The sequence below is a fragment of the Acinetobacter sp. ANC_7503 genome, from assembly GCF_056780035.1.
In genome coordinates, this window is record NZ_JBWYJA010000006.1 from 1 (window position 1) to 57,671 (window position 57,671).

Below are 57,671 nucleotides of genomic sequence, written 5' to 3' on the forward strand. Positions count from 1 at the left end.
ATGGTAGTGTGGGGTTACCCATGTGAGAGTAAGTCATCGCCAGCTCATTATTCTAAACACCCCCTTCAATAGAAGGGGGTGTTTTTTTATGTGGAAAAATTGAAATAAAGATATAAATACAAATATAAAGGGAAATGTATTTTAGAACTCACTGATAAAGATTTTTATATAGTGAGGAACTAATAATAAAAGCCTTCATCAAATCTTCATTGATCTGTCAGAGGAATGACACCATCATGCCGTTTAATCATGAGTCCTTAATTAAGTGATACATATGGATTTATGAACAAGACACTTTTAAGCACAGTACTATTGTCATTTTTAGCCCTTAGCGGTTGTAATGATTCTGATGATAAGATCACCTCAGATCAACAAAATCAGATAAAGGAACCTACACTTGTTTCATTTGCAAAGCTTGATGTAGCTACCTATGCCGATGGACCAGATTCGGGACTTTATGTTAAAGGTGCAAATGGTATTTATCCACCATTTAAAGGTCAGCCAGTTCAAGGATTTTCTGGGGCATTAAAAAATGCTGATGGAACGTATCTTGTAATGTCTGATAATGGATTTGGGGCACAAGATAACTCAGCAGACTACCTATTACGTCTTTATAATATTTCAGTAGATTTTAGAACTGCTAAGACCAACTCAAATAACGTTAAAGTACTGTCTCATATACAGCTTCGTGATCCGAATAAGTTAGTACCGTTCAAAATTGTCAATGAGAGTACGCCAGAACGCCTTTTAACAGGTGCTGATTTTGATCCGGAATCTATACAGCGTGATAAAAATGGCGATATTTGGATAGGAGATGAATTCGGTCCATTTTTACTGCATTTTAGTGCTGATGGTGTTTTAAAGAGTGCTCCGATTGCATTGCCTCATCCTGAAAAAGAAGGAGAGGAGCTTCGATCTCCACAAAATCAACTTCATCAAAGTGCGGCTGAAATAGAAAATGCGCTCGTGCAAAGAAGTGGTGGATTTGAAGGCATGGCTATTTCTCCAGATGGTCAATATTTATATCCAATGCTGGAAAAACCATTAAGCAAGAATGTGCAAAGACATTTATTAATTTCAAAATTTGATATTGCTAAAAAAGCATATACAAATGACCATTACTATTTTGAGCTCGACCCTAAAGCAACAGCAATTGGTGATTTCCAGTTATTTAGTCAAAATGAAGGTGTTGTGATTGAGCGCGATGATTCTGAAAATAATATTGGTGGTTTCAAGAAATTAGTTCGCATACAACTGAATGAACCGAAGCAGTTGGTTAATAAGACTGACTTGGTCAATTTAATGGATATTGCGAATCCAAATCTATTATATGGTACGCCACGTGAGGGCGATATTATGACGGGTGAGCGTTTCGGTTTTCCATTCTTTACCATTGAAGATATTGTGATTGAAGGACCTGATTTAATCACAGTGTTGAATGACAATAATTTCCCTGGTTCGAGTGGACGTAATGCAAAACTTGCAGATGATAATGAAATTATTCAGATTAAATTAGACAAAAAGTTATATTAATTGTTCGAGACCTCATGGATTTTGATCTATGAGGTTTTTTATTAAATTAAGTGAAAAATATCATAATGAAATAAGTACTTTAATAAATTCGTATTTGAGCGAGATATCATCATTACTCACCAATAAAATGATGGAAACACTGATTTTCATAAGTCAAACTAACTTTGGTCTAATGCGATATTTAGATAAAAAGCCTAATTTTGATTGGATTTTAGACTAACGTTCAATTTTTATTAACACAGAATTATGTGAAATTTACCTCACAGACTTTAAGCACACGATTTTGATGCGTCGCTCACAACAATTAAATTCAAAGTTGGTTGGATCGTGCTTAAAGATTATTGAAATACGATCTCTCACAGGAGGTGAGGAATGTCACAGCAAGCAATGAACGTCAATAAAATTATTGACCATGCTAAATTCACACCATTTCACTTCAATGTTGTCGCTTGGTGTTTACTCATTATCCTGTTTGATGGTTATGACTTAGCAATTAATGGCGTAGTTTTACCATTATTGATGGATGAATGGGGTTTAAGTGCTGTTCAAGCAGGCATGCTCGCAAGTACTGCACTTGCAGGGATGATGTTTGGCGCAATGATTTTTGGTTCTTTAGCAGATAAGATTGGCCGTAAAAAAGTCATTATGATCTGTATTATTTTATTCAGTGGATTAACCTTTGCGGGTGGTTTTGCATCCAATCCAACTGAGTTCGGTATTTTGCGTTTCTTGGCAGGTTTAGGGATTGGTGGTGTTATGCCAAACCTCGTGGCTTTGACCTCAGAATATGCACCTCAAAAAATGCGTAGCACCTTGGTAACTACTATGTTTAGTGGTTATGCGGTAGGTGGTGTGATGGCTGCATTATTAGGTTCATGGTTTACACCAAGTTTTGGTTGGGAAATCATGTTCTTTATCGCAGGTATTCCATTACTTTTACTTCCAATTATTTGGAAATTCTTACCTGAATCTTTAACTTTCATCGTAAAAGAAAATCGTCAGGAAGAAGCTCGTCAAATTGTGGCGAAGATTGAACCTAAAGTAAAAGTTGAGAAAGATACAACTTTCGAGCTTGATCAAGTAGATGAGCCTGAATCGGCAACTGTTGTCAGCTTGTTCCGTCGTGGTCGCGCTGTAAATACATTGTTGTTCTGGGTTGCATTCTTTACATGCTTATTAACCATGTACGCTCTCAGCAGCTGGTTACCGAAATTGATGATGGCTGCGGGCTACTCAATGGATAATAGCTTGATGTTCATGATGGTCATGAATGTTGGTGCGGTAGTGGGGATCGTTGGCGGTGGTATCTTGGCAGACCGTTACCATTTAAAACCTGTATTGATGTTCTTAGGTTTAATGGGTGCGATTGTGATGAGCTTAATGGGCTTCCAGTCGAATATGCTGTTACTTTACATCTTGGTGTTCTTGGCAGGTGCTGCATCGATTGGTTCACAGATGTTGTTATATAGCTACGTAGCTCAGTACTATCCATTGGCAGTTCGTTCAACAGGGATTGGCTGGTCATCTGCGATTGGTCGTATGGGAGCAATTGTAGGTCCGATCTTGATTGGTGGCTTACTAGGGATGAACTTACCAGCGCATTTTAACTTTATGGCAGTAGGTTTACCTGTGTTGATTACCGCAATTGCAGTGGCTCTGATTATGAATGAAAGTGAAGCTGAAAAGATTGGTTCAAGTCAGCCAAGTATTGCCAAAGCTTAAATAATTGAATGATTTAAAAGCCTCCGTAAGGGGGCTTTGTAATTTTTATTTTATTTTTAAATTATCTCAATTTCTTATAGTCTTAAGCATCAGTTAAAAAAATAGTGAAATAAAATTGTGGGAAATACATGAGTTTTAAGGAAATAAAATATAAACAAAAAAACTTAACTGTACATAAAGCAGTTAAGAATCCAAATTTTGATAGCAAATCAGTACTAGTTACTGATACATGGGAGTTTGTGGATTTGTGGTTGAATAGACATAATAAAAAAGATGCAAGATTTTTCTGGAATCAAGCAAAAAATTTCTATTATGCAACATTAAATTTGCCTTCAACATCTTCACCACTTACAGCTTATTATTGTTTTTTAAATGCTTCCAAAGCATTATTATTAAGTAAGGGAGTAGGATTTAGTGATTCCCATGGTGTTACTGGCTATTCTAGATCAGGACATACTGCTTTAAGTAATGAAATAGTAAAATTTAAATTAGGTGGAATACTACCAGCTTTATCCTCTCATCTTGGTGAATCAAATACTCGATGCGAGTACAGTCTGAAGGATATTCTTTATAATTTGCCATTTATTCACAGAGCATATAATCATACTTTTCCGTCTCAAACTGAATTGTTTATTCCTATTTTTAATCCTAGGATAGTGAAGTCGACTAGTACTTCTGAAGCGTGGTTTTGCTGTGAGCTATCCGATAATTATAATAATGCCCATACCTATAAGAAATTGTCACAATTCTTTGAAAAAGAGATATCTATGCCTAATAAATCTATTATTAGATTCAAGAATAGATTTAGATGGAAAACAAGTGGCAAGGCACAAAAAGATGGAAGTCTTGCAAGATATATAAATACATATCACCCGAAGATTAGGAAACATGTAATGTATATTAATGGAGTTAATCGTTTATGGTATATAAAAAGAACAAATGTTAATAATTTTATAAGTAGAGGAAATATAACTCTAACTTTTGCAGCAATGCATAGACTATCTGAACTAGCGCGTTATAGCCCAGATAAATTATCAAAGCATTTTGATTGTCAGCACAACTGGCTTCTATCGGAGTTTATTACATGTTCATCTTCTCAATTTATCGATGAAATATCTTCGGAAATTACTGGATATGAATTTATGTTACCTAAAAGAAATTGATAAAAGTCTGATATATTCTTAACAAAGCTATAGAAGATTTAAAAAATCTTGGAAGATAAATATGCAATTCAACTCTATCTCCCCAATCCCTGAAGATGATGATGAACTTCATCTTCCTGAACTCATCTATTGGGCTTCATTAGGCGAAATCACAGAAGTTGAAACAGCTTTAAACAACGGAGCTGATGTAAACCAAATTGATGATGAAGGTTATAGCGCACTTCAAGCAGCCGCAGAGAATGGGTACTTAGATGTAGTACAACTGCTAGTCGCAAAAGGTGCAAATGTTGCTTACAAAGGTCAATTTACTGCATTAGAACTCGCTGAAATGGCAGGCGAGCAAGAAATCGTAGATTACTTAAAAAGTCTGTAAAACATACAAAATAAAACCCCTAAAAAGGGGTTTTAATCGTTTAAGACAGCGTCAATTCTTTATAAATGGCTTCATTAAATGCAGGAATATCATCAGGACAACGTGAAGTAATGAGCGGCCAACCGCCAGTATTACAACGATGCACCTCTTCATCGACCCATTTACCGCCTGCATTTTCTAAATCAATTTTTACTGACTTATAAGACGTCAGATTTTTATCTTTGATACGTTGCGCATCAATTAATGTCCAAGGTGCATGACAAATAGCTGCGATTGGTTTTTGATGGTCAGCAAAAATTTGAATCATTTTTTGAACCTGTGGATGAATTCGCAAGTTATCCGCATTCACCGTTCCCCCAGGAATAATCAGGATGTCATAGTCATTTGCGATGACTTCATCGAAGCTTAAATCAGGTTGAACTTGATCAGAAGGCTCTTGATCCCCAACCACAGTCTGAACAGATTTCTTTTCTTCAGCAGCATGATAGGTTTCAATCCCTTTTGATTTTAAAAATGCTAAGGGTTTGATTAATTCATCTTTTTCAACACCAAAATTTGCAGTAATAAATAAAGCTTTTGCCATGTTCACATCCTCAATCTTTAAAATTTTGTATGCAAGCCGTTTGCACTAGGCTATTCCGTATTGTAGGAACAGCATAAGTTGCTTGCACTTTGGAAATTACAGTCAGAGTTGTTGCGTGACACACTTTAAAACTAACAAATGGAATGCATGAAAGTGTTGTGAAAGCGAAAAAGCATGATGAATAATTGTTTTACAAGCGTGACAACGTGTAGTGTGCTTAAAAAATTCTACGTCTAAGAAAAAGAAAAGCCCATCTTCCTGATGGGCTTTTCTTCGTATCGGCTGCTTTTAGGTATAACTCCTGTCGTACCTCACGTCCTGATGCTCAAACTTATTATTGTTGTTTTTTGTTTGGGAAACTTCCTGTTTCCTGATGGTTTAAGAATAGTGCAGTGTCGTTGATATGCATAGCCGACAATGGAAGAGATGATTGTAGGAAAATGCTTACAAAACAATCTAAGTGATTCATTTATCGTTCAATAGATCAATTTAGCGTTGTAAATTTTCACGAATGAATTGATCACTGTATTTTACCAGCTGATCTAATGCAGGTTGCTCAACAGGGTAGTGCCCGCCATTTTGTAAACTCATCACACGATAAGGTACTTTCAACTGTTTCAAAACAGGTTGGCTCAATTTTAAAGGAGTCCATTGATCCTGTTCAGGTTGAGTCAGTAACACAGGTGCTTGATTAAACTGAGTCAAAGGATATGGTTTTTGGTAATGCATATAGCTGTTTAAAAATTCAACGCTCATGCTATTACCTGCAGATGTTTTGTCTGCCAACATGATGCGTAAGGCTTCAGGGTCATTGGTGAGTTTTGACATCTTTGAAACCAAGGACATAGGTAAGGTGATTTGCTTCAAAGGGGTATGCGCTACTGCTTTCATACTTGGCAAAAGAATAGGGCTTAGAGCACTAAAACGCATAGTTCCTTTTTGAACGTCTTTAAATTCTTGATCGAGAAACGTCATTCCGATGATGCCATCGACATGTTGATTCTGCATGGCCACATGTAGCGTGAGCATTCCACCTGCTGAGAGTCCATAAAGGAAAATAGGACGATCATCTTTTTGCGCTTGTTCGTTCACAAAATCATTGACCAATTTCACCCAATGATCATAACGAATTTCTTTTTTTGAAGGATATTGTGTCAGACCATAACCGGGTAAATCCAATGCGAAGGTTTCATACCCTTTTTGGGCAAGTGGACGCCCAAGAATTAAACTCATCTGACGACCATTTGTACCTACGCCATGTAATAAAATGACTTTGGCTGGCGCTTTAGTATTGGGATAAGCATCGACATGTACACGGTAATCATTCCAACTCCAGTAGTACTCATGTGCTTTGTTTTGGTCATTGATACGAAACTTCGAAGGGAGTCTTTGTTGTAATTGTTGCCAAGCTGCTTGTTGCTGGTAAGACTGTGGAATTTTAGTTTGAGTCCAAGCCAAATTGGAAATTAATAAAGCCATCATGGTGGCAACGGTTGTGAGTATTATTTTGAGCACGATTAAACGCCTTTCGTTTTTTTCAAACACTATAAAAATGAAAAGCAACTTTGTTTATTACCCAAATCATCAGTCGTAAAGGAATCGAGTCAATTGCTAAGCTCAAGTTACTGAAATTAAATGCATATTATTTTTTGTTTAGATTTGGTTGTATGTTAAGTGTACACAACTAGGTCTTAGGTCATCAGTGATGAATAGAAAATTTAAGCAGTTGTATTTGATTGTTTTTTAATCAAGCAAGTTGAGTTGAATTCATGGTAAAATGATCGGCTTTCATCTTTGATCTAATTTTTGATCTTCCATCTGCCAGCCGAGAATTGCTAGCCATGTCTACTGCTTATACCGCTCAGACTGCGCCAAAAGCGTTGTTTGATTACGACAAATATTGGGCGTCTTGTTTTGAACCCGCGCCTTTTTTGCCGATGTCACGCGAGGAAATGGACCAACTCGGTTGGGATAGTTGTGACTTTATTTTTGTTTGTGGTGATGCTTATATCGATCATCCATCATTTGTAACCGGTATCATTGGCCGTGTGCTTGAAGCGCAAGGTTTCCGTGTTGGTATTATTGCCCAACCAGACTGGACGAATGTTGAAGCATTCCGTGTACTTGGTAAACCAAATATTGCTTGGGGCGTATCGGCAGGTAACATGGACTCTATGATCAACCGTTATACGGCTGACCGTAAGATCCGTTCAGATGATGCTTATTCTCCAGATAACCAACCGAATAAACGTCCTGACCGTGCAGCAACAGTCTATTGTCAACGTTGTCGTGAAGCGTTCCCTGATGTTCCTGTTCTGCTAGGCGGTATCGAAGGCTCATTACGTCGTATTGCGCATTATGACTATTGGTCTGACAAAGTTCGTCGTTCTATTTTAATGGATTCAAAAGCAGATCTATTGATGTATGGTAATGGTGAACGCTCAATCATTGAAGTGATGCACCGTCTAGCCAAAGGCGAAAAAATTACAGACATTACTGATGTTCGTGGTACTGCATTTATTATTAATAAGCATAACCGTGCAGCGAAAGCTAAATTTGTTGAGATCGCATCAAATGATGTCGATACCATAGGCCGTGTTGATCCAATCATCAATCCATATGTGATGACCGAAGATATTGATGGCTGTGAAATTGAGAAAGACAAAGGCAACAGCTTAACGCAGTATCAGAATTTCCAAAAAGAAGTGGTTAGCAATCCGATTGTTCGTGAAGGCGACAATTTGGATGCAGATACGCAAATCGTGCAGTTACAGCCATCATCTAAGGCGATTAAACATAAATTGCCACCACGTGAATTGGCTGTGATTCGTCTGCCTTCTTTTGAAGAAGTTGCCAATGATCCAGTGCTATATGCCCATGCAAACCGTATTTTGCATCTAGAAACCAATCCAGGGAATGCGCGCGCACTCGTGCAGAAGCATGGTGAGCGTGATGTCTGGATTAATCCACCGCCAATCCCACTAACCACAGAAGAAATGGATTATGTGTTCGACTTGCCTTATGCACGTCTACCACATCCATCTTATGGAGATGCGCGTTTCCCAGCGTTTGACATGATCAAATTCTCCGTGAACATCATGCGTGGTTGTTTTGGTGGTTGTACCTTCTGTTCGATTACGGAGCATGAAGGTCGAATTATTCAAAACCGTTCTGAAGAATCGATCTTACGTGAAGTTGAAAAGATTCGTGATACGGCGCCAGGCTTTACAGGTATTATTTCGGACTTAGGTGGTCCGACAGCCAATATGTATCGTTTGGCATGTAAAGATCCAGAAATTGAAAAGAACTGTCGTAAGCCATCGTGCGTGTTCCCAGGTGTTTGTCAAAACTTGCATACTGATCACGCACCTCTTACGCAGTTATATCGTAAAGCTCGTGCTTTACCAGGTATTAAAAAGATTTTGATCGGTTCGGGTCTACGTTATGACCTTGCAGTATTGAACCCTGAATATGTCAAAGAATTAGTCACGCATCATGTCGGTGGCTACTTAAAGATTGCACCTGAACATACCGAAAAAGGCCCGCTCAATAAAATGATGAAGCCGGGTATTGGGACGTATGACCGCTTTAAGCAAATGTTTGATCGTTTTAGTAAAGAAGCAGGTAAGGAACAATATCTTATTCCTTACTTTATTGCGGCGCATCCGGGTACAACCGATTACGACATGATGAACCTTGCAATTTGGTTGAAAAAGAATGGTTTCCGTGCTGACCAAGTACAAACCTTCTATCCATCACCAATGGCAACTGCGACCACCATGTACTACACCGGTAAAAATCCGCTTGCGAAAGTGGCACGTTATACTGAAGATGTCGACATTGTAAAAGGTGAAAAACGCCGCCGTTTACATAAAGCTTTCTTACGTTACCATGATCCAAATAACTGGCCTTTACTGCGTGAAGCTTTGAAAGAAATGGGTCGTCAGGACTTAATTGGTAATTCTAAGCAACATTTGATTCCGACGTATCAGCCTCAGGGCACGGATGGTCAATATCAATCTGCACGTAAGAAAAATTCAACTGTTGCAGGTGATTCACAAAAACGTACGGGTCAAACCGCTAATCGTGGTCAATCACAAGGACAAAATAATCGTCCGAAGAAAGGCCAAATCTTGACACAGCACACTGGTTTGCCACCACGTGAGACTGGAGATCGCAAAAAACCTTTTGGCGAGGGGAAACCTAAGGGTAAATCCAAACCCAAGTCTCGTGCATAAATGATAATTTCTTTCAAAAGGACGCTGCGGCGTCCTTTTTTGAACATTTTCTATACAATATTTTTGATGATGCTCATTTTATCGGAATATTGGGCTTGATTTGGGTAAGTCTCTTTTTTATTTTAAAATAATCATTTAAATTAGTAGTTTAGTGAGGTTTTGAGTTTTTCATTTCAGGTGATATTGTATTATCTTCAAATGAAATTTTCATCATTGTCCAACAATTATGTAATAGTGTGATGTGGTTCATGTTTTAAACTATAGCCAATAAGTGCAGAACATGTTTAATATAAGCTTGGTCTGAAGCGCTTTTCACTTGGACTATGCGATGTATAACATCAGCATAATGAAACAATAATAAAAGTTGTGTTTTTGAAGTAGTTTAAAAAAGAAATTAACGATAAGAATTCAAATAAGGATACTAGTCATGGATATCATGATCATCGCGAGTGTGATCATACTCGCTGTGGTGTTGTTCATTGCTTATAAAGGATTAAAGCATCAACAACCCTCTGATAGCATGCTCCGTCAAAGAGCAGTGTTTAGCCCCTATCAGCAAGTAACTTTCAATCGTCTTAAAGAAATCATGCCAAATGCGCATATTTTGGCACATGTCTCTTTTGACGCCTTACTGACCACAAAGTTACCGCGTACACGCCGTAAATATGAGTCAATGTTTGCTGATTTTGTGGTGATGAATAAGGATTGTAAAGTTCTTGCCATTGTCAGTTTAGAAGATAAATTTTCATTCAAACGTGGACATACTTTACAGTTTCAAAATGCATTACTTGAAACCGCGGGATACAAAGTGATCTCTTACCATGCTGTCCCAGAATATGTGCAGTTAAGACGTGATTTTTTGGATGAATACACTGAGGATATGCCAATTGAATGGGGAGATGAATCCGTGATTGAGCATAAATTAGAAAAGTATAGTGCTGGGCGATTGGCAGATATTCGCGCATTTAGCTAATCATCTTTGAAATAAAAAAGCATGCTCAGGCATGCTTTTTTTTATCAAGGTTTCGCGGCAATTACCGTTAGCTCAACAAGAACATCGGGATGATACAGTTTAGCCTCTACGCATGTACGCGGTAGAGCTTGAATATCAGAAACCCATGCATCCCAAACTTCATTGAATGCTGCATAATCTTTGTCAATATCTTTTAGATAAATTGTCACAGACATGATATGGCTTTTATCTGTACCTGCTTCAGCCAATAAACGGTCAATAATGTCAAAGGTTTGTTGTGACTGTCCACGAATGTCGAGAGACGTATCTTCTGCTAACTGACCTGCCAGATGAACGAAGTGACCAAAAATAGCAACCTCAGAAAAACGTTTTTGAACGTGTAAACGTTGAACAGACATAAAGCTCATCCCTTATAGATATAAATATAGATTATGAAATGCCGTATAGGATTTAGAAAGTATAGGGTAAGTGGAACTATGAATTCGGTTTAATTGCTGTATCTCTGAAAGTTTATTTTTATGGGAGGAGATCAGAAATATTTGGAGGAAAAAGACATTGTACCCATTCAGATTAGAGTGCCCTGTAATATTCGGATGGATTGTCACGCCAATCACAGGACAAATGTGTTAGATATAGGTCTTCTAACAACATCTCAGCAGACACATGGGTAAATGTATTGCGCGATTAGATTACTCTAAAAAGGAAAAAAAGGCGAAAAAAATTGACTTAATTTTATTCTTTTGCATGAAAACTAGACGAAATTTACAATCCGAATAAATTGAGTTGCGTGTCTTGTTGTTTTTCTGAAAGTTGATACACCCCAACACCAATGAGTCTAAACTGATATTCATCAGGAATATTCATTTCCATTAACAATAATTTGAGTGCAAGTTGCAAATCCTCTATGTGATTGAAAGGTTGTTTAAAGCTTTTAGAGTGTTGTAAAACTTGAAAATTTTTAAGTTTGAGTTTGACGCTGATACCTCTAGCGATCATTTCCTTGTTTTGAAGATTTTGCCAAACACGAGAAAGCAGTGAAGTCCAAAATTGATCACATTGGTTTAAAAAAAGATCTTCATCAAACGTGGTTTCTTTAGAAATTTGCTGTCTTTGGCGTTCGCTTTGAACAGGTCGCTCATCGATCCCTTGAGCATAGAGAAATAATTGTTTGCCATATTTTCCGAAATGATGAGTGAGAAAGTTTTCTTCGACCTGCTGTAAATCCCCAAGTGTTTCGAGTTGCAAAGCTTTTAATTTTTCCTGTGTGACCTTACCTACACCGGGGATTTTTTTGAGTGGAAGATCATAGATGAACTGTTGCACCTGATTGGGTTTGATCACACAAATGCCATTCGGTTTATTCCAATCAGATGCAATTTTGGCTAAAAACTTATTTGGTGCAACGCCTGCTGAGGCGGTCAATCCAGTAAGCTGAAATATTTCATCACGAATATGCATCGCAACTTCAGTAGCGCTTGGGATCTGCTGTAAATTTTCAGTGACATCTAGATATGCTTCATCCAGCGATAAGGGTTCGATGATGCTGGTATGTTTTTGAAATATCTTATGAATTTGGGCTGACACATGTTGGTATTTAGAAAAATTTGGCTCAATGACGATCACTTGTGGGCAAAGTTTTTTGGCTTGTGTCATCGACATGGCCGAACGTAAGCCATACTCACGAGCTGGGTATGATGCTGCTGCAACGACGGCTCGTGGGTGATGAGATGCAATGACCACAGGTAAGTGTTGTAATTCTGGACGCTCTCTAAGCTCCACAGAAGCGTAAAAAGCATCCATATCGATATGAATTATCTTTCGCAAAATGTTCAATCAATCATGAGATGCCTTAATTTTAACCCATAATTAAGGCATCGTTGAGCTGATTATTGGGTATGCGTAAGGCTCCGTCAGTAAAGTCACCTTTCGACCTTGATGCTGTGCATGATCAATCACGAGTTGTAGGCTTTTCGGAGAATGATCTGCTATTCGTGGTAGAAACTCTAAAGGCTGTGAAAGTGGTTTAAAGAAATTGTCCCAATGAATTGGAATGACTTCTTTCGGTTGTAACTGATCAATGGTTTCAGCGAGATACTGTTGTTGAAACTCGGGTGATTGTTTTGAAAGCTGAGCAATTCCTAAAAACAAGACATCTACATTTAACTTTTGAAATTGATTAGGAAGCGCACCTGTGCTGGCTTTAACTAAAATTTTGTGATTATTGTGCTCAATCAAGTAGTCAAAGCTACCGCCTTCTTTAAACTCATAAAAACGTGCTGGCTGAGGCAGTGGATGCAGAATCTCTTCACCTAAATCATTGTTCACTGCTGTAGGTGGCGTATGTTGTGAGGGAATAGGCGTAATACGAAATGCACCCAATTGTAGTGCTTGAAAAGGCACAGCCAGTTTCAATTGATGCTCAGGCACTTTGCCGCCTCGTGCTATATTTAGTGTACTCAACGAACCAATGATGTGAGTTTTTGGGAGTGAACTTCCGAGCACTGAAATATCCAAAGCATGATCATAGTGACTGTGGGTCACCAATATGGCTTTGAGGCGTTTAAGCTCATGGTCCTGAATCATATTGTGAAGCAGTGCTTGATCACTGGAGAGGCGTTGTAAAGCAATGTTCATGAGAGATGGTCGACTAAAAAAACCATCAATTAGAATTTGTGAATTACCATCATCAAATAGCAATGTGGAAACGCCAAAAAAGCGAACATTTAATTTTTGTTCACTGACGGGTTGGTCTATTTTAGCCTTCCATTGATTAAATTCGGAGAGCTTTCCTGATGGTTGCCATAAATAAAAAAACGCAGCCATGAGCGAGACAGCCAAAAGACCAACCACTGTTAAAATCCCTTTTTTAAGCGACATCATGTCATCCTTATAAAGCGTAACTCGCTTGCTTGAGCCCAGCTGCACTCTATTTTTTTGTTAGATCTCTTTAGTTGTAACGTACTGACTCCTTAAGATTTATGGCTCAATTTGATTTAATTTTAGAAATTTTATCCAGTCGTTTTGATCGCCATTAAATACATTCAAATCCACTGGTGTAGAAATACCCTTAATTTTGCCTTTATTGGTGTATTGCCAAAAGATCCAATCTGGATTGTCTTTTAATTCAGGTTGAGTGGTGTATTCACGTACCCAGAGTGGGGTATCTGTAAAAGCGCCAGCAAGTACGATGTTATAGAAGGCTTTAGAAACATAAAAGATAGGTTGTTTGCCATAATGTTGATGCAGCAAATCGTGCATAACATCGATTTCATGTAACAGTTGTTCTTTGCTATAGGTATTGATGCAATTGCTGTCGTATTCCAAATCAATGACTGGGGGAAGGGCATCTTCTTTACGTGGCACAGAATCAATGAAATTTAATGCCTGAACTTTACCATCACGGCAAAGTCGATAGAAATGATACGCTCCGACTTTAAAACCATGCTCGCGTGCTTTGAGCCAATGATCCTGAAATTTTCGATCTTTAAAGTCGCCACCTTCTGTCGCTTTGAGGTAGACAAATTGATATTCCTTTTTGGGAATTTGTGACCAGCGAATTTCTTTTTGATGATGTGAGACATCAAATCCTTTGATTGGATATTCTTGAGCTGTTGCTGGTTGAAACGGCAAAAAGAAAAAGCTCAATAATCCGACCATGAGTGCGATCAGGGCTGCACCTAAAAGGGAAGTCCACAAGATAATCTTCTGCGAATAGATATGCTGCTTATTTTTTGAATTCATGAGCACTTAAAGATTGGTGCGAAATATGATTAATATCATAACGCGAATAAACGTAAATGGTAGCGACAGTATCTAGAATCCATATTCATTAGTCATCATCCATTTCTTTCGGAATTTTCCAAAAAATAAACATGGTAATAATATTAATTGAGCCCATTAAAATTAATGTCCATTGGAAGGCTTGTTGCATTTGTGCAGTACCAAGATAAGCGGTGAATACATTGACCAGTGTACCTGCAAGCGCTACACCAATACTCATGGATACCATCATAATCATCGAGAGAAAACTGTTACCACTACTAGCATCTTGTTGAGGCAAATCCTTTAAGGTTAGCGTATTCATAGAAACAAATTGCAGTGAGTTCAACATACCAAAAATGAAGAAATGTAATGTTCTTAGCCATAAAGGTGTTTCGGCTGAGGTGAGGGCAAAACTTGCAATACATAAGCCAATAAGGCAGGTATTGACTAATAACACCCGACGATACCCAAATCGTTGAATAATTTGGCGAATGATCGGTTTTGATGCCAGTGAACCCAATACCGTTGGAATCATAAGTAAACCGGTAATAAATGGTTCAAAACCAAAAGCAACTTGTAGCATTAAGGGGATAAGAAAAGGCATCGCATTGCCGCCTAAGCGGGCAAAAAAGTTGCCTACAATACCAATCGCGAAAATTTGATTTTTGAATAGTTTCCCACGAAATAGAGCATTTTGGTGGGTATGGGCATGCACCATGTACCAAGCACTTGCAGATAAACCAAACACAATAAGAACAATACTCCACCATAGTGGAAGATAGGGGCTAGCAAAATTTTCAATCCCTAAACTTAAGCCAACCATCGCGATCACTAATAATAAGAAGCCAAAAAAATCAAATTTAGCAACATGGGTCTCGGTCACATTTGGCATGGCTTTAAATGTGAGAAAAACTCCAATGAGTCCAATAGGAATATTAATTAAGAAAATCCACTCCCAAGTCACGTACTCCACTAGCCATCCGCCAAGAGTAGGACCGATTAAGGGGCCAATCAGACCTGCAAGACTCATCAGAGACATGGCTGCAAGGAATTGCGTTCTAGGAATGATTTTCAACATTGCAAGACGCCCAACTGGAAGCAGTAAAGCACCTCCAATCCCTTGAATCACTCGGAAAAATAAAAGCTCATTTAAATTAGAAGAAAATGCACATCCGAGCGATGCCAAAGTGAAAATGATAATTGCAGAAAAATAAACATTTCGGACACCAAATCGGTCAGCCAGCCAACCACTGAGTGGAATACAGGCTGCGACTGACAATACATAAGCCACCACGACACTATGCATGTGTAGAGGATCTTCATTGAGGTGATGAGCGATTGCAGGAATCGCAGTATTGATGATAGTTGTGTCTAGACCTTGCATAAAAAAGCCGATCGAGACCAAAAACACCAATAATCTAAACTCAGGCTGTAAGGGTTGGTGTGCTGTGCTGCTCATCTTGTAGGATCATATTAGTAAGTTAATATTTTAAAACAGTTTCTCAGTATCACTTGTGGTTTATTTACGAAGGATTTGCAACAAAATTGCAATCTAATGGTCACAGCATTGTCATCGCATGGTCATAGAGTTGTTGCCAACAACATCATAAGAAGATTAAAAAAATGAAGCTAAAGTCTAACGCACTTGTGATCGCAATGTGTGCATTGGGGCTAGGGGCATGTAATGATGACACTAACAATATCACATCAGTACCAAATATTACGCCTGAATCGATTGAACTCAACTATCTCAGTCGTACAGAAAGTCGTGGTTTTGCGGTCAGCGCAGCAGAGATACCTGCCTATGATGCACAAAGCCAAAGATTGTTTGTTGTAAACGCAAAAGAAGGCGTGGTTGATATTTTTGATTATCGCCAACCTCAGCAACCTAAATGGATTGGCTCTTTAGATGCTAAATCTTATTTAACAGACTCAGAAGTAAATAGTGTTGCTGTAAAAAATGGAATTGTTGCCTTGGCTGTACAAGCCAAAGATAAAACAGATCCAGGAATCGTGGCACTTTTTAATGCCAATGATTCGAGCTTTATTGCCCAAGTTCCAGTGGGTTCTCTACCCGATATGCTGACCTTTAGTGCAGATGGTAAAACCTTATTGGTGGCGAATGAAGGAGAGCCATCTCATGATTATGCGATTGATCCCGAAGGTTCGATTTCAATCATTGATCTCTCAAATTTGAACAAACCAGTTGCAAAAACAGCTGACTTCAAAGCCTTTAACAGTCAAGCACAGCTATTACGTAATCAAGGTGTGCGAATTTATGGTCCAAATGCAACAGTAGCGCAAGATTTTGAACCTGAATACATCACACTCAGCGCAGATGGCAAAATTGCATGGGTCGCATTACAGGAAAATAATGCCTTAGCTAAGGTGGATGTTTTAAATGCCAAAGTCATGGCTGTTTATCCGCTCGGTTTTAAAGATCATGGCTTACAAGGTCATGGTTTAGATGTCAGTGATGCCGATGGTGAAAATGGTCTTGCGAAGATCAATATTCAAACTTGGCAGCATGTTCGTGGCTTATATATGCCTGATGCGATCTCAAGTTACGAAGTCAATGGTAAAACGTATATTGTCACTGCCAATGAAGGGGATGCTCGTGCTTGGGGTGAAGATGATCCTGAATATTGGGGAGAGAGATTGAAGGATAATCCGAATGCTCAAGGTAATATTAAAAACGGTTTTGTTGAAGAATGGCGTGCGAAGCATCTATTCCATAAAGATGGTTTCGACAGACGGCAAGGGGAAGATCTGCCACCACAATTAAGAGCACTGGCGAAAGGTGCTGAATTGAATCCTCTGCATTTTGCATATTGTGGAGCGATCGATGGCGATGCTAAAGGATGCCGTGAAGACAAGATGTTTGGTCGTTTGAATATCACTTGGACTGAAGGTTATCAAAAGAATACTGATGGCACACCTAAACTCAATGCTCGAGGCAATTTGGTTTATGATCATTTATATAGCTTCGGGGCACGATCTGTCAGTATTTGGACAGAAAATGATGCACAAACAGGATTAGAGCTGGTTTGGGATTCGGGTGATGATTTTGAACAATATATTGCTCAGCACCATCCTGAGATCTTTAATGCAAACCATGAAGAAGCAGGGGACGATAATCGTAGTGACAATAAGGGACCAGAACCAGAAGGCGTGGTGATCGGTCAAATCGGTCAGAAAACTTATGCATTTATTGGTTTAGAACGAGTTGGAGGCGTGATGGTATATGACATCTCCAATCCTGCCCAACCCCAATTTGTGCAATATATTCATTCGCGAAAACTTGATGCAACCACTGCCGATATCGAGACAGGTCAGGCAGGAGACTTAGGTCCTGAAGGATTAACCTTTGTTTCCGCAAAAGAATCTCCAACGGGTATGCCTTTACTGATTGTAGGGAATGAAGTCAGTGGTACTACAGCAACGTATCAGATCACGTTGAAATAGAGCCTGATCGTGTAGATGTATGATAAAAGAGCCATATGGCTCTTTTATTTTTTACTCGTCATTCGTAATACTCTAAAGTCTTGTTGAATTTAGACCACGAATTGTTCAGGGCATTTCATGTTTGCGATGGCATTGATGATTTGATGTGAATGCTCGCATACGATGATTTTTGCACGATGTTGAGCAGGTAGAAAACCTTCTTCTACTGCATGATCGAGTTGTGCAATCAAGGCATTATAGAATCTATTGACGTTATAAATAATCATTGGTTTTTGGTGTTGATTTAACTGTCCCCAAGTTGCGATTTCTAAGATTTCTTCAAATGTACCTAAACCTCCCGGGAGCGCAACAAAAGCACTAGCACGTTCAGCCATCATGGCTTTGCGTTCATGCATTGTTCTTACCACGTGAAGTTCTGTTAACTGATTATGGGCAACTTCATAATCAAGCATAAATTCAGGAATAACACCAACAACTTCACCATGGTTTTCAATGACTGTATCTGCGACTTGTCCCATTAATCCGATACTTGCACCGCCATATACGATGTCAAATCCTTGCCTTGCAATTTTTTCAGCCAAAGCAATGGCTTTTTGTTGGTAAATAGGGTTATTGCCAAAACGAGAACCACAATAAAGTGCAATAAGGCATTGAGTTGCTTTTGATTTAACTGATGTATCGGTCTCTAAGGTGTTATTAAGAACGCTTGTATTCATATTTATTTACTCACCTTTTTTAAATGAACTTTATCATGCAGTTTAATCTAAGCAAGAAAGGTGACAACTGTATAGATAAATAAGAATTTTTTGAAATATTTTGTAGTTTCATTCTAAAATGATTGATAAAGCCAATCTTGATTCACCGAAAAAATAGTGAATTGCAATAAAATCTTTTCTATACTGAAAATCTGTTCGGCAACCAATACATCAATATGAGTAGTGATCGACATCGCTCAATAGAACAAAATATTATTTATTTTCTAAATTTAAATACTGCATTTATAACTTTGCCTCATCACTTTGGTTTAAATGAATCCCATCTTCCTGAAACGTGGGAGTGTAACTCATGATTTTTGAATGGATGTCTGATCCTTCCGCATGGGTGGGACTCTTAACTTTAATTATTTTAGAAATTGTTCTCGGGATTGATAATCTCGTCTTTATCGCGATTTTGGCGGAAAAACTGCCGCCTGAGCAACGCAATAAAGCCAGAATTTTAGGCTTAACGCTCGCGCTTGGCATGCGCCTAATCCTTTTGGCGTCAATCGCTTGGATTATCACGTTAACGAATCCATTATTCCATATCTTTGATCATCCGTTTTCAGCCCGAGATCTTATTTTGATTTTTGGCGGTATTTTCTTGTTAATGAAGGGAACTTTAGAACTACATGAACGTCTAGAAAGTAAAGTTCATGTTAAAGAAGAAAATCCTGTTCATGCTGCATTTTGGATGGTCATTGTACAGATCGTGGTATTGGATGCAGTGTTCTCACTCGACAGTGTGATTACAGCAGTCGGTATGGTCAAAGATCTTTCGGTCATGATGATCGCCGTAATTATTGCGATAGGAATCATGCTATGGGCCTCTAAAGCCCTCATGGACTTTGTGAATAAGCATCCAACTGTGGTGATTCTGTGTCTATGTTTCTTGATGATGATCGGTTTCTCATTAGTTGTCGAAGGCCTAGGCTTCCACATTCCGAAGGGTTATCTATACGCTGCAATTGGTTTCTCTGTCCTGATTGAGTTTTTAAATCAATTGATGCGCCGTAACCAAGAAAAAACGGTGACAACGACTGATTTACGTTTCAAAACAGCTTCTGCCGTCATTCGTATGCTTGGTGGTAAGTCAAAAACGGCAGATGCTCAATCGGCAAATACGGATGATGTTTTGGCTACCCAAGCGTTGGTAGAGGAAATGTTCTCGGATGAGAATGCGGTATACCAAAGCGTGATGTTGCAAGGTGTATTAGGTTTATCTGAGCGACCAGTCAAATCATTAATGACCCCACGTCCAGAACTCGAATGGATCGATTTAGATGACGATCCTGAAAGTATTAAACATCAAGTGCTTTCTATGAAACATTCACGTTTGATCGTTGCACATGGCGAGCTAGACAATATTGCTGGGGTGGTGCTCACGCATAACGTTTTGAATGACTATATTGAATCAGGCGATTTTAATTTCGAAAAACACATTCGAGAGCCTGTCATTGTCCATGAAAGCGCTCAAGTCTTAATGGTGATGGATCAATTGCGTCAGGCACCCTTACAAATGGCGATTGTTCTCAATGAATATGGTTCCATTGAGGGTATTGCAACACCGATTGATATTTTAGAAGCGATTGCGGGTGAATTCCCGAACGAAAATGAAATAGAAACTGCAGTTGAAAGCTTAGAGGATGGTTCACTCATGCTCGAGGGTTCAACTGATATTCGTCATATTTCATTATTGCTTGATCGTGATTTAGTTGATGAGTCAGAACAGTATTCTACGCTGTCTGGTTATATCTTATTCCATTTAGGACATTTACCTGAAAATGGAGAAACCTTTGAAGCAGAAGGGTATCTATTTGAGGTGGTTACAATGGATGGTCATAAAATCGAAAAAGTACATATTGTACCCATCGTAAAACAAGACCCATCAGAATGATTTAAACTCAGTTAAAATAGCATCTGATTAGGTGCTATTTTTTGGAATATTGATGTCCGAACTCAATTGTCCTTGCGGGCATGGAATTTATACACACTGTTGTGAACCTTTACATCGTGGTCAGCGCGTTGCAGAAAGTGCTGAACAGCTCATGCGTTCTCGCTATAGTGCATTTGCTAAACATGAAATCGACTATATTGTGAGTACCACAGCATCAGGTCAGCAAAGTCATTTAGACATTGCTGCCATTCGGGATTGGGCGATGAGCAATCAGTGGTTAAAATTAGAGGTTATTCAGCATTTACCTCGTCTGGATAAAACCCATGCTCAAGTTGAATTCAAAGCACATTACCAACATGTCGATCAGGTACATGTCCATCATGAAACCTCAAATTTCGTATTCATCAATAGACAGTGGTATTTTTTAGACCCAACGACAGATCAAACTGTGACGATGAAGCAGCCTTGTATTTGTGGATCAGGAAAAAAATTTAAGCAATGTTGTGCGCGATTTCTCTAGAATTAATTTTTAATTAACTTAGAATATTGCGCATTAAAAACCCTCATTTGGAAGTAGGGCAATGTTACTCACCGTTATTTATATTATTGCGATTACTGCGGAAGCGATGACAGGCGCCTTGTCTGCAGGTCGACGAAGTATGGATTGGTTTGGTGTCATTATTATTGCCTGTGTGACTGCTTTGGGCGGAGGATCAGTTCGTGATGTTTTGCTAGGGCACTATCCTTTAACTTGGGTGAAACATCCTGAATATCTAGTACTTACATGTTGTGCAGCATTATTTACGATTTTTATCGCAAAATGGATGCGACATCTACGTTCGGTATTCTTACTTCTAGATGCCTTAGGTCTGATAGGTTTTACCATTATTGGTTGTCAAATTGCGATTCAAATGGAGCAGGGTTTCGTGGTTTGTGCAGTGGCAGGTGTATTGACAGGCGTTTCAGGGGGTATTTTACGAGATATCTTATGTAACGATGTGCCTTTAGTCTTCCGTCGCGAACTTTATGCCAGTATTTCTTTTGTTGCGGTCATTTTCTATTGGGGCTGTATCGAAGTCGGTTTTTCACAAGATATCACCATTATTTCTACTCTTGTTTTTGGTTTCACATTGCGTTGTATCGCAATTTACTTTGGCCTTGAAATGCCAAAATTTATTTATAAAGATGATGATGAACAGTCGGCGTCATCAAAAGATGTAAATTAAACTTTTTACACTCATCTTTCAAAATGGCCGATAATGTGATCGGTCATTTTTATATGGTTCTTTAGAAAATAAAAAAAAGCAGTGTTGAGAAAACAGCGATTGTCATTGGTTGTATTTAAATCACTCCTCACAGAGAGCATGCTATGGATTTAATCTCACGAATACAGCGTTTACCTATTGGTAAATTTCACTACACCTTGTTGTGGGTGATTGGATTAGGCTGGATGTTTGATGCAATGGATACTGGACTAATTTCCTTTATCTTGGCGAAGATGGCTGAAGACTGGCAAATGACGCCTGCTGAAAAAGGTTGGGTTGTATCCATCGGCTTTGTGGGAATGGCGATAGGTGCAGTATTCTCTGGTGGACTGGCGGATCGAATCGGACGTAAAGCAGTATTTGCTACGACATTGGTCATCTATAGTATAGCAACAGCTCTTTGTGCTTTCGCACCAAATTTAACATGGTTATTAATCTTTAGATTTATTGTAGGTTTAGGCTTAGGCGGACAGTTACCAGTTGCCGTGACTTTAGTGAGTGAATACATTCCAGCCCATGTTCGTGGTCGCTTTATTGTGTTACTTGAAAGCTTCTGGGGGCTAGGATGGTTATGTGCTGCACTGGTTTCTTATTTTGTCATCCCTAAATTTGACTGGCATGTTGCATTTTTATTGGGTGGTTTGCCTGCACTTTATGTCTTCGTCATTCTAAAAAAAGTTCCGGAATCTGTTCCTTACTTGATCAATCGAGGTCGTATTAATGAAGCGCACGCGATTGTGCAAAAAATCGAGCGACAGTGTGGTGTCGAAGTCATCGAAAAAATTGAAGTGAAACCAGTTTCAACACATTCAAATGTCAGTTTTGGTCAGTTATGGTCAAGCGGTTTCGCTAAGCGCAGTTTAATGCTGTGGTTAATTTGGTTTGGGATTGTTTATTCGTATTACGGTATTTTTACGTGGTTACCAAGTCTTTTAGTCAAAGAGGGATATACCATTGTGCAGTCTTTTGAATATGTTCTCGGGATGATTTTAGCACAATTGCCAGGTTATATTGTCGCGGCATGGCTCGTTGAAAAGTTAGGGCGTAAAGCGACGCTTTCAGGCTTTATTGCAATGTGTGCAGTATCAGCATATTTCTTTGGGCAGGCTGATACCGTAGCGATGATCATGTTCTGGGGATGCTTGATGTCATTCTTTAATCTTGGTGCATGGGGCGTTTTATATACCTACACGCCTGAACAATATCCTGCAAATATTCGTGCTTTCGGATCAGGATGGGCAGCAGCAATTGGGCGTATTGGTGGGATTGTTGCACCTTTAGTGGTTACCCATATGATGGTGGCTTCAAATGGATTTAGCCAAGTATTTATGATGTTTACCGCTGTATTATTGGCAGTTGCAGCCGTGATCTTGGTGCTCGGTGAGGAAACCAAAGGTAAGACACTTGAGTCTATGGGGATGTAAATCTGTGAAAAAAGAGGAGCTAAGCTCCTCTTTTTTAGACCCATTTTTGACGTGCTTTAGTTAAGTCAAAATGTAATGTGTTCGACACTTGCTGGAGATTGAATTTTTCTTTATCTTCAGGGAGTTGAATTAAAATAGGCAAAGCTGATACCCCATTGTCGCCATTGACAAAAGCATAGTGACGCTCAGTCTGATTAATTGAAATCAAACTTTCAAACTCAAGGTACACCGTCGTTTCATCATGTTTTTTGGGCACTTTCACGAGATCTAAATATGCAATTCGTCGATTATTAATTCCAGCCAATTTAAGCGCTTCAAGATCCGATTTTAACTTTTCAGTTTTATCAAACATTTTTTGAAAGAATCCTTTGTTTGATTGGCTTTCGAGTTCTCTTTTCTTCTGATTGAAAGCAATTTGATTGACTTTATGTTGGTCTAGAGCATCGGCAATAATTGTTTTAACTTGCTCAATCGCTGCTTGAGATTTGCTATGACTTGCCGCATAAGACTCTGCATCTAAACTCACAAAAATAGTATGTCGTCTTTTTTCCATCAATTTTAAATAGGATAAAATTTTATATTCGAAAATTTGAGCTTGAGTATTGAAGGCGATAATGGGTTCACTTGAAAAGTCTTTATAAAAACTCGCAATATCAGAGAACAGACGATGCATACTGATAAAACAATAATCAAACTCATCAGGGTGACGAATTGAATGACGCAGTGCATATTGAAAAGGTTGCAAGATCTCAAGAGTTAAAGCTTTTTCGAAATCTAAAAGGCGCTCGTTAATGACTTGTTCGACTGAAAATCCAGAGGCATCGAGCGGTTTTTTGAGTAACGGTAATAACAGATCAAAATTGACGTTATGAAATTTTTCCATCAGATCCAAAATAGGAGTCGTGATCTGTCGTTGAATAGTAATAATTCGACTGACTTGCCATTTAAATTGTTCTAAATAACTTGGATCATTTAAACGTTTCTTATCCAACACCACGCCATTTAGGTAAACTCGATCTTCAAGACCTAGCTTTTCTTCCATTAAAAAGCGGCGGATAGAATATGGGTTCTGTCTAAAGTCATGAATGGTCGCGACCAGATATAAATACTGACTGCTTTCAATAACATCAAAATCACGAATTTTTTGTTCTTGAATAATAAAGTCTTGGAATAATGGATGGCTAATTTGCTTCAGTTGTCTCGGGAGGATGGTTTTGAACCAATAGCCTAAAATTTGATGTTTAATATGAACTTCAAGAATAAAAGTACGAATTTCTTCAGCTGTTAAATGTCGGCAATTATCAGGAACATTTAAGTCGAGTGTTTTGATGATATTTGCAGCATCATATAAAAAAGTTTTTCGTAGGAGTTGTTTGTCTCTAAGAAAACTTTGATCTTCTTCTGTTTCAATACGATCAATTTGATTTTGTACAGTTTCTAAGTAATCGGCGATTTTAATTACGTCTTGATATGATTTAAGCGTTTCTAAAGTGGCTGCGATCTTTTCAGCCAAAGTTCGCATTTTCGGTGAGATTAAATGACTGCTTAAATCCTGAAGACCAACAATGCCCTTAAAAGTGAATGATTGTCGATGTTGATCCCAGTAAATATTCTTCGCAGTCAGGAATTGTTCCTGTATCAGACCTTGTATTGGTGCGGGAACACTATTAAAAATATTTTTTAAACGCGTTTGCCAATGAACATCTAGATTAGGGTCAATTTGAAATAATTTTGAGCGAAGATCATAAGGAATGTAATTATGCATGTTTGTTCCGTTCATACGATGAGCGTATGTAAAATCATTTGTTATAAAGTTGTGTTTTGATTATTGTATATTCAATAAAATTAATTGGATACAAGAAAAAAGTCCAATTTAAAATGAAATAAAACCAACTGGCCTTTTTTTTGTTATTTTATCTTTACAAAGTGTCCAACCTTGCTTGTTCTTCGCAGTTTGGGAGACTAGCATACACCCTTAAACTATTCATTCATTAGGATTTCACGATTCAATGACAAGCCTTGCGCACCAAGCGACAGAGAATCGTTCTGTAGCAGAATTTACAGAACAAGCTTACCTAAACTATGCGATGTACGTGATTATGGATCGTGCATTGCCTCATATTAGTGACGGATTAAAACCTGTACAACGCCGTATCGTATATGCGATGAGCGAGCTTGGTCTAAAGCATAGTGGTAAACCCAAAAAATCAGCACGTACAGTTGGTGATGTTTTAGGTAAATATCATCCGCATGGTGATTCTGCTTGTTATGAAGCAATGGTCTTAATGGCACAGCCATTTAGTTATCGTTATCCATTTATTGAAGGGCAGGGCAACTGGGGATCACCAGATGATCCAAAGTCGTTTGCTGCAATGCGATATACCGAGGCCAAACTATCACAATATAGTGAAGTCCTGCTCTCTGAGTTAGGTCAAGGAACTGTCGACTGGCAAGATAACTTTGATGGTTCATTAAAAGAGCCTGTAAATTTACCAGCACGCGTACCGAATATTCTTTTAAATGGTACGACGGGAATTGCGGTGGGAATGGCAACAGATATTCCACCACACAATTTACGGGAAGTTGTTAAGGGTACAATTGCACTGATTCGTAACCCGAATTTGTCTGATGAAAAAGTTGCTGAATATATTCCTGGTCCAGACTTACCGACTCAAGCCGAAATTATTACACCTGCTGATGAATTACTGAAATTACAAAGCACTGGGCGCGGCAGTTATCGCATGCGTGCGGTATATTCGGTTGAAAAAAATGAAATTGTCATCAGTGAATTACCATATCAGGTTTCTGGCTCTAAAATTATCAGCCAAATTGCTGATCAAATGCAGGCAAAAAAATTACCGTTGGTAAGTGATGTACGAGATGAATCAGATCATCAATGTCCAACACGTTTGGTAATTGTCTTGCGTTCAAATCGTATCGATGCAGATGCGGTCATGAGCCATTTATTTGCCACGACCGATCTTGAGTCGAGCTACCGCGTCAATATGAACATGATTGGTGCTGATGGTCGTCCACAAGTAAAATCAATCCGTCGTATTTTATTGGAATGGATTGAAATTCGTAAAACGACTGTGACGAGACGTTTGCAATACCATTTGAATAAAATTGAAAAACGTCTACATATTCTGGCGGGACTTTTAATTGCGTATTTAGATATTGATACGGTAATTCGCATTATTCGTGAGGAAGATCATCCGAAAGAAGTCTTAATGTCACATTTCGGTATTGATGAAATTCAAGCCGAAGCCATTCTAGAGCTTAAATTACGTCATTTGGCGCGTCTCGAAGAAATGGAAATTCGCCGTGAACAAGAAGAGCTTGAAGCTCGAGCAGCCGTGATTCGAGAGCAATTGGCGAATCCTGAATCTTTAAAAAATCTGATCATTTCAGAATTAAAAGAAGATGCGAAAAAGTTTGGTGATGATCGCCGATCTCCAATTGTTCAGCGTGAAGAAGCGACCGCGATTAGTGAACAAGATTTGATGCCAGCTGATCCTGTCACTGTCATTTTATCGGAAGCGGGTTGGATTCGTTGTGCGAAAGGACATGAGATCGATCTAGATAAAGTCAATTTCCGTGCAGGAGATCAATATTTAAGTCATGCACAAGGTAAATCTAATCAAAAAGTGTATGTATTAGATCAATCTGGTCGAAGTTACGCATTACCAATTACAGGATTACCTTCAGCGCGCGGCTTAGGTGAACCATTAAGCTCGAAATTATCGCCAGCAAATGGAGTAAATTTCCAACAAATTCTGATTGCTGAAGATGAGGTGGAAATATTAGCGATCAGCTCCAAAGGATATGGTTTTAAAACACAAGCGAAACAATTGGACACCAATGCTAAAGCGGGTAAAGCGTTTTTAACGCTTGCAGATGATGCAAGCGCAATGCCATTGCAACAAATTGATGGTACACATATCGCTGTACTCAGCAGTTCTGGACGATTATTACTGACAGAGCTGACAGAGTTACCAATGCTCAATAAAGGAAAAGGTAATAAATTGATGCAGTTGGATGCAAAGGAACGCATTGTGTCTATGACAACACTTAACTTGGATGATGTGCTTCAGGTCGTTGCTGGACAACAACAATTGAAATTAAAAGGTGATGATCTGCTGAAATACATCGGTAAACGTGCTTCAAAAGGGCAGGTATTACCACGAGGTTATCAAAAAGCAAATAAACTCTTCATTCAAAGATAAAGCTAGCATCTAGTCGACAAAATACGTTATATATGAAATGTATTTATGGCTATGGATGCTTTATTGAGCAATAAATTAAATAAGATGCTCAATACATTATCGAAAAGAAGAGTTTAAAACCAAGTATTACTAATTGGAGAATATGGCATTATGGAAAAGATTTGGTTCGCTGAATACCAAAAAACTGGAATTCCACAAACAGTAGAGTTACCACCAGAAAATACCTCTCTTGTTGATATTTTTGAGAGAAACTTCCAGAAATTTGGTTCGCGTGATGCTTTTATCTTTATGGATAAAACATTAACGTTCAATGAACTTGATACGGCGAGCCGTCAATTTGCAGCCTATCTTCAAAGCCTTGGTTTAGCAAAAGGTTCTCGCGTAGCGGTCATGATGCCAAACGTACTGCAATATCCAGTAGTGGCACTTGGTGTATTCCGTGCGGGCTTAGTTCTTGTCAACGTGAACCCACTTTACACAGCTCGTGAACTTGAGCATCAACTGAATGACTCAGGCACTGAAGCGCTTGTGATTATTGAAAACTTCGCTTCTGTTTATCAATCAATTCTTGGTAAAACGCCAGTTAAGCATGTGATCGTGGCGACAGTAGGTGATATGTTAGGTACCTTAAAAGGTACACTCGTGAATTTTGTTTTACGTAAAGTGCGTAAGCAAATTCCAGCTTGGAGTATCCCAGGACATGTGAAATTCACGACTGCGATGTCTAAAGGCAGTACTGCACATTATAAGCGTCCAGCAACAACGTTGAGCGACACTGCTGTATTGCAATATACAGGTGGTACAACAGGCGTATCAAAAGGTGCGGAATTAACACATCGCAACCTTGTTGCAAACTTAATGCAAGCAGATGGTATTTTCCAATCTAAATTTGGTGCTCAAGATGGTGCGAGCGACGATCGCATTTTCTGTGCATTACCGCTATATCATATCTTTGCATTCATGGTTTGTGCACTTTATGGTATGTACAAGGGTCAAGCAAACGTACTGATTCCTAACCCTCGTGATCTCCCTGCAGTCATTAAAGAGCTACGCAAATATCAGCCTGGTTTCTTCCCAGCAGTGAATACTTTATTCAACGCACTCGTTCATAATGAAGAATTCAAACAACTTGACCATAGCAAATTAAAAATGGCGATGGGTGGTGGTATGGCTGTATTGCCTTCAACTGCTGCAGCTTGGAAAAAAATCACAGGTACAAATATTATTGAAGGCTATGGTCTTTCTGAAACTTCACCTATTGCAACGGCAAACCCACCGGCATCTGAAGAGTTTAGCGGTACGATTGGTATCCCATTACCTTTAACGGATGTCGCTGTCTTGGATGACGATGGCAATGAAGTTCCACAAGGTGAGCAAGGTGAAATTTCAATCCGTGGTCCTCAAGTCATGAAAGGCTATTGGAACCGTCCAGATGAAACAGCTAAGGTGATGACCGCAGATGGTTTCTTCCGTACTGGTGATATCGGTATCATGGATGCTCGTGGTTACTTCAAGATTGTTGATCGTAAGAAAGATATGATCTTGGTATCAGGCTTTAACGTATACCCATCTGAAATCGAGGAAGTGATTGCAACACATCCTAAAGTACTCGAGGTTGCAGCGATTGGTGTAGCTGATGAAAAATCAGGTGAAGTGCCTAAGCTGTTTGTTGTGAAGAAAGATCCATCATTAACAACAGAAGAAGTATTAGCTTTTGCGAAAGAAAACTTAACAGGATATAAGCGTCCTCGTTATGTTGAATTCATGGATGAATTGCCAAAATCGAATGTCGGTAAAATCCTTCGTAAAGATTTACGCAAATAATTCAAATTCAGAAAAGCGCCGTAAGGCGCTTTTTTTAATTTATTCTTTCATTAGCCAACGGTCGATATAAGGTCGCGCTGTTGCAATAATAAATGTGAATGTCAGCATTGTACCTAAATGACGTCCTACAGCAGAACTCGGTAACTGTCCTGAATAACTGAAGTAAATATCAACTAAGCTATATACTGAAATAATGCTCAGCCAGATCCATTTATTCGCTCGTTTAATCCCCACCGCGATAAAGGCGATGATGAGAACCAGCAATGTGCCGAGAGTCGATTGCCAATTCATATTGGCACAAATTACGCTGATCAAGAAAGCCATAATCGGAAGAACGATATAAAGCACACGATCGACACGTTTTTGATGTTGCTTTTGTAACTCGAGAACATCAAATAACTTTTTTTGGTCAGAATTGGTCATGCCATTACTCAGAATTTTAATAAACAAAATAATTTAACTAAAATTATCGCACAAACATCATGCTAAGATAAAACCAGCTTAAATCATTGGACTGAAATCCATGCACGGTATTGAAGGTGTTATTTACCTTATTTTAATTGCTTGTTTACTCCCTTATTTATTTACAGTCATTGCTAAAATTGCAGGTGGTTTTAAAGGGCAGGATAATCAAAATCCGCGTGAATTCATGTCTAAAACCACAGGCTTAGCGGCTCGAGCAAATGCAGCTCAGCAAAATAGCTTTGAAAGTTTGCCATTATTTATTGCGGCAGTTTTGATGGCTGAGTATATGGTTGTTCAACAACAATTGGTGATTCTATTAGGTTCGGCGTATATCGTCTTACGAATCATCTATGGGATTTGTTATTTATGTAATTGGGCGACCCTTAGATCAATTGTTTGGTTCTTATCAATGCTTTGTCCGATCTTATTGCTTTTATTAATTATTCGATTGCTCTAAGAAAAACAGACTAACACCATACCTAAAATACATCTTCAGCTTGTATAATCGAATGATGATTGCTGAATAAAGCGTTATAATCAACCCCATTTTAATGAACACTGACAGTAAAGAGTTTGCTATGAGCTACAGTAATATCCCTGCAGGTAAAGATGCACCAAACGATATCTATGTAATTATCGAGATCCCTGCAAATGCAGCACCAATTAAATATGAAATTGATAAAGATTCAGATGCACTTTTCGTAGATCGTTTCATGGGTACTGCAATGTTCTACCCAGCAAACTACGGTTATGTACCAAATACATTATCTCTTGATGGCGATCCATTAGACGTATTAGTTGTTACTCCACATCCTGTAGAACCAGGTTCGGTTATCCGTTGCCGTCCAGTGGGTAAATTAAATATGGAAGATGATGGTGGTGTTGATGCGAAACTTGTCGCTGTACCACACGATAAATTAACGCCAATCTATAAAGATGTTCAAGAATATACTGACCTTCCTCCTTTATTGATTAGTCAAATTGAACATTTCTTCCAACACTACAAAGACTTAGAGCCAGGTAAGTGGGTCAAGTTAAGTGGTTGGGAAGGTGCAGATGTTGCTAAACAAGAAGTGTTAAGCTCAATTGCTGCTTATGCAGAAGCAAACAAATAATTTGCCTGATGTATAAATAAAGCTACAAACTTTGATCTTGTAGCTTTTATAAAAAACCTGCACAAAGTGCAGGTTTTTTTATTGATCTTTTTAGTTGAAAATTAGAATAATTTCACGGGAATGTCTAACCAAATACGCCATTCGTTGGTGTCGCCGATATAAGCACTTTGATATTCATCACTTGCACGGTAGTAAGAGTGACGAACACGTAAGCTTGCATCTTTAGCAAAACCAGATTGGACTGTATATTTCACTTGATTAAAGAATTCACGTTCCTGTGCATCATTGGTTAGCAATACTGAGCGGTCAGTACCCCCTGCAGATACATCAATATCCCATCCATAAACAAATGCCGAAGTCCATGACAGACCAGGAACATTTAATGCGCCAAAATCATAGGTATATTGTAGCTGTAAAGATTTTTCATCATTACCAATAAAATCAGATAAATACGAGTTAGGCATATAAATCGTTTGATGGCCATCACCAACACCTTTGCCCAAACCATAGTCATAACCTGTATTACCTGTATTTTGTTGGTAAGCAAGCATTACATTGTGTGGACCAGTATTGTAAGTTGTTGAAATTGCCCAAATATTATTGCTTAAGTTGTTGAAATCATTTGAAGTATGAGAATAAGTATATGCTGTATTATTTGGTGCAGCATCCCATTCAGTACGATATGCACTGAAATCGTGAGTCAACTTACCTTTAGCCACGGCATAACTATAGTTGGCATTCACATAGTGACGTTCTAAACGATCTTTAATGTCTGTACCATAATAAGACGCATTGAGAGCATCACCAAAGTTATATTTAGCGCCCCAAACAACCGCGCGATCTAATTCATTTCCATCGGTATTGATTTGACTAGAACGTTGGTTTTCAGTAAATTTACCAGCAACCAAAGTCAAATTATCGATTTCATTACTTTGGATTAACAAGCCAGTGTAATATTCAGGTACCAAACGAGCTGTATTACTTGCAAGAACAGGTAAATCTAAAATCTGAGTCCCATAAGTAGCTGTGGTGTTCGACATACGAGCTTTGATGAAAGCACCACCTCTTGCCCAATGATCATAAGCATGACCATTATTATCGACTGGAATCATGTCATTACCGGTATGGGCATTATCACCTAATTTGAAAGACCCATCACCAATAACACCAACACCGAAACCAACGATACCTTTCGTGAAACCAGACTCAATTTTAACCATGGCTGTTTGAGCTGCTGAGCTGGTATCTTCGACACCGTTCTTTTTATCACGATGCAAGAAACCTGTACGGAATAATACTGATCCTTCAGCATCTTCTACGAATCCCTTTGATTCACTTTGCTCACTCGCAAATGCAGTAGAAATTAAAGCAGTTTGAATAAGAACTGCTAAGCTTAGTTTTTGGAATTTTTGCATTGGGAGAGAGCCTCATACAAAATGATTATGGTTAATGTTTAGTATTTGTATACGTAATGTATAACAAAATTGGCTCTATTATTCACAATTTCGCACCTAAAGTCATAAGCAAAAAGTATATAAATTGAACTAAGTTGTGAATTATTAAAGATTAAAAGTATTATAGAATTAAATTTAACTATTAATAACATATATTTATTTTTAACCTGATATTCTTTTTTTTATTTAATTTAGTCAATCTGGCACGTTTTTTTTTGTAACATCAGAAGTAAATAAGGATGAATAAAGGATTTTAAATAAGAATGATATTTATTCAGTTCATTTTCATTTAATTTTAATGTGGTTCAGACATCATTGGCTTTTCATGCCGCACTAAATTGATACTCCAATTTTAAATTTGTTTAAAAAATAGCCTTAAAATGATGCATCTTGTAAATGAATGTGTGATCTAAAAAGATATGTATTTAACTCAAGGGGATCATCACAAAAAATTTCTTTGAATATTTTTAAAAATAAGAAATTTAAATAAATATATTAATAAAATCATTACTTTAAATTATTTTATCTCGTTGTTTTAATTCCTTTGTATCTAGACACCTTTAACTTTGGCATAGCTATTGCTAATTCACATATGAGTTCAACAAATAAACCGAAAAAGCATCTAATCATGATGTGGGGGGAACATAAATATGAAATTAGCAATTCAAGCATTGGGTCTAGCAGTTGTAGCATCTGCATCAACATTTTCTTTTGCTGAGGCACCAACTTCACCGCATTCTGTATCGGGTAATATCAGTGTTTTATCAAGTTATATATTGCGCGGTAATACGGCAGCTCCTGAAAATACTGAAGCTACATTACAAGGTGGATTAGACTATAGCCATAGTTCTGGATTGTACGCAGGGTGGTGGACATCTACGTTAGGTACAGATGCTTACGGTACTACCAATCCAATGGAAAATAATTTTTATGTGGGTTACAACGGTTCAATCAATGAAAACACTGGTTTTACTGTAGGTACAACTTATTACTATTATTATGACGTTGAAACGTCAGTTTATGATGGCTTTGAATTATTACTTGGTCTGAATTACAAAGATGTTGGAGTAACTGCTCAAACTTTGTTGGAAGATACAGGTTGGGGGAACGCTGGAGACACATATTTAAAAGCTACATATAGTTATCCTCTACCAAACGATTTTAGCTTGGACACAGCTTTGGGTTTATATGTTTATGAAAAAGACGGTAAGTATGTTGCAGAAACACCAGAGTCAGAAAGTTTTAATTTCCGTCACTTTGATATTGGTCTAAGTAAAGCTTTAGGGGAAACAGGTGTCACAGCAAGCATGAATTATATTATTGGTGGTGATGATCGTTATGGAAACAATTTAAAGAATAAAATGGTATTAGCATTGGGTTATAGCTTCTAAACTCAACTCAAATAAAAAAAGCGACTCAACTGAGTCGCTTTTTTTATTCCTGTATACGATAAGAGAGTGCTTCGGTTAAGTGAGCTGTTTGTATATGTTCAGAACTCGCTAAGTCAGCAATTGTACGAGCGACACGTAAGATTCGGTGGTAAGAACGTGCTGATAAATTCAAACGTTGCTGAGCCATAGCGATAATCTTTTTTGCAGAATCATCTAGTTGAGCCACTTGATCAAGCTGTTGAGAACTTAGATTTTGATTTGTCACACCTTGTCGTTGAATTTGCAACTCATAGGCCTGAATCACCCGTTTTCTGACTGTTTCAGAATTCTCCATCGGTGTAGTGCTTTGCATGTCTTGGGGAGGTAAAGGTGGCACATCAATATGTAAGTCAATCCGATCTAGTAAAGGGCCAGAAATTCGATTTTGATAGCGCTTAATTGATTCAGGTGAACATTGACAACGACTGTCTTGATTGAAGGCATATCCACATGGACATGGATTCATTGCAGCGACAAATTGAAAATTAGCCGGGAAAGTAATTTGTCTTGATGCTCTGGAAATGACGATTTCTTTCGACTCAAGAGGCTGCCTCAATACTTCTAAGACTTTTCGGTCAAACTCAGGTAATTCATCGAGAAAAAGTACACCTAAATGGGCTAAGGTGATCTCACCTGGTCGAGGGTGTGATCCACCACCAACCAAGGCCACAGCGGATGCCGTATGATGTGGCGCTCTAAAGGGGCGATGACCAAATTGATAAGGTGTATTTGCAATGGAGTAAATACTTGCGACCTCTAAGTGTTCTTGATTGGTTAATGGGGGCAAGATGCCAGACAATCTTGAGGCAAGCAGTGTTTTACCAGTGCCTGGCGGGCCTTTAAATAAAATAGAATGTCCACCAGCTGCTGCAATTTCTAAGGCGCGTCTTGGACGTAATTGACCTTTGACATCAGCGAGATCAAATCGATTTATTTGAGGTTGGATCGTTTTATTCGCTAATATGGGTTGAATTGGACTCGATTGATCAAAGTGTTGGCAAACATCTTTTAATGACTTGGCTGTATACACCTCAAAATTGGGAAGAAGGGCTGCATCATCCAAATTACTCACAGGAATCATTAACTCATGACCTGCGGTTTGACATGCCATTGCGATAGTCAAAGTTCCAGTTACAGGTCTTAACAGACCATCGAGTGCTAATTCACCTATAAATTCAAAACGGTCAATATTTTGATCATGTAGTTGCCCAGAAGCGATTAAAATCCCCAAAGCAATAGGTAAATCAAGCCTTGAACTATCTTTGGGTAAATCAGCTGGGGCTAGATTGATCGTCAGCCGTTTGGTTGGAAATTGAAAACCGCTATTAATGATTGCAGAACGGACACGATCCTTACTTTCTCGAACAGCAGCTTCTGGAAGACCTACAATAGTGAGTGAAGGTAATCCTTGGCTGACATGAACCTCGACTTCAATCAGTGGTGCATGTAAACCAAGAAGACCTCGGGTATAAATTTTGGCAAATGACATAAAATTGAACCATTATTATATTATTTTTAGAATTGCTTTATTTTTAATCGCTAACTTTGTGTTTAAGCACTGTATTGGTGCAATGCTGCTTATTTTTGATCGGAAATTAAGCTTTCTAATGATTTTAATTGCGTTTGAAGTTCTGTTAAACGCAAATTGGCATTGTTTAGTGCAGTTTTCTGACGCTCAATTTCTTCTTTAGAAACCAAATCCATTTTACTAATCGCTTCGTTTAACAACGCTCTCACATTTTTTTCTAAATCTTTTTTGGGTTGGTCAACCTGTTCTAAGATTGCCTGTAATAAAGTTTCAATCATAGTTCTTCCGAATAATAAGTCATCAACATTGAAGTTTAACATCCGTTTTAGATTGACCCTAGTGTTAACTACATTTCATAGGTTAAACCAATAAGAACATAAAAAAAATCCATCAAAATTCCCAATATTTTTAGAACATAAGACCGTGTAGGCGTATAAAATAGGTTATAAATAAGTTCATGCTGGCTGATTAATATCCCCAACCATTATGAAGTTTGGCATGAAATTTGAACATAAAACCTTACTGGTGAAAAAAGCCGAAGGAAAACAACATGAAACTCGTAACAGCAATTGTAAAACCATTCAAATTAGATGACGTGCGTGAAGCACTCTCTGAAATTGGCGTTCAAGGGATCACCGTAACTGAAGTAAAAGGTTTTGGTCGTCAAAAAGGTCATACTGAACTTTATCGTGGTGCTGAATATGTGGTTGATTTTTTACCTAAAGTAAAAATTGAAATCGCAATCAGTGACGAAATGGTTGATTCAGTGATTGAATCAATTACACGTGTAGCTAGTACTGGCAAAATTGGTGACGGAAAAATTTTCGTGACGAATCTAGAACAAGTTATCCGTATCCGTACTGGTGAGACTGGTGCTGACGCAGTTTAATTTGGCATGAAGTTTGCTGAGTAGCGAATAACTCACAAAAACTAGGTTGGGGGATACGAATGAAAAAAATGCTAATGGCGCTGAGCTTGTCTGGCGCACTCTTAGGTGGTTCTGTCGCATGGGCTGAAGAAGCAGTGTCAGAACCAACTTCTACTGAAGTTGCAGTTGTTGAAACTGAGGCTTCATCTACAGATTCTAATTTGGTTGAAACATTACCAGCAGCTCCAGAAGAAGCTCCTGCTGAAGAAGCGGCAGTTCTTGATACGGGTGACACTGCCTGGATTTTAGTTTCAACTGCACTCGTTTTACTCATGACCATTCCTGGTTTAGCGCTGTTCTACGGCGGTATGGTACGTAAAAAAAATGTCTTAAGTACCATGGCACACAGCTTTGTCGCTGCTGCGGTAGTCAGTATCGCTTGGGTGGTGGTTGGTTACACACTTGCTTTTGGTGAAGGTAATGCCTTTATTGGAAGTCTAGATAAATTTATGTTGTCTGGTATCACTACAGAAGCATTGAGTGGAACAATTCCAGAAATTTTATTTGTCATCTTCCAGATGACATTTGCAATCATTACCGTTGCCATTATCAGTGGTTCTATTGCTGAGCGTATGAAATTCAGTGCTTTTGTTGCGTTTATCGCAATTTGGGTGGTGGTTGTCTATGCTCCTATTACACATTGGGTATGGGGTGGTGGTTGGTTAGGTAACGATGGTGCACTTGATTTTGCAGGTGGTACTGTTGTTCATATTAACTCAGGTGTTGCTGGTTTAGTTGCGGCGTATATGCTTGGTAAGCGTATGGGGCTAGGCAAAGAATCAATGGCACCACATAACCTTACATTGACTGTCATTGGTGCGAGTTTAATTTGGGTCGGCTGGTTTGGTTTCAATGGTGGTTCTGCATTAGGTGCAAATGGTTCAGCAGGTTATGCATTGGTGGTAACTCAAGTTGCTGCTGCCGCTGCTGCCATTTCATGGTTAATCACTGAAAAAGTCGTTCGTGGCAAAGCTTCAGTGTTGGGTGCGGCATCAGGTGCGGTAGCTGGTCTGGTTGTGATTACGCCAGCTGCTGGATTCGTGACAGTAGGTGGTGCTTTAGCGATGGGCTTAATTGGTGGTGTCGTATGCTTCTGGGGTATTACAGCATTAAAACGTGCATTGAAAGCGGATGACTCATTAGATGCCTTTGGACTTCACGGTGTTGGTGGTATCGTTGGCGCAATTCTAACCGCATTCTTTGCAAGTGAATTCATCATGGGCGATGCAGCACCTACAAACGTATTAAGCCAATTATGGGTACAAGTTGAAGGTGTTCTTGCAACAATCGCTTATTCAGCAATCCTGACATTCATCATCTTAAAAGTCATTGATTTAATCATCGGTATTCGTGTTGAGTCAGACGATGAGCGTATGGGTCTGGATTTAAGTCAACATGGTGAGCGTGTTGAATAACGATTAAACACAATAATCAATATATAGTGTGAAACAGCCCTTTGGGGCTGTTTTTTTTCTATATATTGATGAAAGCTCAACATGAGCAGAATTTTTTGATACACTTGGTGCAAATAGAATTTGTTCAATTAAACTGCTATGCATTGTCCATTTTGCAACGCCGCTGATAGTAAGGTGATTGATTCACGTTTAGCTGCTGAAGGCTGCCAAATTCGCCGTCGTCGTGAATGTATTAGTTGTAATGAGCGTTTTACTACTTTTGAAAGTTTTGAAGTGGTGATGCCTCGTGTCACCAAGTCCGATGGTAAAAACGAACCTTATGATGAAGCGAAACTTCGTCGTTCACTCATGCATGCTTTACAAAAACGTCCTGTGACACAAGAACAAATTGAAGCGGTGGTCAGTGATATTCAACTTCAAATTCGTCGACTAGGTGAACGTGATGTGCGTTCGCGTACTATAGGCGAAATTGTAATGAAGGCTTTATTTGCCCTTGATCATGTCGCATACGTACGTTTTGCCTCTGTATATCAAGATTTCCAAGATGTAGAAGCATTTCGCCGTCAAATCGAACAAATGCAACACCGAGATCAAGAACATTAATCTCGCCCCAAATTCAACTTCAAGGTTATGAATGTCTGAGTTCTCGCAACAACAGATCGATCAAGATCAAATGTGGATGCGTCGTGCAATAGCATTGGCGAAGCAAGGTCAATATTCGACAAAACCAAATCCTAATGTGGGTTGTGTCATTGTCAAAGACGGACAGATCATTGGTGAAGGTTTTCACCCCCAAGCTGGGCAACCACATGCCGAAGTGTTTGCACTTCGTCAAGCAGGGGAGCAAGCACAGGGTGCAACCGCGTATGTCACATTAGAACCTTGTGCGCATTATGGTCGTACTCCTCCTTGTGCTAAAGGTTTGGTCGAAGCGGGCATTGCAAAAGTGATAGTGGCTTGTTCAGACCCTAATCCATTGGTTGCTGGTAAAGGTGTGGCTATCCTACAACAAGCAGGTATAGACGTTGAAGTCGGGATCTGTGAGTTGGAAGCGCGTCCTTTGAACTTAGGCTTCTTTAAAGCTATGTCTAAGGGATTACCTTATGTACGTTTAAAGGTCGCGTCGAGTCTCGATGGTCGTACAGCAATGGCTTCAAGGGAGTCGAAGTGGATTACAGGTGAATTGGCACGTCAGGATGTTCAACATTGGCGTGCAATTTCTGGTGCAGTGATCACGGGTATTGAAACAGTGTTGGCTGATGATTGTCAGTTGAATGTTAGAGTTCTACCGAATATTCAATTAGAACGAGTTGTGCAGCCTAAACGTGTGATTTTAGATCGTCAAGGTCGCTTACCTTTAGATGCTAAAGTGTTAGAGAATCCTGATACTGTCATGGTCATGGGGCCATTTCGAGCAGAGCTTGCACAACTTGGCGTGATTCAATTCGAAGTTCAGCCCTTAGTTGAGTTGCTAAAAGTCTTAAAAGATTTTCAAATCTATGATGTGATGGTGGAAGCTGGTGCAACCCTATCTACTGCATTTTTGCAGGAAAATTTGGTAGACGAATTGATTAGTTATATTGCGCCTACACTATTAGGTCAATCAGCTCGTCCAATGTTTAATGCTGAATTTAAACAAATGACAGAACAACTCCGTTTTAAACTTCAAGATGTAACTCAGTTAGGTGATGACATCCGTTTAAAATTAATCCCTGATCAAGAGTCGCTATGAGTACAGAGTCAACGGTTTATCATAAACGTCGCCATGCAGCACGTACGACAGATGAGTATTTGTTTAATCAACTTGTGCCTTATTTAGGCAACAAGCGTCGTTTATTACATTTGATTCTTGAGGCATTAGAAAGCACTGGAACTTTGAATACGAGTTCAGGTCGAGCGCCTATCTTTGCGGACTTTTTTGCTGGGAGTGGTGTGGTTTCTCGTTTGGCTCGTCAAAATGGCTACCGAGTAATAGCTAATGATTGGGAGCCTTACAGCCACGCACTCAATCATGCCATATTATCATGTACTGAAGCTCCTGCTTTTAAAGAATTAGGCGGATATCAGAAAGCAATTGATTATCTTAATCGCTTGCCTGAGGTCAAAGGATGGGTAACACACAATCTTTGTCCTCGTAATGATGAGATCTATGATCCTTCACGAGACCGTTTATTCTTCAAACGTCGAAATGGCATGCGCATTGATGCAATTCGTCAACAAATTGCAACCTGGCAAGCTCAAGGTGCAATTGATGATGTGGAAATGAGCGCTTTACTTGCACCTTTATTGTATTCAGCAAGTTTTGTGAGTAATACGTCAGGCGTATTTAAGAGTTTCCATCACGGCTGGGGCGGTAAAACTCAGACGGCTTTAGAGCGAATTGAATCATTACTATGGCTGACCCCAAGTCGTTTTTGTGAAAATTCAAATCTGACAGGCCCAGCAGCTGAAATGTGGTGTGTGGATGCTCAACACTTAGCAAACCAAATGAGTGGTTTCGAAGTCGATGTGGCATATTTGGATCCACCCTATAATCAGCATGCGTATAGTAGCAACTATCATGTATTGAATGCTTTGACTTTATGGGATCAGGTAGATTTACCAAGTCCAGATACTAAGGGTTTCAAGAGTGGAATCGACCGTGCTTGGCGTAAAGAACGACCAAGCCCATACAATTCTTCTAAACATGCCAAAGAAGCGTATGAAAAGCTTTTGCAAACCATTAATGCACGCTATATTTTGACCAGCTATTCAACGGATGGAAATATTGAGGCTGGCGATTTACTTAAAGCGAATTTAGAGCGTGGACGAGTCACAATTTTGACTCAAGATGTTCCAAGATATCGTGTGAGTAAGCAGCGTCAGTCTGAGCGTGCGCGCGTTCTTGAGTTTATCGTCATTACCGACACGCACGCAAAATCAGGACCGCCAATTCGACAGTTACTTGGTCAGTTACACCACTATGCTGAATTGGGTGGAGTTGATACTACAGGCGTCGCTGAACAATTGGATTTATGGTAAAAATAGAACAAATTTAAGAGTACCCATTATGTTTACAGGCATTGTAGAAAGTTTAGGAAAAGTCGAAAGTTTACAAAATGTAGGTGGTGATATCCGCTTGCGTATACAGACTGATCTTGATATGTCTGATGTTCACTTGGGTGATTCTATTGCGACTAATGGCATCTGCTTAACTGTTATTGCATGGGGCAATCAATGGTACGAAGCAGATGTGTCACTTGAAAGTATTCATCGTACAACTTTATCGAGTTGGAAGGTTGGGCAAACCGTCAATGTAGAAAAAGCGATGTTACCAACAACTCGCTTTGGTGGTCATATTGTTAGTGGACATGTAGATGTAGTTGGTGAAATTACGGTGCAACGTCAAGATGCACGTTCACTCTATTTTGAGGTAACGGCCCCGCCTGAAATTGCAAAATATTTAGCGGAGAAAGGTTCCATCACAGTTGATGGAATTAGTCTTACAATCAATCATCTACGTGGCAATGTGTTGAGTTTAAATCTTATTCCTCATACTGCAGAGCGGACCAATATTAGTACGTGGAAAGTCGGGACTAAAGTAAACTTAGAAGTCGATGTACTTGCACGATATATTGAACGTTTATTGCTTGGGGATAAGGCTGCTGAACATAAACCTGAGTCTAAATTAAGCATGGAATTTTTAGCACAGAATGGCTTTTTACGTTAAAAAATGATTAAAATAGAAAACAGCCTAAATTTTTAGGCTGTTTTTTTGTTTAAATAAATTAGGTATACAATCTATCTAAAGGAGAAAGCAACATGCTCAGAGAACTTCAGAATGATTGATTTTTTACTGCATTTAGAGCAGCTTTTACCTAGTTTATTAGAGCAATATGGCGTATGGATTTACGCAATTTTATTTTTAGTGATATTTGCGGAAAATGGTTCCGTTTTCATGTTTTTTTTACCTGGGGACAGTTTGCTCATCGCCATCGGTGCTTTATGTTCGACCACTGAGTTGATTCATTTGCACTATATGGGATTGTTATTATTTATCGCCTCAGTCCTTGGTTATATTCTCAATTTCTATACAGGGCGATGGCTTGGTATTAAATATTTTAGCGACCACTCACGTTGGTTAAAACCTGAGTATATTGCCAAAACGAATGCTTATTTCGAAAAACATGGTGGTAAGACCATTTTAATTGCGCGCTTTATCCCTTTTGTACGTTCTTTTGCTCCATTCGCTGCTGGCTCTGGATATATGAGCTATAGCAGTTTCATGTTTTACAATATTATTGGTGCTTGGATTTGGATCGCACTTTTACTAGGTATGGGGTATGGCATGGGAAATATATTCTCAGCCGTTTTAGATTTTTTTGCTTAAATTGATACTTCAAACCTGATAAAAAAAGCCCTCAGTGGGCTCTTTTAAATTTTATTAATGGTGAGTGATGTGCGATCAAACCAATTCTCTACCAAATCTTCATCTTGAATTAAAAAGTCGCCTCTTTTCGACTCATGTTTTAAATACACTAAAACCGATTGAAAATCTGCTCGACTAATCAATAGTTCTTGAGCACTGATCGTGACATGTTCGCCAGATTTCAAATGAGTGATTCGTTCAGAGATGTTGTTTAAAAGATCCATGGTGATACTTTCCTCATGTCCGTCAAATCGCAGAGAGCATTTAAATTACATTCATGGTGTGACAAATATGTTTCATTTTGATGACACTAAGCATCCACCGTTCGAGCCTCTAAGAAGGTAGAGATGTATTTTTTAAAATAAGTTCTATCTCTTCTTTTGCTGCTGCTTGAAGTTTTGATTTAAAGATTTGTACGGCATCTTCAATCATGGTTTCAGCTTCAAGCTCGAGACGTAAACGAATCGTATCTAAATCTTGATGAATTGATAAATGCGCAGGAGAGTTTCCTGAAAAGTCCCGATGGGGTGTAGTCACTTTTTGGTATTTTTCAGTATATTCATCGATTTCTGCATCAATCACTTTTCGTAACTGTACGAGCGAATCGGTTTGTTGTTGAAATTTAAGATATTCATCTTGTAGAAGCTTTTGATTATAAGCCTCTTGCAGTGCACGTTTTTCTGCTAATGATTTTTCTAAAGCCAATTGCTTACGAATACGAGCTTCTTCAATTAATCGTGCTTTTTCATCCGCATAAGCCTGTTCAACCTTTAATTGAGCCACTTGCTGGGCACGATTATCATGGTCTAGCCATTGCTCTGGTTGAGTTTGAGGTTCGAGTAAATCACTGATGCGATTAAGGTCGTCGATAAAAGCTTGGCGAACCGCTTCTGGCGCTTTCAACCAACGTTTTTTAAAATCTTGACCGACATTAATGGCCACCGTGATTCTCCTTTTTCCAATGACAACGCGCTAAAGTTTATGTGTTTGAGGTGAGATACCTAATTTTCGATAGGTTTTATATTTCTCTCGTCCAATTTCTTTGGCAGCTTCGTTGTTTTCAATAATTTCGATAATGTGACTGAAACGTGAAGGATCTTCAAGTGCATGAATGTGAAAATTAAACACGATCCATTCCTGAGTTTCAGGGAGCTTAGACGAAATACAAATAGCTGCTGATTGATCATCAATGCCATGTGTCAAAAAACTCTGCGGATCGAAACTCCAAAGTAAATCATCGAGTTCGTTTTGAATGCTCAATTCTGGACAATGAATCCATATTTTTGCAGGGTGACGCAGAATTTTTCGACATAAACGACAGGCACTTTGGACCTGTCGTTCTGGACTCTTTTCAAATAAGTAGAAGCTGATTCTAGACATTAATTTACGCGATTTGCGAGAAATTGAACCAATAATGGAACTGGGCGACCAGTTGCACCTTTTGCTGCGCCAGATGTCCAAGCTGTACCAGCAACATCTAAATGTGCCCAACGATATTCACGTGTGAAGCGTTGCAAGAAACAAGCAGCTGTAACAGCACCAGCTTTTGGACCACCAATATTGGCAATATCAGCAAATGGAGAGTCAAGCTGTTCTTGGTAGTCATCATAGACAGGCATACGCCATACACGGTCAAAGGATTGTTCACCAGCTTGAGAAAGTTCATGTGCCAGTTCATCATCTGGTGTGAACATACCTGTTAAAACAGAGCCTAAAGCAACAACACAAGCGCCTGTTAATGTTGCGATATCAATCACAAGTTCTGGGTTAAAGCGTTTGACATAGGTCAGCGTGTCACAGAGGACTAAGCGACCTTCGGCATCTGTATTTAGAATTTCAACAGTTTGACCACTCATCGTGGTGACGATATCACCTGGTCGAGTTGCATGACCTGATGGCATGTTCTCAGCCGCCGCAATTGCACCTACAACATGAATCGGAAGGCGAGCTTCACAGAGTGAGCGCATGGTTCCTAAAACTGAAGCTGCACCACCCATATCGTATTTCATTTCATCCATGCCTAAACCTGGTTTTAATGAAATACCACCCGTATCGAAAGTGATTCCTTTACCCACGAGGACGATAGGAGCTTGTTCAAGTTGACCTTGATATTCAAGAGTAATGATACGTCCAGGGCGATCTGAGCCTTTGCTGACTGCAAGAAATGCATTCATGCCAAGATCAGCAATTTGCTGTTCATCTAGCACGGTTACTTTCAATAAATCTGGGAATTCTGCTGCTAATGCAATTGCATGATCCGCTAAATATTCAGGAAAACAAATATTTCCTGGACGATTTGCTAAATCACGTGCAACGTTTTGACCGCTTTCAATTGCTTGAATTAAGTTGAGTTGATTTGACGTTAGCGTAGAGTTTGATGCAATTAGATGAACTTGTTCGAGTATAAAGTCATTTTTTTTCGACTTAAACTCGTCAAAAGCATAAGCAGATTGAGTGAGTTTAAGTGCAAATAAGTAGTGTAATTCATTCGGCAAAGCTGAAATATCAACACTGATTTGTTTGAATTTTTTTTGTGAAGCTTTGATAATAGTTTGTGCAATTTTTGCTAATTTTGCAGCTTTAACTTCTTGTGCATTACCTAAGCCAAGTAGAATGCTATTCGGTTGATTATCAATTTGACCCAATAACGATAAAGACTCATTGAAACCTGCTTTGAATTGAGCTGCTTCAGTTAGGCTGTCTAAATTGTTGATTTGATAGTTGCTTTTAACTGCATGGGTGTTTTCAGAGTCGACTAAAATAACCAAATGTTGGCTTTCTGAAATTTGTGCCAATGATGTATTAATTGAAAGTTTCATATGCTTGTTGTGTGCCTATTGAGACCGTTTAAATCATTAAACCATTGAAACACTACCAATGATAGAATTTCAATGAGGTTTTATATTTTTAACATTCGGGTAAACTAGCGCTAGCCGATTTAACCTAATTTTGGAAGATTACTTTGATTATAAGACGTTACCTCGTCAAACAAGTGGTATCTACCTCTGTGGTTGTGATTTCATTGCTTACACTCATCATGTTGGGTGGGCGTTTGATCAAGTATTTTGGCGTGGCAGCTCAGGGTCGAATGGATGCGAGTATTTTATTTAGCATCATTGGCTACCGTCTTCCAGAATTTTTGACATTGATCTTACCTTTAGGTTTTTTCATTGGTCTCATGTTGGTGTTTGGCCGACTGTATGTAGATCATGAAATGGCGGTTCTCAATGGCAGTGGTGTTAGTCGTAATCAATTGGCTCGTTTATTGTTACCTCTCACAGCCATTTATTTGGCCATTCAAACAGTATTAATGGTATGGATGTCTCCATGGGGTATACGTGAATTTGAAAAGCTTACGACGACCCAAGCGGTTCGATCAGGCTTTGATTTGGTACGTCCAAAAGAGTTTATTTCCTCAGGTCCTTATACCATTTATGCTGGTGCACTTTCAGAAGATCGTAAAAACTTAAAAGAAATTTTCTTCTATCAGCGAGCAGATAAGCCTGAAAAACCTGACATCATGATTTTAGCGAAAGAAGCGACACGTGTTGAAATGGTCGGTGAAACAGCGAGTGTTGTTGATTTAACCCAAGGTCGCCGTTACGAAATTTATCAAGATAGTCCGAAATATAGTCATACTGAATTTGCTTCATATCGTTTGCGTCTTGAAAGTGATAAAGAGGCGAAATTTGAAAGTGGTGATGTAGAAGCGTTACCAATTTCGAAGTTAATTGAAACTCGTGAAGATCCTGTAGTAGCCAGTGAATTGGGCTGGAGAATATTTGTGCCATTTACATTGATTGTGGCATTGATGTTAGCAACGGCATTGTCTGAGGTTACTCCACGCCAAGGAAGATATTTAAAATTATTTCCTGCACTCTTAATTTTTGCCAGTTTGATTGTTGCATTAATGGCGATTAAAACCAGAATTAGTAAAGATGAGATTGGTATTTGGGCTTATCCCGCTATCTTGATTGTTTATGCAGTGGGTGCAGCGATTTTCTCGCGTAAACAAAAACTAGCACCTAAGTTAAAAAAACGAATTGAGCAGGTGAAATCATAATGTTGGCACGTCGAATTGTCGCAAAACATGTGACGAAAACCACAGCGCTGGCGATGTTGGGTGCTACAGCGATTTTATCAGCCCTTCAAATTCTTTTTACTTATATGGGTGAATTAGGCAGCCTGAAAGAAGGATATGGAGCTTGGCAAGCGCTTATTCATGTTCTATGGGCTTCACCGCAATATTTATATGAAATTTTACCTATTTCAGCATTGATTGGTGCAGTGCTCGGTTTGGGTTCAATGGCTTCAAATAGTGAGCTGATTGTCATGCGCGCTTCAGGGATTAGCCTGTGGCGTATTGTGAGTTGGGTCATGCGCTCAGCAATGCTCTTGGTATTGCTTTCATTTTTACTCAGTGAATATGTTATTCCTTACACCAATGAGCGGGCGGAAAGTATTAAAGACCGTCGTTCTGTTGCTGAGCTTGGCGAAGTCAAAGGGTATTGGACTAGAGAAGGTCAACGATTTATTTATATTGACTATGCAAATGCGCAAGGGCAGTTACGTCAAGTTGAGATGATGGACTTTGATCAAGATTATCGTCTGAAGTCAGTCTTGACTGCGAATCAAGGTCAATTTGTACAAAATGGACAATGGTCTTTAATTGAAGCCAGTCAGATGGATATTTTTCCTGAAGGCTATTCGAGACTGATTCAAACTCCTCAGCAGGATGTTGCTTTAGCGCTTCAACCTAAATATGTTCATATGGTGACGATTGATCCTGAAGATTTAGCTCCAAGTCAATTGATCAGTTTTATGCGCTATATGGATGAATATAGTCAAGTTCCTAAAACGTATTTACTTGCATTCTGGCAAAAAGTGGCTTCGCCATTTGCATTGTTGGCACTTGTACTGATTGCTTGCTCATTTATTTTTGGCCCTTTACGTCAACAATCCATGGGATTCCGTTTAGTAATTGCGTTATTTGTAGGGCTTGGTTTTTACTACCTGCAAGACTTCTTAGGGTACGCGAGTTTGGTGTATTCACCATCTCCCGCTTGGTTTGTTTTTCTGCCAATTGTGCTTATCTTTGCGGTAGGTAGCTATTTGCTATATCGAGCACGCTAGAGAATTTTTAAATTGAAAAATAGATGGTCTAGATCAATCAAAGCCATCGTGTTCAGATAGAGTCTTAATGAAAAATTCGTTAAGATACGTTGATTAATTTGTAAACAGAAAAGAGTGTATATCATGACGGATGCAACTGCTGGCAAAATCCCTCACGTTTTAGTCATTATGGATGGTGTGGGTCATCGTGAAGCGGTCGAAGATAATGCTTTTCTTGCAGCGAAAACACCTAATTTAACTGCAATGAAACAGAATCATCCACATGGTCTGATTTCAGGTTCAGGTGAAGATGTTGGTCTTCCAGATGGCCAAATGGGGAATTCAGAAGTTGGTCATATGAATCTTGGTGCTGGACGCGTGTTGTATCAAGATTTCACTCGTATTACCAAAGATATCCGTACTGGTGATTTCTATAAACATGAAGTATTGGTTGATGCTGTAGAAAAAGCAAAAGAAAATCAAAAAGCAGTACATATTTTTGGATTGTTGTCTGAAGGTGGTGTTCACTCTCATGAAGACCATATAGTTGCTATGGCAGAGTTGGCACTAAAAAGAGGTGCTCAAGTCTATTTACATGCTTTCTTAGATGGTCGTGATACTCCCCCAAAAAGTGCACAACCATCTTTAGAGAAATTAGATGCATTATTTGCCCAATATCCAGGTCAGGGTCGAATTGCAACGATGATCGGTCGTTATTTCGCAATGGATCGTGACAATCGTTGGGATCGTGTTGAACAAGCATATCGTTTATTAACAGAAGGTGAGGCTGTTCGCGTAGTTGAGTCTGCTGTGGAAGGTCTCGAACAAGCGTATGCTGCTGAAGAGTCAGATGAGTTTGTGAAAGCAACACGTATTGGGGATGTAGCCGCAGTACAAGATGGTGATGCTGTTGTTTTTATGAATTTCCGTGCAGATCGTGCTCGCGAATTGACAAAAGCATTTGTTGAACAAGGCTTCGATGGTTTCGAGCGTAAAGTTGTGCCTCAGCTTGCGAAATTTGTCATGTTAACGCGCTATCAAGCGACAATTAATGCGCCGGTGGCATATATGCCAGAACCGTTGGTCAATTCAATTGGTGAATACCTGTCTAATTTAGGTAAAACTCAATTACGTATCGCGGAAACTGAGAAATATGCCCATGTGACTTTCTTCTTCAGTGGTGGTCGTGAAGATGAGTATCCAGGTGAAAAACGTATTTTGATTCCATCACCAAATGTTGCAACCTATGATTTAAAACCAGAAATGAGTGCTTATGAAGTCACTGATGAGTTAGTGAATGCAATTAATTCAGGTGAATTTGACTTACTCGTTGTGAACTATGCAAATGGCGATATGGTTGGACATACTGGGGTATTCGATGCTGCCGTTAAAGCAGTAGAAGCAGTGGATGTCAGCTTAGGTCGTGTCTATGATGCAGTGATGGCGAAGAAAGGTCATATGTTGATCACTGCGGATCACGGTAATGTTGAACAAATGCAGGACTATGAAAGTGGTCAAGTCCATACTCAACATACAACTGAGCATGTGCCATTTATTTATGTAGGTCCAACTCAAGCAAAAATTGCAGAGGGTGGGGTGCTTGCAGACGTTGCACCGACATTATTGAATTTAATGCAGTTGCCTGTTCCTGCTGAAATGAAAGGTCGCAATTTAGTGACTTTAGTTTAAAAATAAGAAGGAATTCAGTATGAATCCATTGTTATTCAAACTCATGTTAGGTCTAGCTTTAAGTTTGAATGGGGTTCATGCTTTCGCTGCTGGATCTAAGGGTCCAGCAGTTGATCCTTTAGAAGAAGACTGGTCATCTAACAGTTCAGAAGTTCCGATTGAATCTATACAGCAGTTTGTTCAGATTTACGGTACAGTAAAAGAAAACTATGTCACTGAAGTCACTGACGATCAGTTATTTTTACAAGCGATCCAAGGTTTGGTGAGTGGGCTAGATCGTTACTCTCGCTATTTATCTCCAGAAGATTATCGCCAACTCCTCAAATATACCGAGGAGGATTTAGCGAGTATCGATTTTGATCTTAGCTTTGATACCTCACGAGGTTTATGGCAGATCGAAAATTTAGATCCCGATAGTGACTCGGCAAAATTAGGATTGGCCAACGGCGTTACACTTTACAAAATTGATGGACAAGAGCTTAGATTGTTAAACCAAGATCAAGTCAAAGACTTGCTCAGCGGCTCGATTGGATCAACCATCAGTTTACAAAGATCACCGAACTCATCTCCAATTATTTTAGTGAGAAATCAAAAACTAGATGTTGCCGATATACAAGCACATATGCTGAGTAATCAAGTTTTACTATTAAAGGTGAAAGTTTTTCAGCAAGATACTGCGAATGAAATAAAACGTTATATCGATGAGCATCATAGCCAACAACTCAAAGCTGTTTTAATAGATCTAAGAAATAATCCGGGTGGATTATTATCTTCTGCTGTGGAAACGGCAGATTTATTTTTAAATCAGGGTTTGATTGTATCTACACGTAGCCGTTCAGAAGGTGATCAACAATTCCAAGCTTTACCTGGACATGAATTTACAGGGCTTAAAGTCGGAGTATTGATTAATCAACGTTCGGCTTCTGCAGCAGAAGTATTTACGGCAGCAATGAAAGATCATCAACGCGCCGTAATCATTGGTGAAAAGAGTTATGGTAAAGGTGTTGTGCAAAAACTCTTTCCACTTGAAAATGGTGCGGCACTACAAATGACAGTATCTCATTACTTAACACCGAATGGTGTCGAGATTGATGGGCAAGGCATAGCCCCTAATATCGAATATCCTTGGCCGCAGGATATGAAGGAGGAGGTTTACCTCCAACACGCAGCCGATTTGTTGTTAAGAAGCCGTTAAATATCATCAATATCGGGGTGATGCTAAGTTATTCATCTTCAGTATCTAAACCAAATTTTTTTAAACGATATCGTAATGAGCGGAATGTCATTCCTAATTTTTTGGCGGCTAGGGTTCTGTTCCAATGCGTTGAGTTTAACGCATTAATTAAAACTTCTTTTTCTACTTTCTCAAGGTATTGTTCTAATCCCTCTTCGGGCAAACCTTTGGGTATTTGAGACGTTAAATCAGTAGTTGCTTCAATTTGACTATTTGGTTGTTGTGCTAAAGGTTGGGATGTTAAGCCTAATGAAGGGCTTTTAACATGCTCGACGGCTATGAGCTTATCATCGCAAAGTGTAAGTGCACGCTCGATGATATTTTTAAGTTCGCGTACATTCCCCGTAAATGGTTGTTGTTTAAGGAATTGTATCGCGTCTTGAGATAGTTGAGGGGCTTCAATACGCCATTCACTACTGATTTTATCAATAAAATGTTGAGCTAGAACGGGAATATCTTTGGGTCTATCGCGGAGTGGGGTAAGACGTAAATCCATCACATGAATTCTAAAAAATAGATCTTGTCTAAATTTGCCTTGCTGAACCAATTGCTCAAGATTTTGATGGCTTGCACTGACAATTCTAAAATCAACATCAAGCTCTTTATCACTGCCAATCGGACGTATTTTCTTTTCTTGAACTGCTCGTAGCAATTTAGCTTGCATGGCGAGTGAAAGCTCTGCAATTTCATCTAAAAATAATGTTCCACCATCAGCAGTTTGAATTAACCCTTGTTTGTCTTGGTCAGCACCCACAAAACTGCCTTTGATATGACCAAATAATTCACTTTCCATCAGGTCTTCATTCATCGCACCACAATTGATCGCGACAAAGGCATGATCATGACGATTACTGAGTTGATGAATAAGATTTGCAACGATTTCTTTACCAGTCCCTGATTCACCTGTAATAAAGACAGGTGCTTGTGATCGAGCTATTTTTTTGATTGCTGTACGAAGCTGTTGAGTTTGTTCTGAGACACCAATCAGCAGTTGTTCCTCAAGTGGAAGCTGATTGAGATCATCATCCACTGCAGGGGTATGTAATGCTTTCTTAAGCAATTGATGCAAATGTTGTTGATTAATGGGCTTACTGACGAAATCGAAAGCGCCTGCTTTTAAAGCGGAGATTGCCAACTCCATATTGGCATAGGCGGTCAGTACCGCGATGGGCGTCTTCGGATAGTGCTGGGTGACGTATTTAACTAAATCGATGCCATTGCCATCTGGTAAATTGAAATCGGTGATACACGCATCGTATTTATATTCGCTTAGAAAATGTAGCGCTTGTTTCAAATGATGTGCCATATGCGTTTTAATGCCCATCCGAGAAAGGGTCATTTGCATCAACATACATAAATCAGGTTCATCATCGACTAAAAGTACTAAAGGTTGTTGCTTTACCATAACCTGATCTTATCCATCTAAACGTCTGTCTTATGGCATGTAATACGAAAACATGCACCTTGCTGTTCTTGTTCGATATAACTCAATTTTGCTTGGTTAGCTTCACAAATACTTTGTGATAAATATAATCCTAAACCAGTTCCATTGGTTTCAGTACTAAAAAATGGTTGAAATAATTGAGATAAATCATGTTGTTGGATGCCTTTGCCAAAATCGATAACATCAATAAAAATTTGATTTTCTGAACAACTGCTTCTGACAAAAATGTACTCTGCGGTCGGATCATTATGACGAATAGCATTGCGAATTAAATTAATCAGAACTTGTCGCAGTTGGATTTCATCAAAATAAACTTCAATATTGGCTTCAAGCTGTAATTGGATATGAGAACTGATATCTGCTAAATCTTGTTGAATAAGATCATGCATAAACTGCTCAAAATGAATCAGTACACCGGCAGTTTTTTTATTCTTTGCCATATCCAATGTGTCTTTGATGATTTTATCAATACGTTTTGCTTGCTTAGCAATCATTTGATTGAGCATACGTTTTTGTTCTTCATCCGAATCATCATTAAGTTCATTGGCTTGTACGATTGCTGCTAAAGGATTACGTATTTCATGTGCAATACTGGCTGATAATTGACCAAGAGAAGCTAATTTCATTTGTTGAACTTTCTGATTAAGTTTTTGCGCATCTTCCAAAATTAATAGCGTGAGCGCTTGTTGAGGCGTAACCAGTTTTTGAACACGAATATCAACTGTATAGGATGATTGATGAGATTCAAACTGAAAGCGCTCTCCATGAGCAACCAATGTGTTTTTTAGAATTTCATAGAGATCTGGTTGGAAGTTGGCAAGATTATATTGTTCATGAGCGTACAGGGGCGAAATACCAAGTAAGGAATATGCAGCAGGATTGCAGACGATAATTTTACAGTGATCATCTAAGACCAGATAACCGACTTCGATTTGCTCAAGAATATAGCGATTAATATTTTGTAGTTTAAAGAGTTCATTGGCTTGATGTGTATTGACGGATTCGAGTACTTGAAACCGTTGTATTGATACTTGACCAATGCCATGAACCACAAAAAATAAAAAAGCAAGAAAGGCACTGTCACCAATATTATTTAGACTTTCAATGGAGAATAAACTGCCAAAAAACTGTTGATATACGACCCCAATCACCGCGACTAATGTGATGAATAAGGCTTGGTTTTTACTGAGTAAAAAGTTTGCTGCAAAGACGGAAATGACAAACAATAACCCAATTGCGATATTGGGACCACCGAGTGCAAAAGTAAGGGTATTTAGAAAGAGCAGGTCAACTGCAAATAAGGTGATAATTTGTTTAGAAATAGCTTGTGGTAAGTATTTTAAAACGATCGTTTGTACGATGCTACTTGCAACATAAAGGAGTAAAGCGTAAAAATAGATTGATTCATATTGATAAAAATAACGTTCAGAATCAATCGTCAGTAGGAATATGAGTGTTAAGCTTAAGGCGATAATGACACGATAACTTGAATATAGTGTTCCAAGACGGTAGATCGTTTGATAAATAGAAATTGAAGCAGCAGACGTCATTGGAATACTCAGATCAAATTAAGGCTTAATCAAACCATAACGAATTGCCAAATGAGTCAGTTTGACATCACTATCGATTCCTAATTTTTCAAATATACGATAGCGATAAGTATTCACTGTTTTTACGCTAACAAAAAGTTTGTCTGAAATTTCTTGGGCACTAATACAATTCACAACCATCATCGCGACTTGCATTTCACGTTCAGAAAGTGCATCAAAAGGAGAGGTTTGTGTATCAGATAAATAAGAACTCGCAAGCTGTTCAGCAATATCTGCACTGAAGTATTTACCACCTTGCATGACTTTATTAATTGCACGCACCATTTCTGTGATCGGAGCTCCCTTCGTGATATAACCACGAGCCCCGGCTTTTAACAGTAGTGATGGATAGGGTTCTTCCGCTAGACCACTGACGGCGAGAACTTTGGTGTCAGGCGCTGTTTGTAATAAACGGCGAGTGGTTTCTACGCCACCGATACCAGGCATGTTCACATCGAGCAAGACGACATTAGGGTGGTGTTGACGAACAAGACTAATGGCTTCTTCACCGGACTCTGCTTGACCAATGACTTGAATATCTGCTTGATCTTCAAGCATACGACAAATACCTGTACGAACTAACTCATGGTCATCTACCACTAATACCGTGATCACAAACACCTCCTCTGAAATCTATTCTTACTTTTTTGTTACATGATGCAAAAATTGCTTGCATTGGACTAACAAAAATAGCAATGCTATTCCTAATCTTTACTAAAATACTGTGCATAATCACGTGGTTTAATATTAATCACGTTTGTACCTAAATGTAAGTCATATTTGAGGTGATTAGCAATGATGCAAAATGCCTCCGTAAGATGAGTAAGTTATCGTGAAAAAACAGAAATTAACGCTAATGCATGTGCTGACTACATCAGTACTACTCTCTATGAGCTCATTGAGCTTTGCAGAATTAATTAATCATGCTAATTCTGCACCGGGGCAGGCGAGCATCAGTTGGTCATCTGAAGATGCAAGCCAATTCTTAAATAATGATAGTCTCAAAGCTTCTACTTCCTCTTCAGAAGAGTATACACCTCAAGCAACAACCACGATTACAACAACAATTCGTAAATCTACAGGCCCTGCGACCTCAACATCACCAACCTCTCAGATTCTTGATAACAGTCGCTATAGTAATCAACCTTCTGTGAACGCGCGTGCAGCATTGGTCATGGATGCAAATACGGGTGAGGTCTTATTTAGTAAGAACACGAATACTGCTCTACCGATTGCGTCTGTTACAAAATTAATGACAGCTGTTGTGATCGCAGATGCACAATTAAATATGTCTGAAAATATTACGCTGCAAAGCATTGATTTTGCAGGTGCGGGTGGTAAAAACTCAAGCTCGACATTGCGTGTAGGTGACACAATGAATCGTGCTGAAGCCTTATTATTCGCTTTAATGAAATCTGAAAACCCTGCAGCTGCGGCTTTGGCTCGTACGTATCCAGGAGGTCGTGCGGCTTTCGTCTCTGCTATGAATAATAAAGCACGTGCCTTAGGGATGCATTCATCTAAATTTACTGAGTCTACAGGTCTAGATCCTCGTAATGTTGCTTCTGCGCGGGACTTGGGCATCTTGGTGAGTACCGCATCACAGTACGGTCTTATTCGTCAATTTTCTACGACGCCAACTTATGATTTTAACCTCGGTTATCGTGTGTTGAAATCGAACAATACGAACTCTCTCGTTCGTAACGGTGGCTGGAATATTAACATTTCAAAGACGGGATTTATTAATGAGGCTGGGCGTTGTGTGGTGATGCATACGACTTTGAATAATCGTCCAGCTGTAGTTGTGCTTTTAGGAGCAAGCAATACTCAAGCTCGTAATGATGATGCTGTTCGCTTAATGCGTTGGACCAGTCAGTTACCACGTGCGATCTAGACCATAAATAAAAAACCCTGCAGATGCAGGGTTTTTTATGATGCAATCTTACATATTAGACAAAATTGAATCGCGTACTTGATCCATGGTTGCATCAATTGAAAGCATGACTGCATCAGAACACTGTTTGATTGCAGTATCAGGATCTTTAAGACCATTACCTGTTACAGTACAAACAATGACTGAACCTTCAGCAATTTTGCCCGCTTTAATATCGCGGATTGCACCACCAATCGAAGCTGCAGAAGCAGGCTCAACAAATACACCTTCATACATAGAAAGCAAACGTTGAGCTTCTAAGATTTCAGCATCTGTTAATTCATCAAACCAACCTTGAGAGTCACGTACTACCGCTTTCGCATGGTTCCAGCTTTGTGGGTTACCAATACGGATTGCTGTTGCAACAGTTTCAGGGTTTTGAACAGGTGCACCACGTAAGAATGGTGCTGCGCCAGAAGCTTGATAGCCAACCATCGTCGGTAAACCTTCAGGTTTAGGACCAGTGAATTGATCAGTTTCAACATCATAAATTACTTGCTCAAATTGATCCGCAGGTTGGTTTGCAACAGCTTCTGTATAACCCATCCAGTGTGCAGTGATGTTACCTGCGTTGCCTACTGGTAAGCAGTGATAGTCAGGTGCACGACCTAATTCATCAACGATTTCGTATGCAATCGTTTTTTGGCCTTGCAAACGGTAAGGGTTGATTGAGTTTACGATAGTTACAGGGGCTTGGTCAGCAACTTCTTTAACAAGGCGCATACCGTCATCGAAGTTACCACGAATTTGCATTGTGATCGCACCATACATCATTGCTTGAGCCATTTTACCCATTGCAATTTTGCCTTCTGGAATTAAAACGAATGCTTTAATACCAGCGCGAGCAGCATAAGCAGCAGCGGCAGCAGAGGTATTACCTGTAGATGCACAGATAATCGCTTTAGAGCCTTCTTCAACCGCTTTAGTGACTGCCATGGTCATACCACGGTCTTTAAATGAACCAGTCGGGTTTAAGCCTTCGTACTTCACATAAATTTCAACATTTTTGCCAATTAAACGTGGAATATTCGCAAGCTTAATCAGTGGTGTATTACCTTCGCCTAGGGAGATTGCACGAGTAGTTGCAGACACTGGTAAACGGTCGCGATAACGGTCAACTAAACCAGTGTAACGATTGGCATTAGACATGATGATGTTCCAATTGTGTGTAGAGCTGGAGAGGGCAGCAGTACCCTCTACCCGAGATGATTAATTATCAAGCGATTCTAAACGAATTCGTACAATTTCGCCATGGATGACGGGTAATGCTTGAATTTGTGAAAGCGCTTCATCCATTTTTGATTCAACAATAGGATCTGTCAGAATCACGATAGGAATAAGGTCTTTTAAGCGAGGTTGCTGCATAATGGCATCAATACTGATTCCTGCACGACTCAAGATCGTAGTAACTTCAGCAAGTACACCTGTTTGATCTTCAGCATTAATGCGGATGTAGTAACCCGTTGTCATTTCTTCACGACTTAGAATTGGTAAGTCTGTGAGTGCTTCAAATGCTAATTGTGGAATAGTTCCTGCACCGTCTTCAGTATAAGAAATGTCACGAACGATATCGACAACGTCAGCGACTACGGCAGAAGCAGTTGGACCAGCACCAGCACCAGCACCATAATATAGAGTTGGGCCGACTGCGTTCGCTTGTACGAGAACAGCATTTTTAACGCCGTTTACATTTGCGATCAACTGATCATCTGGAATGAGCGTTGGGTGAACACGTAGTTCAATGCCTTTTTCTGTACGACGTGCAATACCTAAATGCTTAATACGGAAGCCAAGATCTTCAGCATACTTCACATCTTGAGCAGTAACTTTACCAATTCCTTCAGTAAAAACTTTATCAAATTGAAGTGGAATACCAAATGCACAAGATGCAAGAATGGTTAACTTGTGAGCAGCATCAATCCCTTCTACATCAAAGGTTGGATCTGCTTCAGCATAGCCAAGTTCTTGCGCTTCTTTCAAAACGTCCGCAAAAGCACGTCCTTTTTCACGCATTTCACTTAGGATAAAGTTGCCTGTACCATTAATGATGCCTGCAAGCCAATCGATTTTATTGGCAGCTAAGCCTTCACGAATTACTTTGATAATTGGAATACCGCCGGCAACAGCTGCTTCATAGGCGATCTGCACAGCATTGTCTTCAGCAAGTTTAAATAATTCGTTACCATGTTCAGCTAAAAGCGCCTTATTGGCAGTGACAACTTGTTTGCCATGAACAATTGCTTCTTTGATGACTTCATAAGCAGGGTGAATACCACCCATGACTTCAACAACAACATCAACATCAGGTTGACGAACGATATCAAGAAGGTCGGCACTTTGTTTAACTGAGTCTGGAAGATTTAAATCTGGGCGAGGGCGACGAGTACCCACATAAGTAATTTGAATTTCACGACCGGTGCGACGTCTAATTTCAGCAGCGTTTTCTTGTAATAGTTTAAGGGCACCACCACCTACGGTTCCTAGACCGAGTATTGCCAGACGAACTGGTTTCACGTCACACTCCAAAAAATATGTAAAATTTTATTGAACCTAGATCATAGCTAAAAAAAGAGGCAGACTCTAGGGTCAATCGAGTTAAATATTGATGTATAAAAAGCAGTAATTTATCTCATAAATATTAGTTATTTAAGCTACGTAGTATTTCATCTACTGTCATGTATCCACCAAGATAAACACCTTCTGAACTGTAAATTGCAGGCGTTC

The 57,671-nt window shown here is 39.1% G+C and carries 50 protein-coding genes and 2 pseudogenes (1 of these 52 running past the window's edge); 28 read left to right on the forward strand and 24 right to left on the reverse strand.

Annotated features, from left to right (window positions below; translation table 11 throughout):
- The first annotated feature begins 282 nt into the window (after positions 1-282).
- From AC1M9M_RS08035 to AC1M9M_RS08050, 4 genes are all read left to right on the forward strand, one after another.
- Entirely contained in the window at positions 283-1,533 is a 1,251-nt protein-coding gene (locus AC1M9M_RS08035; protein ID WP_481596082.1) for an esterase-like activity of phytase family protein, read from the forward strand.
- 372 nt (positions 1,534-1,905) lie between these two features.
- A complete protein-coding gene (locus AC1M9M_RS08040; RefSeq protein ID WP_481596083.1) occupies positions 1,906-3,255 on the forward strand; it encodes an aromatic acid/H+ symport family MFS transporter in 1,350 nt (449 codons plus the stop codon).
- Between the two features lie 128 nt (positions 3,256-3,383).
- On the forward strand, positions 3,384-4,418 hold the full coding sequence (locus AC1M9M_RS08045; protein WP_481596084.1) for a YaaC family protein: 1,035 nt from the start codon (positions 3,384-3,386) through the stop codon (positions 4,416-4,418).
- A gap of 61 nt (positions 4,419-4,479) precedes the next feature.
- Positions 4,480-4,791, forward strand: coding sequence for an ankyrin repeat domain-containing protein (locus AC1M9M_RS08050; RefSeq protein WP_481596085.1), 312 nt, complete (start codon positions 4,480-4,482; stop codon positions 4,789-4,791).
- Between the two features lie 40 nt (positions 4,792-4,831).
- Here AC1M9M_RS08050 and AC1M9M_RS08055 read toward each other — a convergent pair whose 3' ends face one another.
- Both AC1M9M_RS08055 and AC1M9M_RS08060 read right to left on the reverse strand, forming a co-directional pair.
- Entirely contained in the window at positions 4,832-5,374 is a 543-nt protein-coding gene (locus AC1M9M_RS08055) for a type 1 glutamine amidotransferase domain-containing protein (RefSeq protein WP_481596086.1), read from the reverse strand.
- Positions 5,375-5,863: 489 nt separating this feature from the next.
- On the reverse strand, positions 5,864-6,889 hold the full coding sequence (locus AC1M9M_RS08060; protein ID WP_481596087.1) for an alpha/beta fold hydrolase: 1,026 nt from the start codon (positions 6,887-6,889) through the stop codon (positions 5,864-5,866).
- A gap of 326 nt (positions 6,890-7,215) precedes the next feature.
- Between AC1M9M_RS08060 and AC1M9M_RS08065 the strand changes: the two genes are divergently transcribed.
- Together AC1M9M_RS08065 and AC1M9M_RS08070 are read left to right on the forward strand one after the other, a co-directional pair.
- Positions 7,216-9,612, forward strand: a complete 2,397-nt coding sequence (locus AC1M9M_RS08065) for a YgiQ family radical SAM protein (RefSeq protein ID WP_035268131.1) — start codon at positions 7,216-7,218, stop codon at positions 9,610-9,612.
- 427 nt (positions 9,613-10,039) lie between these two features.
- Positions 10,040-10,585: a DUF2726 domain-containing protein gene (locus tag AC1M9M_RS08070; RefSeq protein ID WP_092767397.1), complete on the forward strand. Its 546-nt coding sequence runs from the start codon at positions 10,040-10,042 to the stop codon at positions 10,583-10,585.
- 44 nt (positions 10,586-10,629) lie between these two features.
- Here AC1M9M_RS08070 and AC1M9M_RS08075 read toward each other — a convergent pair whose 3' ends face one another.
- The 5 genes from AC1M9M_RS08075 to mdtD all read right to left on the reverse strand — a co-directional run bounded on the left by AC1M9M_RS08075 (position 10,630) and on the right by mdtD (position 15,806).
- Complete coding sequence (locus AC1M9M_RS08075; RefSeq protein ID WP_481591509.1) at positions 10,630-10,983, reverse strand: RidA family protein; 354 nt, start codon at positions 10,981-10,983, stop codon at positions 10,630-10,632.
- 364 nt (positions 10,984-11,347) lie between these two features.
- Positions 11,348-12,409 (reverse strand): DNA polymerase IV, encoded by a 1,062-nt coding sequence (gene dinB / locus AC1M9M_RS08080; protein ID WP_481596088.1) that lies wholly within the window; start codon positions 12,407-12,409, stop codon positions 11,348-11,350.
- A gap of 42 nt (positions 12,410-12,451) precedes the next feature.
- The gene (locus AC1M9M_RS08085) at positions 12,452-13,462 is read right to left on the reverse strand and encodes an MBL fold metallo-hydrolase (RefSeq protein WP_481596089.1); all 1,011 of its coding nucleotides are present in this window, start codon (positions 13,460-13,462) and stop codon (positions 12,452-12,454) included.
- 99 nt (positions 13,463-13,561) lie between these two features.
- Positions 13,562-14,326, reverse strand: coding sequence for a glycoside hydrolase family 25 protein (locus AC1M9M_RS08090; protein WP_481596090.1), 765 nt, complete (start codon positions 14,324-14,326; stop codon positions 13,562-13,564).
- A gap of 88 nt (positions 14,327-14,414) precedes the next feature.
- The gene (gene mdtD / locus AC1M9M_RS08095; RefSeq protein ID WP_179998909.1) at positions 14,415-15,806 is read right to left on the reverse strand and encodes a multidrug transporter subunit MdtD; all 1,392 of its coding nucleotides are present in this window, start codon (positions 15,804-15,806) and stop codon (positions 14,415-14,417) included.
- Between the two features lie 164 nt (positions 15,807-15,970).
- On the opposite strand from mdtD, the gene AC1M9M_RS08100 reads away from it, so the two are divergent.
- Positions 15,971-17,812, forward strand: a complete 1,842-nt coding sequence (locus AC1M9M_RS08100; RefSeq protein WP_481596091.1) for a choice-of-anchor I family protein — start codon at positions 15,971-15,973, stop codon at positions 17,810-17,812.
- 89 nt (positions 17,813-17,901) lie between these two features.
- On the opposite strand, the gene AC1M9M_RS08105 is transcribed toward AC1M9M_RS08100, so the two are convergent.
- Entirely contained in the window at positions 17,902-18,528 is a 627-nt protein-coding gene (locus AC1M9M_RS08105) for an LOG family protein (protein WP_481596092.1), read from the reverse strand.
- Positions 18,529-18,877: 349 nt separating this feature from the next.
- Here AC1M9M_RS08105 and AC1M9M_RS08110 point away from each other — a divergent pair, with 349 nt between their 5' ends.
- From AC1M9M_RS08110 to niaP, 4 genes are all read left to right on the forward strand, one after another.
- Positions 18,878-20,464 (forward strand): TerC family protein, encoded by a 1,587-nt coding sequence (locus AC1M9M_RS08110; protein ID WP_035268121.1) that lies wholly within the window; start codon positions 18,878-18,880, stop codon positions 20,462-20,464.
- A gap of 52 nt (positions 20,465-20,516) precedes the next feature.
- Entirely contained in the window at positions 20,517-20,984 is a 468-nt protein-coding gene (locus tag AC1M9M_RS08115; RefSeq protein ID WP_373687195.1) for a YchJ family protein, read from the forward strand.
- A gap of 61 nt (positions 20,985-21,045) precedes the next feature.
- Positions 21,046-21,690: a trimeric intracellular cation channel family protein gene (locus tag AC1M9M_RS08120; RefSeq protein ID WP_035268119.1), complete on the forward strand. Its 645-nt coding sequence runs from the start codon at positions 21,046-21,048 to the stop codon at positions 21,688-21,690.
- Between the two features lie 143 nt (positions 21,691-21,833).
- A complete protein-coding gene (gene niaP / locus AC1M9M_RS08125) occupies positions 21,834-23,153 on the forward strand; it encodes a niacin transporter NiaP (RefSeq protein WP_481596093.1) in 1,320 nt (439 codons plus the stop codon).
- A gap of 34 nt (positions 23,154-23,187) precedes the next feature.
- Here the strand turns inward: niaP and AC1M9M_RS08130 are convergent, their stop codons facing one another.
- Entirely contained in the window at positions 23,188-24,918 is a 1,731-nt protein-coding gene (locus AC1M9M_RS08130; RefSeq protein ID WP_092767373.1) for a hypothetical protein, read from the reverse strand.
- A 244-nt stretch (positions 24,919-25,162) separates the two neighbouring features.
- On the opposite strand from AC1M9M_RS08130, the gene parC reads away from it, so the two are divergent.
- Positions 25,163-27,379 carry a DNA topoisomerase IV subunit A gene (gene parC / locus AC1M9M_RS08135; RefSeq protein WP_180028852.1) on the forward strand — a complete coding sequence of 739 codons (2,217 nt, stop codon included), beginning with the start codon at positions 25,163-25,165 and terminating at the stop codon, positions 27,377-27,379.
- A gap of 150 nt (positions 27,380-27,529) precedes the next feature.
- Complete coding sequence (locus AC1M9M_RS08140; RefSeq protein WP_481591500.1) at positions 27,530-29,203, forward strand: long-chain-fatty-acid--CoA ligase; 1,674 nt, start codon at positions 27,530-27,532, stop codon at positions 29,201-29,203.
- Positions 29,204-29,242: 39 nt separating this feature from the next.
- On the opposite strand, the gene AC1M9M_RS08145 is transcribed toward AC1M9M_RS08140, so the two are convergent.
- On the reverse strand, positions 29,243-29,626 hold the full coding sequence (locus tag AC1M9M_RS08145; RefSeq protein WP_035268065.1) for a hypothetical protein: 384 nt from the start codon (positions 29,624-29,626) through the stop codon (positions 29,243-29,245).
- A gap of 100 nt (positions 29,627-29,726) precedes the next feature.
- Between AC1M9M_RS08145 and AC1M9M_RS08150 the strand changes: the two genes are divergently transcribed.
- Positions 29,727-30,125 (forward strand): MAPEG family protein, encoded by a 399-nt coding sequence (locus tag AC1M9M_RS08150; protein ID WP_035268067.1) that lies wholly within the window; start codon positions 29,727-29,729, stop codon positions 30,123-30,125.
- Positions 30,126-30,246: 121 nt separating this feature from the next.
- Complete coding sequence (gene ppa / locus AC1M9M_RS08155) at positions 30,247-30,783, forward strand: inorganic diphosphatase (protein ID WP_005233448.1); 537 nt, start codon at positions 30,247-30,249, stop codon at positions 30,781-30,783.
- Between the two features lie 101 nt (positions 30,784-30,884).
- Here ppa and AC1M9M_RS08160 read toward each other — a convergent pair whose 3' ends face one another.
- On the reverse strand, positions 30,885-32,198 hold the full coding sequence (locus AC1M9M_RS08160; protein ID WP_481591499.1) for an OprD family outer membrane porin: 1,314 nt from the start codon (positions 32,196-32,198) through the stop codon (positions 30,885-30,887).
- Between the two features lie 689 nt (positions 32,199-32,887).
- Between AC1M9M_RS08160 and AC1M9M_RS08165 the strand changes: the two genes are divergently transcribed.
- Complete coding sequence (locus tag AC1M9M_RS08165; RefSeq protein WP_481596094.1) at positions 32,888-33,628, forward strand: TorF family putative porin; 741 nt, start codon at positions 32,888-32,890, stop codon at positions 33,626-33,628.
- 43 nt (positions 33,629-33,671) lie between these two features.
- On the opposite strand, the gene AC1M9M_RS08170 is transcribed toward AC1M9M_RS08165, so the two are convergent.
- Together AC1M9M_RS08170 and AC1M9M_RS08175 are read right to left on the reverse strand one after the other, a co-directional pair.
- Positions 33,672-35,156 (reverse strand): YifB family Mg chelatase-like AAA ATPase, encoded by a 1,485-nt coding sequence (locus tag AC1M9M_RS08170; protein ID WP_481596095.1) that lies wholly within the window; start codon positions 35,154-35,156, stop codon positions 33,672-33,674.
- An 89-nt stretch (positions 35,157-35,245) separates the two neighbouring features.
- Positions 35,246-35,473, reverse strand: a complete 228-nt coding sequence (locus tag AC1M9M_RS08175) for an accessory factor UbiK family protein (RefSeq protein ID WP_092767430.1) — start codon at positions 35,471-35,473, stop codon at positions 35,246-35,248.
- 272 nt (positions 35,474-35,745) lie between these two features.
- On the opposite strand from AC1M9M_RS08175, the gene glnK reads away from it, so the two are divergent.
- From glnK to AC1M9M_RS08210, 7 genes are all read left to right on the forward strand, one after another.
- Positions 35,746-36,084: a P-II family nitrogen regulator gene (glnK, locus tag AC1M9M_RS08180; RefSeq protein ID WP_004650081.1), complete on the forward strand. Its 339-nt coding sequence runs from the start codon at positions 35,746-35,748 to the stop codon at positions 36,082-36,084.
- A gap of 59 nt (positions 36,085-36,143) precedes the next feature.
- Positions 36,144-37,538: an ammonium transporter gene (locus AC1M9M_RS08185; RefSeq protein WP_035263878.1), complete on the forward strand. Its 1,395-nt coding sequence runs from the start codon at positions 36,144-36,146 to the stop codon at positions 37,536-37,538.
- A 138-nt stretch (positions 37,539-37,676) separates the two neighbouring features.
- Positions 37,677-38,141, forward strand: a complete 465-nt coding sequence (gene nrdR, locus AC1M9M_RS08190) for a transcriptional regulator NrdR (RefSeq protein ID WP_092767359.1) — start codon at positions 37,677-37,679, stop codon at positions 38,139-38,141.
- Between the two features lie 31 nt (positions 38,142-38,172).
- Positions 38,173-39,270, forward strand: coding sequence for a bifunctional diaminohydroxyphosphoribosylaminopyrimidine deaminase/5-amino-6-(5-phosphoribosylamino)uracil reductase RibD (gene ribD, locus AC1M9M_RS08195; RefSeq protein ID WP_481596096.1), 1,098 nt, complete (start codon positions 38,173-38,175; stop codon positions 39,268-39,270).
- On the forward strand, positions 39,267-40,559 hold the full coding sequence (locus tag AC1M9M_RS08200; protein ID WP_180028158.1) for a DNA adenine methylase: 1,293 nt from the start codon (positions 39,267-39,269) through the stop codon (positions 40,557-40,559). The genes ribD and AC1M9M_RS08200 overlap by 4 nt, the downstream gene beginning before the upstream one ends.
- A 28-nt stretch (positions 40,560-40,587) precedes the next feature.
- Positions 40,588-41,247 carry a riboflavin synthase gene (locus AC1M9M_RS08205; protein ID WP_092767353.1) on the forward strand — a complete coding sequence of 220 codons (660 nt, stop codon included), beginning with the start codon at positions 40,588-40,590 and terminating at the stop codon, positions 41,245-41,247.
- 111 nt (positions 41,248-41,358) lie between these two features.
- Entirely contained in the window at positions 41,359-41,907 is a 549-nt protein-coding gene (locus AC1M9M_RS08210) for a VTT domain-containing protein (RefSeq protein ID WP_180028159.1), read from the forward strand.
- A gap of 44 nt (positions 41,908-41,951) precedes the next feature.
- Here AC1M9M_RS08210 and AC1M9M_RS08215 read toward each other — a convergent pair whose 3' ends face one another.
- The 4 genes from AC1M9M_RS08215 to AC1M9M_RS08230 form a co-directional block, all read right to left on the reverse strand.
- Positions 41,952-42,170, reverse strand: a complete 219-nt coding sequence (locus AC1M9M_RS08215) for a hypothetical protein (RefSeq protein ID WP_481591496.1) — start codon at positions 42,168-42,170, stop codon at positions 41,952-41,954.
- A gap of 109 nt (positions 42,171-42,279) precedes the next feature.
- Positions 42,280-42,888, reverse strand: coding sequence for a cell division protein BlhA (blhA, locus tag AC1M9M_RS08220; protein ID WP_481596097.1), 609 nt, complete (start codon positions 42,886-42,888; stop codon positions 42,280-42,282).
- Between the two features lie 30 nt (positions 42,889-42,918).
- Positions 42,919-43,326 carry a DNA polymerase III subunit chi gene (locus AC1M9M_RS08225; protein ID WP_481586716.1) on the reverse strand — a complete coding sequence of 136 codons (408 nt, stop codon included), beginning with the start codon at positions 43,324-43,326 and terminating at the stop codon, positions 42,919-42,921.
- The gene (locus tag AC1M9M_RS08230) at positions 43,326-44,765 is read right to left on the reverse strand and encodes a leucyl aminopeptidase (protein WP_481591494.1); all 1,440 of its coding nucleotides are present in this window, start codon (positions 44,763-44,765) and stop codon (positions 43,326-43,328) included. The genes AC1M9M_RS08225 and AC1M9M_RS08230 overlap by 1 nt, the downstream gene beginning before the upstream one ends.
- A gap of 143 nt (positions 44,766-44,908) precedes the next feature.
- On the opposite strand from AC1M9M_RS08230, the gene lptF reads away from it, so the two are divergent.
- From lptF to AC1M9M_RS08250, 4 genes are all read left to right on the forward strand, one after another.
- On the forward strand, positions 44,909-46,009 hold the full coding sequence (lptF, locus tag AC1M9M_RS08235; RefSeq protein WP_035263893.1) for an LPS export ABC transporter permease LptF: 1,101 nt from the start codon (positions 44,909-44,911) through the stop codon (positions 46,007-46,009).
- A complete protein-coding gene (lptG, locus tag AC1M9M_RS08240; RefSeq protein WP_481596098.1) occupies positions 46,009-47,079 on the forward strand; it encodes an LPS export ABC transporter permease LptG in 1,071 nt (356 codons plus the stop codon). Before lptF ends, lptG begins: the two co-directional genes overlap by 1 nt.
- A 123-nt stretch (positions 47,080-47,202) precedes the next feature.
- The gene (gpmI, locus tag AC1M9M_RS08245) at positions 47,203-48,747 is read left to right on the forward strand and encodes a 2,3-bisphosphoglycerate-independent phosphoglycerate mutase (protein ID WP_035263895.1); all 1,545 of its coding nucleotides are present in this window, start codon (positions 47,203-47,205) and stop codon (positions 48,745-48,747) included.
- A 19-nt stretch (positions 48,748-48,766) separates the two neighbouring features.
- Positions 48,767-49,942: a S41 family peptidase gene (locus tag AC1M9M_RS08250; protein ID WP_228143113.1), complete on the forward strand. Its 1,176-nt coding sequence runs from the start codon at positions 48,767-48,769 to the stop codon at positions 49,940-49,942.
- A gap of 28 nt (positions 49,943-49,970) precedes the next feature.
- Here the strand turns inward: AC1M9M_RS08250 and AC1M9M_RS08255 are convergent.
- The 4 genes and pseudogenes from AC1M9M_RS08255 to gacA all read right to left on the reverse strand — a co-directional run.
- Positions 49,971-50,150, reverse strand: a pseudogene (locus AC1M9M_RS08255) (helix-turn-helix domain-containing protein); the annotation flags it as partial.
- Positions 50,151-50,257: 107 nt separating this feature from the next.
- A pseudogene (locus AC1M9M_RS08260) lies at positions 50,258-51,386 on the reverse strand (sigma-54-dependent transcriptional regulator); the annotation flags it as partial.
- Positions 51,387-51,403: 17 nt separating this feature from the next.
- The gene (locus AC1M9M_RS08265; protein WP_481589176.1) at positions 51,404-52,975 is read right to left on the reverse strand and encodes a sensor histidine kinase; all 1,572 of its coding nucleotides are present in this window, start codon (positions 52,973-52,975) and stop codon (positions 51,404-51,406) included.
- An 18-nt stretch (positions 52,976-52,993) separates the two neighbouring features.
- Positions 52,994-53,629, reverse strand: a complete 636-nt coding sequence (gene gacA / locus AC1M9M_RS08270; RefSeq protein WP_092767334.1) for a response regulator transcription factor GacA — start codon at positions 53,627-53,629, stop codon at positions 52,994-52,996.
- 217 nt (positions 53,630-53,846) lie between these two features.
- Between gacA and AC1M9M_RS08275 the strand changes: the two genes are divergently transcribed.
- Positions 53,847-54,908, forward strand: a complete 1,062-nt coding sequence (locus tag AC1M9M_RS08275; RefSeq protein WP_143047408.1) for a serine hydrolase — start codon at positions 53,847-53,849, stop codon at positions 54,906-54,908.
- Between the two features lie 48 nt (positions 54,909-54,956).
- On the opposite strand, the gene thrC is transcribed toward AC1M9M_RS08275, so the two are convergent.
- From thrC to AC1M9M_RS08290, 3 genes are all read right to left on the reverse strand, one after another.
- Entirely contained in the window at positions 54,957-56,096 is a 1,140-nt protein-coding gene (gene thrC, locus AC1M9M_RS08280) for a threonine synthase (protein ID WP_481596099.1), read from the reverse strand.
- Positions 56,097-56,156: 60 nt separating this feature from the next.
- Positions 56,157-57,461, reverse strand: coding sequence for a homoserine dehydrogenase (locus tag AC1M9M_RS08285; protein WP_481596100.1), 1,305 nt, complete (start codon positions 57,459-57,461; stop codon positions 56,157-56,159).
- A 124-nt stretch (positions 57,462-57,585) separates the two neighbouring features.
- Positions 57,586-57,671: the 3' end of a DsbC family protein gene (locus AC1M9M_RS08290; protein WP_481596101.1), read on the reverse strand. Its footprint extends 730 nt past the window's final position; only the last 86 of its 816 coding nucleotides appear in the window; the start codon falls outside the window, past its right edge — the gene reads right to left on this strand; its stop codon occupies positions 57,586-57,588.

Coding starts and splice junctions, on each gene's coding strand:
- AC1M9M_RS08230 (WP_481591494.1), bottom strand. CDS start 44,765: ATGAAACTTTCAATTAATACATCATTGGCACAAATTTCAGAAAGCCAA.
- AC1M9M_RS08215 (WP_481591496.1), bottom strand. CDS start 42,170: ATGGATCTTTTAAACAACATCTCTGAACGAATCACTCATTTGAAATCT.
- nrdR (WP_092767359.1), top strand. CDS start 37,677: ATGCATTGTCCATTTTGCAACGCCGCTGATAGTAAGGTGATTGATTCA.
- AC1M9M_RS08045 (WP_481596084.1), top strand. CDS start 3,384: ATGAGTTTTAAGGAAATAAAATATAAACAAAAAAACTTAACTGTACAT.
- AC1M9M_RS08170 (WP_481596095.1), bottom strand. CDS start 35,156: ATGTCATTTGCCAAAATTTATACCCGAGGTCTTCTTGGTTTACATGCA.
- AC1M9M_RS08165 (WP_481596094.1), top strand. CDS start 32,888: ATGAAATTAGCAATTCAAGCATTGGGTCTAGCAGTTGTAGCATCTGCA.
- AC1M9M_RS08115 (WP_373687195.1), top strand. CDS start 20,517: ATGTCCGAACTCAATTGTCCTTGCGGGCATGGAATTTATACACACTGT.
- lptG (WP_481596098.1), top strand. CDS start 46,009: ATGTTGGCACGTCGAATTGTCGCAAAACATGTGACGAAAACCACAGCG.
- AC1M9M_RS08140 (WP_481591500.1), top strand. CDS start 27,530: ATGGAAAAGATTTGGTTCGCTGAATACCAAAAAACTGGAATTCCACAA.
- AC1M9M_RS08130 (WP_092767373.1), bottom strand. CDS start 24,918: ATGCATAATTACATTCCTTATGATCTTCGCTCAAAATTATTTCAAATT.
- AC1M9M_RS08065 (WP_035268131.1), top strand. CDS start 7,216: ATGTCTACTGCTTATACCGCTCAGACTGCGCCAAAAGCGTTGTTTGAT.
- AC1M9M_RS08150 (WP_035268067.1), top strand. CDS start 29,727: ATGCACGGTATTGAAGGTGTTATTTACCTTATTTTAATTGCTTGTTTA.
- AC1M9M_RS08105 (WP_481596092.1), bottom strand. CDS start 18,528: ATGAATACAAGCGTTCTTAATAACACCTTAGAGACCGATACATCAGTT.
- parC (WP_180028852.1), top strand. CDS start 25,163: ATGACAAGCCTTGCGCACCAAGCGACAGAGAATCGTTCTGTAGCAGAA.
- AC1M9M_RS08250 (WP_228143113.1), top strand. CDS start 48,767: ATGAATCCATTGTTATTCAAACTCATGTTAGGTCTAGCTTTAAGTTTG.
- AC1M9M_RS08160 (WP_481591499.1), bottom strand. CDS start 32,198: ATGCAAAAATTCCAAAAACTAAGCTTAGCAGTTCTTATTCAAACTGCT.
- AC1M9M_RS08120 (WP_035268119.1), top strand. CDS start 21,046: ATGTTACTCACCGTTATTTATATTATTGCGATTACTGCGGAAGCGATG.
- AC1M9M_RS08085 (WP_481596089.1), bottom strand. CDS start 13,462: ATGTCGCTTAAAAAAGGGATTTTAACAGTGGTTGGTCTTTTGGCTGTC.
- AC1M9M_RS08075 (WP_481591509.1), bottom strand. CDS start 10,983: ATGTCTGTTCAACGTTTACACGTTCAAAAACGTTTTTCTGAGGTTGCT.
- AC1M9M_RS08145 (WP_035268065.1), bottom strand. CDS start 29,626: ATGACCAATTCTGACCAAAAAAAGTTATTTGATGTTCTCGAGTTACAA.
- AC1M9M_RS08040 (WP_481596083.1), top strand. CDS start 1,906: ATGTCACAGCAAGCAATGAACGTCAATAAAATTATTGACCATGCTAAA.
- AC1M9M_RS08175 (WP_092767430.1), bottom strand. CDS start 35,473: ATGATTGAAACTTTATTACAGGCAATCTTAGAACAGGTTGACCAACCC.
- glnK (WP_004650081.1), top strand. CDS start 35,746: ATGAAACTCGTAACAGCAATTGTAAAACCATTCAAATTAGATGACGTG.
- AC1M9M_RS08055 (WP_481596086.1), bottom strand. CDS start 5,374: ATGGCAAAAGCTTTATTTATTACTGCAAATTTTGGTGTTGAAAAAGAT.
- AC1M9M_RS08090 (WP_481596090.1), bottom strand. CDS start 14,326: ATGAATTCAAAAAATAAGCAGCATATCTATTCGCAGAAGATTATCTTG.
- mdtD (WP_179998909.1), bottom strand. CDS start 15,806: ATGAGCAGCACAGCACACCAACCCTTACAGCCTGAGTTTAGATTATTG.
- AC1M9M_RS08210 (WP_180028159.1), top strand. CDS start 41,359: ATGATTGATTTTTTACTGCATTTAGAGCAGCTTTTACCTAGTTTATTA.
- AC1M9M_RS08185 (WP_035263878.1), top strand. CDS start 36,144: ATGAAAAAAATGCTAATGGCGCTGAGCTTGTCTGGCGCACTCTTAGGT.
- ribD (WP_481596096.1), top strand. CDS start 38,173: ATGTCTGAGTTCTCGCAACAACAGATCGATCAAGATCAAATGTGGATG.
- AC1M9M_RS08200 (WP_180028158.1), top strand. CDS start 39,267: ATGAGTACAGAGTCAACGGTTTATCATAAACGTCGCCATGCAGCACGT.
- AC1M9M_RS08110 (WP_035268121.1), top strand. CDS start 18,878: ATGATTTTTGAATGGATGTCTGATCCTTCCGCATGGGTGGGACTCTTA.
- gpmI (WP_035263895.1), top strand. CDS start 47,203: ATGACGGATGCAACTGCTGGCAAAATCCCTCACGTTTTAGTCATTATG.
- AC1M9M_RS08100 (WP_481596091.1), top strand. CDS start 15,971: ATGAAGCTAAAGTCTAACGCACTTGTGATCGCAATGTGTGCATTGGGG.
- AC1M9M_RS08050 (WP_481596085.1), top strand. CDS start 4,480: ATGCAATTCAACTCTATCTCCCCAATCCCTGAAGATGATGATGAACTT.
- AC1M9M_RS08225 (WP_481586716.1), bottom strand. CDS start 43,326: ATGTCTAGAATCAGCTTCTACTTATTTGAAAAGAGTCCAGAACGACAG.
- niaP (WP_481596093.1), top strand. CDS start 21,834: ATGGATTTAATCTCACGAATACAGCGTTTACCTATTGGTAAATTTCAC.
- AC1M9M_RS08035 (WP_481596082.1), top strand. CDS start 283: ATGAACAAGACACTTTTAAGCACAGTACTATTGTCATTTTTAGCCCTT.
- thrC (WP_481596099.1), bottom strand. CDS start 56,096: ATGTCTAATGCCAATCGTTACACTGGTTTAGTTGACCGTTATCGCGAC.
- ppa (WP_005233448.1), top strand. CDS start 30,247: ATGAGCTACAGTAATATCCCTGCAGGTAAAGATGCACCAAACGATATC.
- AC1M9M_RS08070 (WP_092767397.1), top strand. CDS start 10,040: ATGGATATCATGATCATCGCGAGTGTGATCATACTCGCTGTGGTGTTG.
- AC1M9M_RS08205 (WP_092767353.1), top strand. CDS start 40,588: ATGTTTACAGGCATTGTAGAAAGTTTAGGAAAAGTCGAAAGTTTACAA.
- AC1M9M_RS08265 (WP_481589176.1), bottom strand. CDS start 52,975: ATGACGTCTGCTGCTTCAATTTCTATTTATCAAACGATCTACCGTCTT.